The following is a 57,671-nucleotide window of genomic DNA, read 5'->3' on the forward strand; positions in this document are numbered from 1 at the left end:
ACCGGGCCGCCGCGTCCGGGGAGCGGGGCTAGAAGGCCGCGAGGTTGAGGCTGACGAGGATCGCGGCGAACGCGAGGCCGCCGAGGACCACGAAGCCCTGGCCGGTCGCGGTGCGCGCCGTCCACTGCCGCTTGGCGGCCGCGGCGGCGTAGAGGACGAGGGCGGCGGCGGCGAGCCCGACCGCGGCGTACGACAGGACCAGGACCGCCGGGAGGACCCCGGCGCCGGTGACGACCTGCTGGACGAGCAGGTTCCCGTCGGCGACGGCGGTCGCGAGGAGCACGAGGACCGCGGCGGCGGTGCCGCCGGTGAGCCACGCGGCCCAGGCCGTCGCGGTGCGCAGGAGCGGTTTGCGCTCGCCGCGGCGGAAGGCCCGCGCGATCCCGGTGGCGGTGAGCGCCAGGAATCCGGCGGCGAGCGCGACCGCGCCGAAGCCGAGTGCGGCGAGGTGGACCGCGGTCGAGTCGTACCGCGGGACGGGCTCGTACGCGGCGGTCGGGCTCATGCTGGTGAGCAGGTACCCGTCGGCGGTGAAGGCGATGGTGGCGGTGCCGTCGCGCTCCTGGAACAGGCCGTCGCCGACGGGGGTCCAGTGCTGCTCGGGGACGGCCGGGTCGCCGGAGAGGCCGGTGGTGGTGAGCCCGCCGTCGGCGGCCTCGACCGTGACCGGGGCGAACACGCGGGTCAGCTCGGTAAAGTCGGAGCGGGTGGTGCGGACGCTGGTGTACTCCCCCGTGTAGGCGTCGAGGTCGTCCCGGGCCGCTTCGCGTTCCGGGGCGGCGGGCAGCGCGTCGAGATCGGCGAGCACGTCGTGGACGATCGCCTCGGCGGCGGCGACGGTGGCCGCGGCGTCCTCCCCGTCGCCGTTGACGGCGATGTGGACGCCGATGCCGCGGGCGGGGACGACCGCGAGCGAGGTGTGGTAGCCGGAGAGGTCCCCGGCCTTGAACCAGACGCCGTCGCCGGGCCCGGCGAGCTCCTGGAAGCTGAAGCCCATGCCGGGCATGCGGTCGTCCATGCCGAACTGGCGGGTCGTCATCTGCTCGGCGACGCCCTCCCCGAGCCGCGGGTCGCCGGTGGCGAGCGCGGTCATGAAGGCGCTCATGTCCTCCGCGGTGGTGAGGACGCCCGGTCCGGCGGGGGTCGCGGGGGCGAGCCGGCCCGCCGTGGGGACCTGGCCGCCATCGGCGTACCGGTACCCCTCGGCGGCCGCGGGGCCCTTGGCGGGCTCCTCGCGCACGGCGGCGGTGGCGTCCATGCCGAGCGGCGCGAACACGTGCTCGGCCACGTAGTCGGCGTACGGCAGCCCGGAGGCGTCCTCGACGAGGAGGCCGGCGAGCGCCATGTCGTAGTTGTTGTAGGCGGTCACGGTCCCGGGTTCGCGGAGGCGCTCGGGCATCTCGTCGGCGGCGAACTCGGCGAGCGTCGGCATCTCCGCGGGCGCCCAGCGGGCCCAGCCGGCGATGCGGTCCTCGAAGCCGGAGGTGTGGGTCAGCAGGTGCCGCAGGGTGACCGGCTCGCCCGGGAAGGTGTCGGGGACCTCGACGTCGGCGAGGACGTCGTTGACGTCGGCGTCGAGGTCGAGGGCGCCTTCGCCGACGAGCCGCAGGGCCGCGGCGGTGGTGAAGAGCTTCGCGACGGAGCCGGTGTAGTAGGCGGTGCCCGTGCCGAAGTCCGCGGCGCCGACGACGGCCTCGCCGTAGCCCGCGGTGAGGACGGGTGCGCCGTCCACGACGAGCGCGACGGCGGCGCCGGGGACCTTCTGCTCGTCGAGGAGTTCGGCGACGCGGGTCTCGATGAGGTCGGCCGCGGACTCGGCGGTGCCGGCCCGGGCGGTCGGGGCGGGGGCGGGGTGCGCGAACGCGGGGGCGGCGAGGAGTGCGGCGGTCGCGGCGAGCGCCGGGACCAGGAGGAGCAGGGGCTTGTTCATGGTGTGAACACTATTGGCGCGCAACGGCGTTCCCAATGAGGAAGCCCGGTCGGTCCGGGGTGGGGCCCGCCCTACCCCCGGAGCGGCTACCAGCCGGTGACCTCGCGGACCAGGTCCCCGACGTACGGGGCGAGGGTCGCCGAGTAGGTCGCGGTCAGGTGGGAGTGGTCCCGGAAGGTGAGGACGTTGCCCGTGACGGCCGGGCAGGTCCCGTCCGGGCACACGTACTCCACGAGGTCACCGAAGGCCACGTTCGCCGGCACGTCCGGGTACTCCCCTGCGGGGTCCGCGTCGGACCGCGACAGGCCGACGGGGGTCGTGCACGCGGCGACCGATTCGCGCTCGACGCACTCGGGCAGGGGCTCCTCAAGGCGCGGCAGGTCGCGCAGGGCCAGGACCTGAACGCCCCAGTCGTCGAGCATGCGCCAGCGGTCGGCGAAGCCGGGGTAGGTGTTCTCGCCGGTGAGGAACGCCCGCGAGGACAGGGTGACGACCAAATCGGGGCGCAGCTCGTCGAGGACGCCGACGACCTGCTCGTTCCACTCGACGCAGGAGGCGGCCTCCTCGGCGTCGTCGTTGCGGGGCGTCTCGGTCGAGAACTGGCAGCCGGACTTGGTGATCGACACCAGGCGCCAGCCCGCGTCGAGCGCGGCGCCGTGGAACGCTGGGAACCAGTGCGCGATCCGCGAGCCGCCGACGATCGCGACCGTGTGCTCGGCGTCCGGGTCGCCGTAGGAGCAGGGCACGGCCTCGGTGCCGTCCAGGCCCGCGTCGCAGCCCTCGGCGTATATCACCGGGAGGTCGAGGACGTCGTCGAGCGGCGGCAGGAACGGCGCGTCCTCCAGGCCGGCGGCGAGCGCCGGATCGGTGAGGACTGCCGCGCCCGGGTACGCGGCGCGGTCGGCGGCGAGCTCGCGCCAGTCGGGGCCGTGGCGCTGCGCGTACACGTACTGGGCCCCGAGGGTCGCCACCAGCAGCGGGACCGCGAACACCGCCGCGGCGGCGAGCGACCAGCGCCTGCCCTTGCGGCGCTTCATGAACGCGTTCACGCGGCCCTCCACGAGCCAGGTCGTGGCCGCCGCGAGCACCAGCGCGGCGGCGAGGACGGCCGCGCCGCCCGCGAGCGTCGCCGTCTCGCGGCCGGTCCGGTGCAGGTAGACCACGAGGATCGGCCAGTGCCACAGGTACAGCGCGTAGGACCACGCCCCCAGGCGCATCACCGGCCGCCACGTCAGCAGCCGGTCCGCCGCGAACGGCAGCCCCGTCGACCCCGCCAGGACCACGCACGCCGCCGCCCCGACCGGCCACAGCGCCACCGCGCCCGGGAACAGCGTCGAGACCTCCAGCAGCGCACCGCACGACAGCAGGGCGGCGAGCCCGAACCAGCCCAGCGGGACCCGGACCGCGCGCGGCAGCCGCAGGTACGGCAGCGCCAGCGCGAACATGCCGCCGAGCGCGAGCTCCCACAGCCGCGCCCCCGTGTCGAAGTACGCCCACGCCTGCCGGGTGCCCGTGGTGACCACCGAGTACGTCAGCGACACCGCGAACACCATGGCGCACAGCAGGAGCACCGCCTCGCGCAGCCGCACCCCGCGGGTGCGGACCAGGACCGCCGCGAACGCCACCAGCACCGTCCACAGCAGGTAGAACTGGCCCTGGATCGACAGGGACCAGAAGTGCTGGAGCGGACTCGGCGCGCCGTCCCGCGCCAGGTAGTCGACGGCCTTCGCCGCCAGTGCCCAGTTCTCGTAGTACAGCAGTGAAGCGGTCGTCTCGTCGAACACCGCGGGCCAGCGCGAGGCCGGCAGCCAAAGGTACGCGGCGGCGAGCGTCCCGGCCATGACGACCGCGGCCGTCGGCAGGAGCCGGTGGGCGAGGCGGGAGAGGAAGTACGCGGCGCGGACGCTCCCGGTGCGCTCGACCGACCTGGTGAGCGAGCCGGTGATGAAGAACCCGGTCAGGAACAGGAAGACGTCGACGCCGCCGGAGACCCGGTTGAACCAGACGTGGTAGACCGCGACGAGCAGGACCGCGACCGCGCGCAGGCCCTCGACCTCGGGCCGGAACCCGGTGTCGGGGCGGGCCGGGGCGGGGGTCGGGACCGGCGGTGCGGTGGTGAGAGTGGACATGCTCGCATCGATGAGGAGGGTCGGCGGGGTACCTGCGGAGCGTAGAGACGCCCCGCGACCCGGCGCCGACGCGGAAGGGCCGCCCGGGTGGCCGCCCGGTGAACACCCCGTGAACCGGGCCCGCGGCGCCGGGCCGGGCGGGGGCCGAGTGTCCGGTGGGGTCCCGGGGACGCGTCGGGCGCGGGCCGCGGGGCCCGGGGGCCGTTCCGACCGGATCGACACGGCGCCGGGTCTGGACTTTCCCAGGCCGCGTGGTCCAAGATGGGGCCATGTGGCCCCGATCGACCGATCCCGTCCCCGCGGGGAGGATCCAGTGCATCCGCTGATCGGGTACCTGATCGCCGCGGGCCTCTTCGCGATCGGCCTCTACGGGGTCCTCACCCGGCGCAACGCCGTCCTCCAGCTCGCCGCCGCCGAGCTCATGCTCGGCGGCGTGCACCTCGTCCTCGTCACCACCGACCTCGTCGCCGGTTCGCTCACCGGGCAGAGCTTCGCGCTGTTCATCGTGGTCATCGCCGCCGCCGAGGTCGGGGTCGGGCTCGCGCTCGTGCTCAACCTGTGGCGCGAGCGCGCCTCGATCGACACCGACGCACTGCCCGAAGAGGACGAAGCGGAGGCCCGCCGGTGAACGCCCTCGCCTGGCTCCTCATCGCCGCCCCGGCCGCCGCCGGACTCGCCGGGCTCCTGGTGCGCCACCGCCCGGCCGCGCTCATACTCGCGTACGCGGGACCGGCCGCGGCGCTGGCGTGCGCGGTGGGGGCGGCGTTCGGGAACCCGCGCACCGCGTACACGCTCGCGGACTTCGGAACCGTCACCGTGGACGCGGCCCTGGACCTCTCCCCCGCGGCGTGCGCCGTCGCGGTGGCGACGGCGGCCGTGTCGCTCCTGGTGCAGCTCTACTCGGCCGCGTACCTGCGCGACGACCCGCGCTACGCGCCGTTCGCGGCCCAGGTCAACCTGTTCTGCGCGGCGATGCTCCTCGTGGTCGCCGCCGACGACCTCGTGTTCCTCCTCGTCGGGTGGGAGGTCATGGGCGCGTGCTCGTACCTCCTCATCGCCCACTACGCGAAGCTCCCGCAGGCGCCGGGCGCGGCGGCGAAGGCGTTCCTGGTCACCAGGTTCGGCGACGTCGCGTTCGTCCTGGGCGTCATGATCCTCGGGGTCTCGGCGGGGACGTTCCGCATCGGCGGGCTCGGCGAGGCGCCCGCGGCCGGGGCGGCGGTGCTGCTGATCCTGTTCGGCTGCATCGGGAAGTCGGCGCAGTTCCCGCTCCAGGTGTGGCTGCCGCCCGCGATGGCCGGGCCGACCCCGGTGAGCGCGCTCATCCACGCGGCGACGATGGTCGCGGCCGGGGCGTACGTGCTCACGCGGCTGCTGCCGGTGTGGCCGCCGCGGCTGCTCCTGGTGGTCGCGGTGACGGCGGCGGTGACGATGGTCGGCGCGGGCCTGTGCGCGCTCGCGGCCCGCGACGTCAAGGGCGTGCTGGCGTGGTCGACGGTGAGCCAGGTCGGGTTCATGTTCGCGGCCGTGGCGGTCGCGGCGCCGGGCGCGGCGCTGTTCCACCTGGTGTCGCACGCGGCGTTCAAGGGGCTGCTGTTCCTGACCGCGGGTGTGGTGATCGCGCTGGCGGGGACGGACGGGTCGCTGGCGGGCACGCGGCTGCGGCCGGGCGACTCGCGGCTGGCGTTCTGGGCCATGACGATCGGGCTCGCGGCGATGGCGGGGCTGCCGCCGCTGGGCGGGTTCTACTCCAAGGAGGCGGTGCTCAGCGCGGCCTACGAGGCGGGGACGCCCGCGGGGGTGGTCGTGTTCTGGGCCGGGGTCGGGGCGAGCATCCTGACGGCGGCGTACGCGGCGCGGCTGTGGCTGCTGGTGTTCTGGCGCGGCCGGGGCCCGGCGGCGCGGTCCGCGGTGCCGCGCGCGGAGTCGTTCAGCCTGTGGGCGTTGACGATCGCAACAATGGGAGTCGGGGCGGTGTACTACTTCGGGCCGTTCTCGTTGCCCGCCTTGCACTTGGACCTCATGGCCCTGCTCCTGCTGGCGACGCTCGGCGGGTTCGCGGTGATCGCCGACTCGTGGTGGCGCGACCGGCCCCGGCGCACGGGGGCGGCCCCCGACCGCGACCCGGCCCGGGTGCTCGGGCGCGCGCGGGACGCGTTCGCGGAGGGCCTGTACGGCGAGCGCTTGGCGGCCAAGGCGACTCGCGGGGCCGCGGCGGCGGCGAGCGCGGCGGCGACGGCGCTCGACGTGCGCCTGGTGGACCGCGGCGCCATCGAGGGCTCGGCCCGGGCGACGCTCGCGGCGGCCGAGGGGACGGCGGCGGGGCACCGGGGCGGCCTGGTGCGGTACCTGCGCCTGAGCGCGGCCGGAACGCTGGTGGTCGCCGTGGTCGCGATCGGGGTGAGCCTGTGGAGCTGATGGGGACGGTCGCCGCGGACCTCGTCAGGGGGGCGGGCTCGTGGGCGTGATGCTGATCCTGGCCGCAGCGCTCCCGGCCGCCGGGGCGCTCGCCGTGTGGCGGTTGCGGCGGCGGCCGTACGCGCACTGGATCGGGGCCGGGGCGGCGGCGCTCGCGTTCGCGGCGGTGGCGATGCTGCCGGTCGGACGCGGGAGCGGCGCCTGGCTGGTCGCGGACGGCGAGCTCACCGGCGCGTGGTGGCACCAGGTCTCGATCGAGTGGGCCCCGTCGCTCCACCTCGAGTTCTCGCTCGCGGTCGACGGCGTCTCGTGGACCCTCGCACTCCTCACCGCGCTCCTCGGGGTCCTGTGCTGCGTCCACAACGCGGTCGGCGCGGAGCAGCGCGCCGCCGACCTCCTCGGCGCCGACCGGGCCGCTTCAGCTCCCCTTCAGGTCCCCGCGGGTAGCTTCGAAACCGGGGGCCCTTCCCCGGCCGCGCGCCGGGTCCGAGGCGTGCCCGCCGACGGCGCATCAGGCAGCGCTTCAGGTTCCCTTCAGGAACCTCCGGGTAGCTTCGAAACCGGGGGCCCTTTCCCAGCGGCGGCGCCGGTCCACGGCGTGCCCTCCGGGGCCGGCGGCGGTGAGCCCGAAGGGGACCGGTGGCAGTCGCCGATTCTCACCGCGCTGCTCCTCGCCGTCCAGGCCGCGTCGACGCTGGTGTTCCTCACCGACAACCTCGTGCTGTTCTTCATCGCGTTCGAGGCGGTCCTGCTCCCGATGTGGGCGATCATCCACCGCTACGGCGACCCCGCCGCGCGGCGGCGGGCCGCCGCGAAGTTCGCGCTGTTCACCGTCGCCGGGTCGCTCCTCATGGCCACCGGCCTGTTCATCGCGATCGCCGACACCGGCACCGCCGACCTCGGCGCGATCCTCCTCCACGGCGGCGTGGGCGACGACCGCTCACTCCTGGTCTTCGCGCTCCTCGCCCTCGGGTTCGCCGTCAAAGCACCCCTGTGGCCCTTCCACTCCTGGCTGCCCGACGCCCACACCGCCGCGCCCACCGTCGGCTCGGTGCTCCTCGCGGGCGTCCTCCTCAAGCTCGGCACGTACGGCCTCATCCGGGTCGCCGGGGGCCTCGCCCCCGACGGCGCCGCCGACGCCGCGCCCGTGCTCGCCGCCCTCGCCGCGCTCGGCATCCTCGTCGCGGGGCTCGTGTGCCTGCGCCTCCCCGAGATCAAGCGGCTCATCGCCTACTCCTCGGTGGGCCACATGGGGTTCGTGGTCCTCGCGTTCGCGGCCGGCACCGAGGCCGGCGTCCGCGCCGCCCTGTTCGGCAACCTCGCGCACGGCCTCGTCACGCCCCTCCTGTTCTTCCTCGCCGGGGCCCTCAAGGCCCGCACCCACACCGGCAGCCTCGGCGCCCTCGGCGGCCTCCGCCTCGCCGCGCCCGCGCTCGCCGGGCTCCTCGGCTTCGCGGCCCTCGCCTCCCTCGGCCTGCCCGGCCTCGCCGGGTTCTGGGGCGAGGCGTTCACCGTGTACGCGGCGGCCGAACGCGGCGGCGCCTGGCTCGGCCTCGCCGCGGCCGCGGCGTTCGGGGCGTTCCTCGCCGCGGCGTACCTGCTGCGCATGCTCAGACGCGTCAGCCACGGCCCGGTCGCGCCCGCCGTGTACGGCATCGGCGACGTCTCGGCCGCCGAGGCCGCGGTCTGGGCCCCGCTCGTGGCCGGGACGCTGCTCCTCGGGCTCGTCCCGGGCCCGCTCCTGGCCCTGTTCTCGGAGGGGCTGCTCTGATGCGGGTCCAGGACATCGACCACGCGGCCCTGCTGCCGCTGTACCTCGCGGCCGCCGCCGCGGTGCTCGCCCTGCTCGCGGGCCGCTTCGCGAAGGGCGCCGCCATGACCGGGCTCGCCGCCGCCGCGGGCGCCGCCGTCTGGGTCGGCCTCGGGCCGGACCGGGCCACGTTCGCGGTCGGCGAGTGGCACTCCTACGTCGCCGACGACGCCGCCATGGGCACCGCCGCCCTCTTCGCGGGCCTCGCGGTCCTCGTCGCGGCTGTGAGCGGGCGCCAGGCCGGGGAGTACTGGTTCCTCCTCGCGGCCTCCGCCGCGGGCGGGATCGCGCTCGCCGGGGCACGGGACCTCGTGACGCTCGTCGTCGCCGTCGAGACGCTCACCCTGCCCCTGTACGTCCTGGTGGCGCGCCCCGGCCGCGCCGGGGCGGAGGCCGGGACGACCTTCCTCATCGCCTCGGTGACCGCATCGGCGACCGCGCTCATGGGCGCGGCGCTCCTGTACGCCGCGAGCGGGACCGTGCACCTCGCCGGCCTCGGCGCGGGCCTCGCGGACGCGCACGCGGGCCTCACCGCCGCCGGAGTCGCGCTCCTGCTCGCCGGACTCGCCTTCAAACTCGCCGCCGCGCCGCTGCACTCGTGGGCGCCGCTGGTCCTCGAACGCGCCCCGCTGCCGGTCGCCACATACCTCGCGAGCGCGTCGAAGCTCGGCGGGGCCGCGGCCGTCACCTGGGTCGTCTACTTCGGACTCGCGGGCGAGGCGAGCGCCGGGATCACCGCCGCGGTCCTCAGCGTCGCCTCGATCCTCATCGGGAACCTGGGCGCGCTCGTGCAGCGCCGCACGGTGCCGCTGCTCGCCTGGTCGGGCATCGCCCACGCCGGGTACGCGCTCGCCCCGCTGGCGGTCCTCGCCACGGCGGCCGGACGCGAGCAGGCCGGCCCCGCCGCCTCCGCGACCCTCGCCTACGCGGTCTTCTTCGTCCTCCTGGAGGCGGGCGCGTTCGCCGCCTTGACGGCCGTCCGGCCCGAGACCGCCGACCTCTTCGCCGCGGACCCCGCACCGGAACCCGGACCCGGCCCCGCGCCGGCCACCGGAATCGGGGCCGCACCAGCCCCCGGAACCGAGGCCGCAACCAGGGCCGCAACCGATACCGCAACCGACCGCGAAACCGGAGCCCAGGTCGCGTCGGCGGAGCGTCGGACCCCCAAGGCAGACTTGCAATCGGGGGGTCCCCGGGGGTCCGTTTTGAAGGCTGACGCCGGAAATGCCGGACTCCAGCGCCGCGACGACGACCCCGGCGGGCGGATCGCGGAGCTCTCCGGGCTGTGGAAGGCCGCGCCGCTGCCAGCGGCGGTGCTCCTGACGGCCGTCATCGGGCTCGCCGGGCTGCCGCCCGCGCTCGCGGGGACGTTCGCCAAGGTCGCCGTCCTCGAAGTGCTCGCCTCCTCGGCCGTGTGGCTCGCCGTCGTGGTCGCGGCCGGGGCCGTGGTCGGGCTCGCGTACTACCTGCCGCTCGCCCGGGTCCTCCTGACCGGCCGCGCCGCGGCCGCCCCGCGCCGGTACGCGGTGGCGCTCGTCCTGGCCGGCCTCGCCCTCGCCGCGGTCTCGCTCGCGCCGCAGCTCGTGTTGGACTTCACGTCCGTTTCACGGTGAAGTCCCGGTTCGTCCGGAAATACTGGGTGTGACCGGGACGTTGCATTTCCCATAGGAGGGAATCCGACCACCATGAAGCACCACAACGGCCTCAAGACGGCCGTGCTGCTCGGCGCGATGTCGGCGATCGTGATCGCCGTCGGCTACGCGCTCGGCGGCTCCACGGGCGTCGTCATCGCCGCGGTCATCGCCGTGGGCATGAACGCCTACGCCTACTTCAACTCCGACAAGATCGCGCTGCGCTCGATGCGGGCCCGGCCCGTCACCGAGGCCGAGGCGCCGCAGCTCTACGCCACGGTCCGCGAGCTCTCGCAGCGCGCCGAGCAGCCGATGCCGCGCCTGTACGTCTCGCCGACCATGCAGCCCAACGCGTTCGCCACCGGCCGCAACCCCGAGCACGCGGCCGTCGCGGTCACCGACGGCATCCTGCGGCTGCTCACGCCCGCCGAGCTGCGGGCCGTCCTCGGGCACGAGCTGTCGCACGTCTACAACCGCGACATCCTCATCTCCTCGGTCGCGGGCGCGCTCGCCGGCATCATCACGATGCTCGCCAACCTCGCGATCTTCATCCCGCTGGGCAACGCCGACGACGACCGGCCGAACCCGCTCGTGCTGCTGCTGACGATGATCCTCGGCCCGCTCGCGGCCGGGCTCATCCAGATGGCCGTCTCGCGCTCGCGCGAGTACGAGGCCGACGCGGACGGCGCCCGCCTCACCGGCGACCCGCTCGCGCTCGCGAGCGCCCTGGAGAAGATCTCCGCGGGCGTCGACCGGATGCCGGCCCGCGCCGACAGCCGGATCGCCGAGCAGTCGCACCTCATGATCGAGTCGCCGCTGCGCGGCGGCGGCCTGGCGAGCCTGTTCTCCACCCACCCGCCGACCGCCCAGCGCGTGGCGCGCCTGCGGGAGATGGCCCGCGGCATCGTCCGTTAGGAATCAGAGGCGCGGTCCGTTAGGAATCAGAGGCATCGTCCGTTTGGAACCAGAGGCGCCGCCCGTTGAGAACCGAAGGCGCCTCCCGTCGGAACCGAGGACGTCGCCCGCCAACGCCCCACGGGCACACCGAAAGCCGCGTCAGCCTGAGGCTGACGCGGCTTCGCGCAAATCAGGAGTCGCTCCGGCGTTCACCGCGGGGCTAGTAGATGCTGCCGCCGATGTCCTTGATGCCCGTGCGGACGTCGAGGAGGTAGATCAGCGACGCCGCGATGGAGACGAGGGCGAACAGGTTCAGCCCGGCGTAGCCGCCGAAGAGGAGCGACAGGACGAGACTCACCACGAGGAGCCCGAGCCAGGTGCCCTTCGAAAGGGTGCCGACGGCGTTGAACGCCTCCGGTTTCTGCACCGCGCAGTGGATGACGGCGATCAGGGACAGGAGCGCGCCCCCGTACCCGATGATCTGCGAGATCACGCTTCGGACCTCGATGGCGAACACGGCATCGAACTCTGGCATGTGGCCCAGCCTACCCGCAGGTGCTCGGAAGCCGGTCGGCTCGGCTACTTGCCGAGCTTGCGACGCTGAACGCGGGTCTTGCGGAGCAGCTTGCGGTGCTTCTTCTTCGCCATGCGCTTGCGCCGCTTCTTGATGACCGAGCCCATAGAGCTTCCTCACAGGTGTTGACTAGACGATAGTTAGAGCCCGACCAGCCTAGCCCGTCCCCCCGGCGGCCCCCTCGCCGGGCGAGTTCGAGCGAAGGCCCCGTCACAGCTCGCGCGTGGCGGGGCCAGGGCCGACGGCCGGGATCACTCGTCCGTCTGGAGGGCCTCGGAGAGGTAGGTCTTCACGGCGCTCTCGGGGACGCGGAAGGAGCGCCCCACCCGCACCGCCGCGATCTCACCGTTGTGGACGAGCCGGTACACCGTCATCTTCGAGACGCGCATCAACTCGGCCACTTCCGTCACCGTCAAGAACTTGACCTCGTCGAGGAGGTCCCCGGGTTCGCTCATGTGTCTCACCGTTCTGTCGAGGGCTGTTGCGAGCACTATTGCCTGTGCAAGGACGTGGGGTTGTGTGATGTATTAGAGGTGCGGTGGACGCGAATGCCCTATGAACCGAAACAAGTCGGTCGTCACGAAGCGTGACGTTGATGTCTTTCGATTGGGATGTTGCTCATGTTACGGCAGTCCGCGCCACCCGGCAACACCCGATCTCACACCGTCTGGGCAATGAATGCCGTAATCTCCTCCATCAGCGCGGCGTAGTCCGCGCCGTACACGGTCTGGGCGGCGTCGACCGCCGGAGTGCCCTCGCGGGCGGTCATCCCGAAGAACTCCGCGAACTTGTCGACCCCGTAGGTGTCGATCATGTAGTGCACGCCGAGGAACCCGCAGCCGTACTTGCCCGAGCCGGCGAGCGTGTCGTCGTCCTCGTCCGGGGGCAGGATGTCGGTCGCGCAGCCGCCCTGGGCCACGTAGTCGCGCACGTCCCACATGCGGTCGTAGTCCTCCAGCGCCCGGTCGCCGTGGTCGATGTACTCGGCCACGCCCTCGACCATCCACCAGGTGTCGTCGGCGTACCGCTCGGACGGCGCGGCCCACAGGGTCACGGCGTGGCCGAGCTCGTGCCGGATGACCGAGGTCAGGCCCTCGCCCCAGCCGGTGCGGTCGACGCCCATGACCGTGGCGTACGTCGAGGGCTGGCGCTCCCCGCCCACGGTCCCGTTGAGCGGCAGGGCGAACCCGAGGACGTCCTCGGAGTCCCACATGCCGCCGAACCAGGTGTCGAACTCCTCGTCGGAGGCGATGTAGATGACGTACCGGTCGGGCTTCTCCCAGTACGCCCACTGGTCGGCGTTCTCGGCCGCGGCCTCGGAGATCGCCAGCGCCTCCTCGAGGCGGGCCTCCATGGCGACCGGGACGGCGGTGACGGTGCGCTCGCCGACGGCGGCGACCAGGTCGGTGACCTCCCACGGGTGCGGGCCCTCGCCGAACTCGGAGTTGGAGACCTCGATCATCCGCATGCCGGCGTCGTCGGCGCGCCAGCGCGTGTCGAAGACGATGTCGGCGGCCTTGCACGTGTCGGCGGGCTCGACGAAGCAGTAGGAGAGCGCGATGGAGATGTCGTAGAGGGGGACGGCGCCGGACGCGTCCTCGATGGGGCCCGAGGCGATCTGGTAGTCCCAGCGGGAGACCTGCATCTGGTGCAGCGACTCGTAGCGGCCGGTCATCTGGGTGTGCAGGGTCGGGTCGTAGGCGGCGAGCCAGCCTTCGAGGCTGCCGTTGACCAGCGACTCGGACTGGGCGCCGAGGACGAGTTCGGCCTGCTCCTTGAGGTAGGCCAGGACCTCGGCGGCGGTGGCGTCGGGGCCGGGGCTGGGGACGGTGCCCTCGCCGGGTTCGACGGCCAGGCCCTCGATGGTGCCGGCCTCGCCCGCGAAGGGGCGCCAGCCGTTGACGAGCGCGCCCGCGAAGACCGAGGAGGCGACGAGGGCGACGACCACGAGGAGCGTGACGAAGTGGTTGCGCTTCGGCTCGGGCCTGGGCTGGTAGTAGCCGGCGGGGCCGCCGGGCCAGGGGGGCATGGCGCTGACGGGGATGGGGCCGGGCGGGACGCCGGGGGGCATCGGGTGCCCGTATCCGGGGGGCGCGAGCGGCGGGGCGCCGGGGTGCATCATGCCCGGGGGCGCCATCTCGACCGGGAGCGCCGACGGCGGCTGCGTGGGCTCGATCATCGGCGGCATCGGGGCGGCCTGCGGGAGCGCGGTCTCGGCCCCTTCGGCCTGCGGCAGGACCGGGCCCGGCGCGGCGGCGCGGGGCGCCTCGGGGGCGCTGCGCTGGCCTGGCACGAGCGGCGCGGGCCCGGGCGGGTTGGCCCCCGCGGGCGCTGCGGGGTGCTGCTCGGGGGAAGCCGGGGGGAAGTCCTCGGGGGCTTGAGTCACGTTCGCAACTGTAGTCGCCGCTCGCAATTCCCGCGAGCCTCGAACGCCCGGTGTGCGCTGGGCGTCCATCGATCCCGGCGCAGGTGGGAGCGGCCGGTGGCGGCGCGGGCCGCCTCCGGCCGGGCCCCGATCCCTAGGACTTGGTCCACAGTGAGCGGAGGAACACCGCGAGGTTCGCGGGGCGCTCGGCCATGCGGCGCATCAAGTAGCCGTACCACTGGTCGCCGTAGGGCACGTAGACGCGCATCCGGTAGCCCTCGGCGGCGAGGCGCAGCTGCTCGGAGGTGCGGATGCCGTAGAGCATCTGGAACTCGAAGGTGTCCTTGTCGCGGTCGTACCAGCGGGCGCGGTCGACGCCGATCTCGATGAGGCGCGGGTCGTGCGTGGCGAGCATCGGGTAGCCGTCGCCGGCCATGAGGGCGTTGATGCAGCGCACGTAGGAGCGGTCGACATCGAGGGCCTTCTGGTAGGCGACCGTCTCGGGCTCCTTGTAGGCGCCCTTGCAGAGGCGGATGCGCGAGTCGGGGACCGCGTGGTTCTTGCAGTCGTCCTCGGTGCGGCGCAGGTAGGACTGGAGGACGGCGCCGGTGAGGGGGAACTCGGCGCGGAGGCGCTGCACGATCTCCAGGGTGGAGTCGGTGACGGTGTGGTCCTCCATGTCGACGGTGACCGTGGTCCCGGCGTCGGCGGCGGCGGTGCAGATCTCGCGGGCGCGGTCGTAGGCGAGCTCGGCGTCGATGCGCTGGCCGAGCGCGGAGAGCTTGACGCTGACCTCGGCGGTCTTGGAGAGCCCTTCGCCCTTGAGGGCGGCCAGGAGCGTCAGGTACTCGTCGCGGGTGGCGTCGGCCTGCTCGACGACGACGGTGTCCTCGCCGAGGTAGTCGAGCGTGGCGAGCAGTCCGTCGGCGGCGAGGGCGCGGGTGGTGGCCACCGCCTCGGCCGTCGTCTCGCCCGCGACGTAGCGGCGCACGAGCGACCGGGACACGGGCGCGGTGCCGACCAGGCGCTCGATCTTCGATGACCTGGCGGCGGCGAGGATGACAGAACGCAGCATGTGTGCAGCGTAGCTCCCCGTCGACCGGGATCAGGTCACAGTGGCATAACGCAAGGGCATCGACATTGGAAACCAAGCCGGATCAGCGGAGGGATGCTCAGCTTCCAAGGCGGAGTCGAGAACAGCCCTCGGTTCTCATTGGCCGACGGCCTGCGACTGCTCCGATTGCCCGGTTCGCGCCTCGGGGACGCGCACGGGTGCCTCGGGGGCCGCCGGGACGCCCAGGAGGCGCCGGTACAGCTCGTCGTAGCGCCTCGCCTGGAACTCCCACGTGTACTCGTCGAGGAAGCCCGGCTCGGCGTAGGGCTTGGCGTAGCGGGCCCGGTCGGCGGTGATCGCGCGCAGGGCCCGGGCGAGGTCCTCGGCGTCCTCGGAGCGGAACACCTCGCCGATCCCGAGGGTGCGCACCAGCGAGGACATGACCTCGACGTCGGTGACCGCCACGGGCAGCCCGCCGTGCATGAACTCGAACAGCTTCGTGGGCAGGGCCAGCTCGTGGTTGACCGGGCCGGTCCGCAGCGGGTGCACGCCCGCGTCGGCGGTCGACAGGAACCGCGGCAGGACCCGGAAGTCCACGTAGCCCATGAAGTGCAGGCGGTCGGCGGCGCCGAACGCGGCGGCGCGCTCGCGCAGGCCGTCCACGTACGGCCCGGTGACGGTGTGGACCACGAACGCCGCGTGCATCTCCGGCGCGAACCGCAGGGCCTCGACCAGGGTCTCCAGGCTGCGGGCCGGGGAGGCGCCGCCGCAGTAGACCGCCAGCGGGACCTCCGGGCCGAGGCCGCAGGCGGCGCGCACGTCGCCGCTCTCGGGCGCGGGCAGGGCCGGGTCCGGGCGGGGCGGCGCGTTGAGGACCACCCCCGGGAGTTCGGCCAGGCCGTGCGTCTCGGCGAGCAGTTCGGCGATCCGCGGCGAGACCGTCACGATCGCGTCGGCGTACGGCAGGTACTCGCGCTCGTAGCCGGGCCGGGCGACCTGGCAGCGCGGGTTCGGGGCCTGGACGCCGGGCAGGAACTCGTGGGCGTCGTACAGCAGCCGCACGCTGCGGCCCTTGGCCGCGGCGCGGGCGACCGCGCGGGCCGCGACCCCGATCATCCGGTAGTCGTGGGCGTGGACGAGGTCGGGCTTGAGCTTGTCGACGAGGGGCGCGTACGCGAGCTCGTACTGGTACGGCAGCTGCTCCAGCTTGCGCCAGGCCCGGTCGCCGAGGAGCCGGCGCCACCAGGCGATCTCGAACCGCTCGATGCGGCCGTGGTCGCGGGGCGCCATCCAGGCGACCATCGCGCCGGTCTGGTCGACGCGGGCGCGGAGCCACTTGCGGCGCAGGCGGACCGCGAGCCTGTGCAGCGCGCGGGGGGCGCCGCCGTCGGGCAGGCCGCGCCCGGCGGCGTAGCGGCGCTGCTCGGCGTCGCCCGCGTCCATGCGGTGGCGCTCCCAGTGCCGTGCGGCGAGGACGTTGTTCGGGTACGCGAGGGGGAACCGCCACGGCGCGATCATCTGCCGCAGGTTCTTCCGCGGGGGCAGCGGGGGCAGGGGGCGGCGGTGCACGGTGGCGCCGCCGAGGTCGTACCGGTCGCCCTTGCGGGCGTCGGTGCGGCCGATGAGGTGCACGTCCCAACCCGCGCCGGCCATGGACGCGGCGGCCTTCTGCACGCGCGAGTCGCCGTCGATCGTGGTGTCGACGAGCATGACCACTCTGCCGCGGCCGGTCCGCTCCGCGTCCGCCATCGGACCCTCCTCCGTCAGGCGACCCGGGCGCGCGCCCGGACGGGAAATACAAGGATCGACAGTACCGCAGGCAGCCGCCCGCACTCCGACCCCGGCACCTGGGAACGCAGCGTGAGGGCGTCCCCCGCGGTGGGGCATCGCACGCCGCCGCGGAACGGGCCGCCGCGCGCCGCGCTGCATTCCGCCGAGCTGACCGCGACGGGCCACGGACGGACGCCGCAGTCCGAGGGTGACGACGTCCCGACCCAGAGACGCGGCCGCCCCGACCGGGATCGGCCACCGCGCCGCGGAGACCGTCCACCGGTCAGAGCGGGCGGTACGGCTCGCGCTTCGGCCGGTCGGGGTCGGTCGGGTCCCACGGCTCCAGCGGCGCGGTCACCGGCAGGTCGCCGTGGGCCGCCTGCGGGTCGACCGCCCGGGTCACCGCCAGGTGCGGGTAGCGCTTGGCGATCGACCAGCCGAGCGGGACCGTGGCCTCCTCCAGGCACACCACCCGGTCGGCCGACGCGAGGTCGAGCCGCGCGAGGCGCCGGACCGCGAGCGGACGCAGCGCGTGGTGGCGGACCGGGCCGTAGACGCGCCAGAACACGTTGCGGCGCAGCCAGGTCGTGGCCCTGCGGTGCAGGCGCGCGGCGGCGTTCCCGCCGGGGACGCGGCCGTCGAGGCGGCGCAGCACCCCGCCCGGGACCCGCTCCAGCAGCGTCTCGTACAGCCACACGCCCGGCAGCCGGTTCTCCGGGGCCGCGAGCGAGTGCACCGCGACCATCGGGTGGATCTCCAGGGCCCGGCGCCAGCGCTGGCCGTCGGCGACCACCGCCTCCACCCGGACGCCCCGCTCGCACGCGTACGCGGCGTACCGGTTGGCGCGCTTGACCGCGCCGTTGCCGAACAGCAGCAGGACCACGCGCGGGCTCGGCCGGTCCGTCGCCTGCGTCGCCGCCTGGGTCGCCGTCACCGCCGGCCTCCTCTCGCCGCGAGGTCGCGGCACCACGCCTCGAAGGGCTCCAGGGCCCGGTACCTGGTGAAGGAGGCCGCGTAGGCGCGGGCCTCGGCGGCGGTCTCGGGGTCGGTCTTGCGGGCGGCGTCGCCCGCCTCGGCCATGGCGCGGGCGACGTCCTCGGGGTCGAGGCTGCCGGGCGCGAACCACAGCGGGTAGTCGGCGAGCAGTTCCTCTGCGGCGCAGCCGCGCTCGTGGACCGAGACCACGGGCTTGCCGGTCGCCATGTACTCGAAGATCTTCCCCGAGGTCACGTACTTGGAGCCGCCCGCGAGGAACACGAGGACGTCGCTGTCGGCGTACGCGCGGCCGATCTCGGCCTTGGCGACCGGGCCCCGGTAGGCGATCCCGTCCGGTTCGGCCTCGCCCAGGCCGAACTCGGCCGCGAGCGCGGCGCGGCTGCCGGCGAAGAACCCGAGGTGGCCGTACAGGTCGAGGCGGGCGCCGGGGTGGCGGCCGGCGGCGGTCATCCGCTGGAAGCCCTCGAACAGGGGTTTCACCGGTTGCACTTTGGTGATGGTGCCGACGTACGCGTAGGAGAGGGGCGCGTCGTCGCGGGGGCGCGGGTCCGGCTCCTCGGCGAGGACGTCGGGGTCCCAGCCGTTGAGGACCACGCGCATCCGCTCGGCCGCCTCGGGGTAGCGCTCGGCGTGCCAGGCGCGCAGGGCCTCGTTGACGAACAGGGCGCCCGCGGCGCCGCCGAGGATGCGCCGCTCCCAGCCCCAGGCGCGGTGGCCGGGCCCGAACGCGTCGGCGTTCGCGAACAGGTCGAGGGTCCAGGAGTCGCGGTAGTCCACGACGTACGGCAGGCCCGTGCGCTTGCCGAGGCGGTAGGCGGCGGCGAAGGACGCGAAGGGGTTCCCGGTGGCGACGACCAGGTCGAAGGGCCGTTCGCGGTGGAGCCGCAGGCCCTCCTCCACGGCGGCGTCGCCCCAGGAGTGGTAGGCGTCGGGGAACGCGAGGCGCTGGCGCCACCTGTGGAGGCGCTTGGCGAGGAACGGGAAGTTCCCGCGCAGGGGCCCGAAGCGGCGGACGTCGGTCTCCCAGGGGAAGAAGTCGAGGTCGGGCTGGACGGTGGTGATGCGCGGGTCGACGGTGGCGACCAGGCTCTCGTCGAGGGAGCCGACGACGTCGGTGAAGAACCGGTCGGGGGCGCGCGCGACGGTGACGTCCCAGCCGGCCTCGGCGAAGTAGTTCGCGGTGGCGCGGGCCCGGTAGACGCCGCTGGCGCGCGAGGGCGGGAAGTAGTACGCGAGGTAGAGCAGGCGGGGGCGGTCAGCGGCCACTGGGGGCCTCCGCTCGGGGCTCGAAGGAGAAGGTGGTGACGAGGTCGGGCCGGGCCTCCAGCAGCGCCGGGAGCCAGTGGACGCCGAGTTCGACGGCCTGCGGCTCGTGGAGCACGATCCAGTCGAAGTCGCCGTCGGCGAGGGCCGCGGTGACGGCCGCGAGCCGGTGGGCCTCGCGCAGCGCCTTCGTCTGCGGCCAGCGGCGGCGGGTGAGCGGGGCGAGGACGGCGCGCCTCCAGCGGGCGGCGGCGCGCGCCGCGGGCCCGCGCAGGGGCCCGCGCCCGGCGCGGCGGAGCACGCCGAGCGGGAGGCGGTTGAGCAGGAGCGCGACGGCGGCCGACTCGGGGGCGCGGACCGCGGTGGCGCCGGTCCAGACGACCTCCACGCGCGGGTCGAGCGGGGTCTCCTCCCAGGCCGGGCCCTCCTCGGCGACGAGGCGGACGCGGTGCCCGGCGTCGGCGGCGGCGCGCGTCTCGGTGGCGAGGGCCCGGCGCCAGGCGCTCTTGGGGGCGACGAACACGATGGTGGTCATCGGCGCTCCTCCCGGTCCCACGCCTCGTAGTGGCGCGCGGCGACGGCTTCGTAGGAGTACTTGGCGCGCAGGCGCTCCCGCGCGGCGGGCACGTCGGTCTTGGCGGGGTACCGCTCGCGCAGGTCCGTGTAGGCGGCGACCATGGCGTCCGGGTCGGGGTCGACGTCGAACAGCCGCCCGGCCTCGGCCTCGATGCCCTCCAGGACCTGGTCGGACCCGCCCGAACGCGTGACCAGGACCGGGGTCCCGGCTGCCAGGGCCTCCACGACGACCACGCCGAAGGTCTCGTGGCGGCTGGTGTGCACGAACAGGTCGTGCGCGGCCATGAGGCCCGGGACCTGCGCGGGGTCGACCGAGCCGATGAACGAGACGGCGTCGTCGACGCCGAGGTCGCGGGCGAGCGCTTCGAGTCCGGGGCGGAGCTTCCCGTCCCCGGCGACGGTGAGCTCCAGGTCCGGGTGCGCCGCGCGGCAGCGGCGGAACGCCTCCAGGAGGTAGTCGATCCGCTTGCGCTCGTTCAGGGCCGCGACCGAGATCCAGCGGCGCAGCGCGGCCGGGGCCGCCTCGCGCGGGGACCGGAAGTCGATCGGGTTGGCCATGTACCGGAGCTTCCCGGCGAGGTGCGGGAACTCGGCGGCGATGCGGTCGTGGAGGGGCGCGCCGACGACGTAGAACCCGTCGGCGCGCTCCAGGACCTCCTCGTAGCGGGCGCGGGCGGCCGGCTGCTCCAGGACCCGGTCGAGGAACGAGGCGTGCTCGGTGACGTGGACGCGCGCGCCGGGCGCGGCGTTCTCCAGCGCGGCCCAGCCGCCGGTGATCGGGACGTGCGCGTGCACGATCGGGGCTTCCAGGGGCCGCCCGCCGAGGAACGTCCGCAGCCAGCGCGCGGACGCGTCCGAGTGCGTGATCCAGGCGGTGTCGCGGGGCGTCAGGGTCGGGACCCGGTGGAGGACGGCGCCGCCCGCGGTCGCCAGGCGCACCCCGGAGCGGGCGAGGAGCCGTTCGTGGAGGGCGATGACCTCGGGGTCCGCGTCCAGGGGCGCCTCGACCTCGCCGACGGGCCAGCTCTTCAGGTGGTACACGTCGAGCTCGGCGCAGCCGCCGGCGACGGCCTCGACCTGGGCGCGGACGAACGACCCCGAGTACGTGACCTGCGGCTCGGGGTACCAGGGGGTGACGACCGCGACGCGGCGCTGCGCCTCAGCCATGGAGGAGCCGCCCGTACAGTCCGGTGAGGCGCTTCGCCTGGCCGTCCCAGGTCCACTCGTCCAGGGGCACGCGCTCGGCGTACGCCTTCCGGTAGCGCTCGGGGTCGTCCAGGACCGCGGTGACCGCGCGCGTGAAGTCGGCGGTGTCCTCAGCGGTGAAGACCTCGCCCTGGCCGGTGGTGCGCACCAGCTCGGACATGGTCTTCACGTCGGACACGACCACGGGGATGCGCGCGTGCGAGTACTCGAAGAACTTGGTGATGAGGGAGATCTCGTGGTTCCCCCAGTGGTGGATGGGGATCACGCCGAGGTCGGCCTCCGCGAGGAACGGCACCACCTGGCGGTGGGGCACGTAGGAGAGGACGTGGACGCGGTCGGCGACGCCGAGTTCGGCGGCCCGCTCCTGGGTGCGCTTGACGTAGCGCCAGTGCGGGTAGGAGACGACGAGCGCGGCGTGGGCGTCCGGGAGCGCGGGCAGCGCCTCGACGAGGATATGGAGGCCGCGCTGCTCCAGCGGGGCGCCGCTGTAGACCATGAGCGGCACGGCCGGGCCGATGCCGCAGCGCTCGCGCAGGCCCGGCTCGGGCCGCTCGACGCCACCGCTGGTGTCGGGCACGTTCATGACCACCTCGGGCAGGGCCGGGAGGCGGTGGCGCTCGCGCATCATCTCGGCGAGCGTGTCGGAGACGGTGACCACGGCGTCGGCGTGGGGCGCGTACTCGCGCTCGTGCCGCAGCTGCGCCTCCTTCCACCACGGGTGGTGCTTCCAGGACTTCATGCCGGGCAGGTACTCGTGGGCGTCCCACACCAGCTTGACGTCGCGCCCGGCCGCGGCGGCGCGGAGCTTCGCGCGGGCGCCGACGCCGAGCATCTGGAAGTCGTTGGCGTGGATGAGGTCCGGCGCGAGGGCGTCGACCACGGGCCCGAAGGACAGTTCGAGGTCCCACAGGGCCGGGTCGAGGCGGCGCCACGCGCGGTCGCCCATGGCCGCCTTCCAGAAGGACGCGGCGAGGCGGTCGACGCGGCCCGCCGCGGCGGCCCGGTCGGCTTCGAGCCTGCGGGTGGCCTTGCGGCGCAGGCCGGTCCAGGCCCAGAAGGCCCGGTACGCGGCCTCGCGGGGGGCCAAGGACAGCGCTGAGGCGCCGCGGGCGCGGTCGGTGTCGAGGTCGGCGCGCCAAGCGCGGGCCTGCCGGTGCCGGTAGGACGCGAGCGGCCCGGGCGGGTAGGCGAGCGGGGAGCGGAGCCAGCCGCGGCGCATCTGGTGGCGGCGGCGGTCGAACACGCGGTCGACGGGCACCAGGCGCACCGTCGCGCCGCCGAGCGCCCACTCCTCGGCCCTGCCGCTGGGGGAGGCACCGAGCAGGACGACCTCGTAGCCGGCCGCGGCGGCCGACTCGGCCTCCTTCTGCACGCGCGAATCACCGGTGACGCCGTTCTGCACGAGCATCACGATCCGCCGGGGGTGCACCATCGTTCCTCCGAGTTCACCTTACGTCCGCCGGACCGTAGGGCCGTCCGGCAGGCACATCGTACGGAACGCCCCGCTTCACCTGGCGTTTCCCTAACGTTCGGACACCCGCGCGCCGCCGTTCGCCCGCCGTTCCCGCGCCCGGGCGGGCCCGGGGCCCCGGCTTGACCCGGGGCGGCCGTGAAAGGCGGCTCGTATACTCAGGCGGTCCGATCCCGTGGCGGCCCCCGCCGTCGAACCCGCAGGAAGCAGCGAATGCCTTACAGGGTCCAGGAAACCGCCCAGGTGCACGAGAGCGCGGAGGTCGGCGACGACTCCTCGGTGTGGGAGCTCGCGCAGATCCGCGAGCACGCCCGCCTCGGCCGCAACTGCGTCGTCGGCCGCGGCGCCTACATCGGCACCGGGGTCCGCATCGGCGACAACGTGAAGATCCAGAACTACGCGCTGGTGTACGAGCCCGCGACGCTCGCCGACGGCGTGTTCGTCGGGCCCGCCGCCGTGTTCACCAACGACCACAACCCGCGCGCGGTCGCCGCCGACGGCACCGTCAAGCGCGCGCACGACTGGGAGGCCGTGGGCGTCGACGTCGCCGAGGGCGCCTCCATCGGGGCGCGCGCGGTCTGCGTCGCGCCGGTGCGCATCGGCCGCTGGGCGATGGTCGCGGCCGGGGCCGTGGTCACCAAGGACGTCCCGGACTACGCGCTCGTCATGGGCGTGCCCGCGAAGCGGGCGGGGTGGATCGGCCGCACCGGCCGCCGCCTCGAAGCGGACGGCGACGGCGGCTGGACCTGCCCCGACACCGGGGACCGGTTCCAGGAGAAGGACGGCACGCTCATCGAGATCGAGAAGGAGTCCTGACGTGAAGGTCGTCAGCATCGTGGGCGCGCGCCCGCAACTGGTGAAGCTCGGCGCGATCGCGAAGGCGTTCGCGGGCACGGAGCACCGGCACGTGGTGGTCCACACCGGGCAGCACTACGACCCCGAGCTCTCGGACGTGTTCTTCACCGAGTTCGGCATCCCCGAACCCGACTTCCACCTCGGCATCGGCTCGGGCAGCCACGGCGCCCAGACCGGCGCGATGCTCGCCGCGATCGACCCGATCCTCGACGCCGAGCGGCCCGACTGGGTGCTCGTCTACGGCGACACGAACTCCACGATCGCCGGGGCGCTCTCGGCGGTCAAGCAGCACCTCCCGGTCGCGCACCTCGAGGCGGGCCTGCGCTCGTTCAACCGGCGCATGCCCGAGGAGCACAACCGGGTCCTCACCGACCACTGCGCCGACCTCCTGCTCGCCCCGACCGACGAGGCCGTGCGGCACCTGGCGAACGAGGGCCTGGGCGCGCGCGCCGTCAACGTCGGCGACGTCATGGTCGACGTGTGCTTCCACACCCGCGACGCCGTGCTCGCCGCCGGGGAGCGCCCCGAGCTGCCCGCCGGGATCGACCCCGACGCGCCGTTCCTGGTGTCGACGCTCCACCGCGCCGAGAACACCGACGACCCCGAACTGCTCGCCGCGCTCGTCGAGTCGCTCGCGGGCCTGCCGGTCCCGGTGGCGCTCCTCGCGCACCCGCGGCTCCAGGCCAAGGCCGACCAGTACGGGCTCAAGCTGACGCAGGGCTCGGTCGTCGCCGCCAAGCCGCTGCCGTACCGCCAGCTCGTGGCCGCCGTCCTCGCGTCCTCGGGCGTGGTCACCGACTCCGGGGGCCTCCAGAAGGAGGCGTACCTGCTCGGGCGCCCGTGCACGACGCTGCGCACCGAGACCGAGTGGGTCGAGACCCTGCGAGAAGGCTGGAACGTCCTCGTGCCGCGCCCCGACCGGCTGCCGGCCGAGGAGTGGATCCGGACCGCGACGCGCCCGGCGCCCTCGGTGCTGCTCGACGCCCCGTACGGGGACGGCACCGCCGGCCTCGCGGTCGTGCGGACCCTCGAAGCGCACCTGCCGAAGTAAGCGGGAAGTGAACGGGCCCCGGCGATCCGCCGGGGCCCGTCCGCTACGCCGCGCGCCGCGGCGCGGGGCCGATGAGCTCCTCGTACAGCGCGGTGTACGTGCGCGCCTGGTGCTCCCAGGAGTACTCCTCCAGCAGGGCCGGGTCGTCGTACGCGCGCCGGTAGGTGTCCTTACCTGCGAGGATCTTGCGGATCGCCTCCGCCATGCTCGCGGGGTCGCCGGAGGCGAACACCTCGCCGTTGCCCAGGCGCCGGACCTCGGCGGCCATGGTCTTCACGTTCGAGACCACCAGCGGCAGCCGGGCGTGGCTGTACTCGAAGAACTTGTTCGGCAGCGCGATCTCGTGGTTGACCGACCCGGTCCGCATCGGGTGGATGCCCATGTCGGCGGTGGACAGGAACCGCGGCAGGTCCGCGTAGTGGACGTAGTCGCGGAAGTGGAGCCGGTCGGCGACCCCCAGCTCCTCGCCGAGGGCCACGAGCGACTTCCCGTACGCGCTCTCCATGCGCACCTTGGAGATGAGGAACGCCAGGTGCAGGTCGGGGACGAGGCGGGCCGCCTCGATCATGACCTCGATCTGCCGCTCGGGCGCGGCCCAGCCGGAGTAGACCGCGAGCGGCGTGTCCTCGTCGAGCTTGCAGTCGCTGCGGATGTCGCCGGGGTCCGGCCGGGCCGGGCCGGCGCCGAGGGGCGCGTTCAGGACCACCGCGGGCTCGCGGGCGAGGCCGTGGTCGGCCTTGAGCAGGGCCGCGAGCGGGCCGGAGACGGTGACCACCGCGTCGGCGTACGGTATGTACCGGCGCTCCCAGCGCGTCAGCGCGACCTGCCGGTGGAGCGGGACGCCGTCGGAGTGGCCCGGCACGTACTCGTGGGCGTCGTACAGGATCCGCACCTGCTTGCCCTTGGCGCGCATGCGGTCGGCGGCGCGGGCGGCGATGCCGAGCGGGAACGCGTCGTGCACGTGGATCAGGTCGGGCTCCAGCCGCAGGATCTCGGGGCGGAACGCGGTCTCGAACCGGTGGAAGCCGACGTCGAGGCGCCGCCAGGCGCGGTCGCCGAGGAGGACCGTCCACCAGCGGATGTCCCAGCGCTCCAGGCGCCCTTCGCGCTTGAGGAAGCGGTCGCGGGCCTTCGAGGCGGCCAGGCGGCGGCCGATCCACGCGCGCTGGACCTTGCGGCCGGCGCGGCTGAGGACCAACGGCGGGCGCAGCAGGCCGTCGCGGCCGCCGATCCCGGGCCGCTCCTGGCGCCGGGCCTCCAGCTCGGTCTTCTCGATCCTGATCCGCAGGCGCCGCTGCCGGGCCTTGTCGGGGGTGGCGTACGCGAGCGGGTGGGCCCAGAACGCGGCGGCGCGGCGCAGCGTGCGCGGCGGCGCGAGCTTCGGCAGCGGGATCTTGTGGACGCTGTAGCCGTCCTGCCCGTAGTGCTGCTCCTCACCGGTGACCGAGACGCCGACGAGGTGCACGTCCCAGCCGGAGGCGGCCACCGACGCGGCGGCCTTCTGCACCCGCGAGTCGCCCTCGATCCGGTTGGGCACCACCATGACCACCCGGGCCGCACCGGGCTCGGGGGCCGCGTCTGTCGTTGTCGCTGTCATCGGCGTCGCTTCCGTCGGTCGCACGTGGAGTGGGTGTCGCGGCACTCTACCGCCGGCCGGGGAGGCGGGGCGGAGAGCGGCGCCGCGCCCGGACCGGGAGGACCGGCACAATCGTGATCCGCACAGCTCAGGGCACTGGCGCTCCATGCTAACGTCCACTACTATGTCAGCGTTCTCTACACCCGGGGCCGCTCGGACCTCAGCAGGCCGGACCTCACCGGACCGGACCTCACAAGACCCCGGACCCGGGCGCGACGGGCAGCGCCCCCATCTGATCTACCTCGCGGTCGGGTTCCCCCCGGCCGCGAAGAGCTGCGCCTACCGGATGCGCGAGACCGCGAACCAGTTCGCCGCCCAGGGGTGGGACGTCACGGTCGTCACCGTCGAGGACGAGTCCTGGGAGCTCGACTCGGGCGTCGACCACACCCTCTCCGAGCAGGTCGACCCGCGCGTCGAGGTCGTGAAGCTGCCGCTGCGCCGCGACGACCTGGAGACGGACATCCGCCGCTACGACGAGCAGCGGGCCCTCGCCCCCTTCAACTGGGTCAAGGCCCTCCACGCCCGCCAGCGCGAGGTCTTCCCCGAGGGGAGCTTCGGCGACTGGCGCGAGGCCCTGGAGGAGGCGGTCCTGCGCCTCCACCAGGAGCGCCCGGCCGACCTGCTGCTCGCCAGCTGCGTCCCCTACGTGAACCTCGCCGCGGTGTGGCGCCTGTGGGAGGAGGCCCGGGTCCCGTACGCCGTGGACTTCCGCGACGGCTGGTCCATCGACGTCATCGACGGCCGCGAGGCGTTCGGCTTCGACTCCGAGGAGGGCCGCTGGGAGGCGAAGATCCTCGGCTCGGCCCAGTCGCTGTGGGTCGTCAACGACCCGATCGCCGAGCACTACCGGGCCCGCTACCCCGACTTCGCCGACCGCGTCCACGTGGTGCGCAACGGCTACGACGCCGACAGCGCCCCCGGCCGGTCGCACCGGCCCGACCCCGAGTCGGGCCTGGTCTTCGGCTACCTGGGCACCGTGAACTTCTCCACCGACCACCTCAAGCTGGTCCTCGACGCGTGGAGCGCCGCGCGGCGGCGCGAGCCGCTGCTGGCGAACGCGCGCCTGGAGTTCCGGGGCCACATCGGCAACGGGGCCCGCCGCGGCTCCAGCCCCCACGTCGAGCTCATCCACAACGCCGCCGAGGACGGGGTCAGCTACGGCGGCCCGGTCGCGAAGGCCGACGTCGCCGCCACGTACGCGCGGTGGGACGCCATGGCGCTCATCCTCATCGGGGGCCGGTACGTGACCTCCGGGAAGGTCTACGAGTACATGGCGACGGGCCTGCCGATCGTCTCGGCGCACGACATCGACCACGACGCCGCGAACGTCCTCGAAGGGCACCCGCTGTGGACGGGCTCGAAGGGCATCGACCGCGAGGCGATGGCCGACTCGTTCGCCGAGGCCGCGCGCCTCGCGGTGGAGTCCACCGACGAGCAGCACGCGGCGGCGATGAAGCACGCCGACCGGTTCACGCGCGAGATCATCATGTCCGAGGCCGTTCAGCGCCTGGTCGACGAGTTGCAGGTTGGGAAAGGCCGCACCCAGTGATCGACGTACTCTTCGTCAGCAGCAAGACCTTCCCGATGAGCGCCGTCGCCGACACCGTGCGCAGGCTCGGCGACGAGGGCGCCCGCGCGGTGTACGGCGGCTCCGTCTCGGACTCCTGGATGCAGGAGGTCACCGAGGGCGCCGGGTTCGCCGACACGCACCAGCTCCCCCGCAAGGACGGCCGCGCCGCGGTCGGCCTGCCGCGCGGCGAGCAGGTGTGGCTGCGCTGCCGCTCCGACTCGTGGCTGCGCTCGCACGCCCGCAAGGCGGACGTGCTCGTGGCCCTCGACGACGGCGCCGTGTACACGGTGTGGCAGCTGGCGCAGCGCAACCGGACCGCGAAGGCCGTGTACGGCTTCGCGCCCGCGCTCAACGCCGTCCGCGACCTCGTCCGCCAGGGCGGGCCGAAGCGCCACGGCGCGTTCATGCCCCCGGCCTCGCTGGCGCTGCGCGACTTCGGCCGGGCCCTCAAGCGCCTGCCCGAGTCCACCGAGCGGGTCCTCACGCCCCGGCCGCTCATGCGCCGCAACATCGGCGGGAAGCTGTGGCGGATCCCGCTGCGGGCCCCGGGCCTGTCCGACAAGTTCCGGGCCCGGATCGCGCGCCGCGTCGCCGAGTCCATGTACTGGGCGGGCAAGCCCTCGGGCGGGGCGTACGCGCTCGGCCTGGCGGCCTCGAAGATGAGCGACCTCCCCGTCAAGGCCAAGCTCCTCGACGACGTCATGCGCCAGGAGTTCAAGCGGGGCGTCACCCCCCAGCACACGAACCAGGCCGTGCGGGCGCTCCTGGACCTCGCCGATCAGCAGTACGCGGCCGGTCGGCTCGAGGAGGCGGCCGTGAACCTGAACCGGGCCCTCGTGGTCGGGTTCCACCGGGTCACGCACATCGACCAGCTCTCCTCGCCGCTGGCGGCCGACCCGCGGAAGTTCGTCAAGCGGTTCCACCGCTCGACGGCGCTCCAGGCGGTCCAGGCCCCGCAGGGGCGGCAGCGCCCCGCCGCGCCCGCGCCGGTCGACCGGCCGCTGCGGCTCCTGGTCACCACCAGCGCGAACGACAACTTCCTGCACCACATCCTCGACCGCTACCGGGCGCACCCGGGCGTGGAGGTGCGCTACCTCGACCTGGCGGCGCAGAACTCGCTCAAGCGGATCACCGGCTCGGACTGGCGGATCGTCCAGACGAAGCTGGGCGGCGACGACGAGTACGCCGAGGCCGTCGAGGCCCTGATGCGCCCGCACCTGGACTGGGCCGACACGGTCTTCGTCGACTGGTGCGCGGGCCCGGTCGCGATGCTGTCGACGATCGACCCGGGCGACACCCGGATCGTGGTGCGGCTGCACAGCTACGAGGCGCTGACCCGCTGGCCGCAGATGGTGGACTTCTCGCGCGTCGACGACCTCGTGTTCGTCGCCGAGCACGTCCAGGACCTCACGGTGGCGCAGACGCCGCAGCTGCGCGGCGCGCACGCGCCGCGGATGCACGTGCTGCACAACGCGATGAAGCTGAGCGGGTTCGCCCGCGAGAAGACCCCGGACGCGCGCTTCAACATCGGCCTCGTCGGCGTCAGCCAGGTGGCGAAGGACCCGCTGTGGGCCGTGGAGGTGCTGCGGGAGCTGCGCGCGCAGGACGACCGGTACCGGCTCGTGCTCGTCGGCGGCGACATGGACCGCCGCGCCAGCCGCGCCACCAAGAAGTACCGGGACCGGATGGAGAAGGAGCTCGCGCCGCTGGTCGCCTCCGGCGAGGTGGTGCGGACCGGGCCGACCGACGACGTCGAGGGCGAGCTCACCGGCATCGGGTTCATCCTCAGCTCGTCGGTGCGCGAGGGCAGCCACAACGGCCTCATGGAGGGCGCCGCGAGCGGCGCCGTCCCGGTCGTGCGCGACTGGCCGTTCTACGCGGGCAAGCCGCACAGCGCCCGCACGCTGTACCCCGAGGGCTGGGTCGTCGACTCGCCAGCGGCGGCGGCGCGGCGCGTCCTCCAGGTGAACGCGACCGAGGAGTCCTGGCAGCAGGACGCGAAGCTCGCCTCCGAGCACGCCCTGTCCACTTGGGACTGGGCCGTGGTCCACACGGACTTCGACCGCCTGTTCCTGGGCGACCGGGCCTAGCACGCAACGCGAAAGCGCCTCCCCGGCCGAGCCGGGGAGGCGCTCCGCTCGTTCAGGAGCGGATCAGCGCCGGGCCTCGGGGTGGTGCAGGCACCATCCCTCCCAGGCGGACTCGACCATCTCGCGCAGCCCGTGGCGGGCCGTCCAGTCGAGCTCCTTGCGGGCGAGGTCGGCTGAGGCGATGACGCGCGCGGGGTCGCCCGCGCGGCGCGGGGCGATCCGGGGGGCGACGCCCTCGCGGCCGGCGGTCTCCAGGATGATCGCAACCATGGCCGCCACCGAGGCGCCCTCGCCGCGGCCGATGTTGAGCACCAGGGCGGCGTCGGGGTCCGCGGTGATCCGGCGCGCCGCCGCCACGTGGGCGGAGGCGACGTCGAGGACGTGGACGTAGTCGCGTTCGCAGGTGCCGTCGGCGGTCGGGTAGTCGTCGCCGAACACCACCGGGGCCTCGCCCCGGGTGAGCCGGTCGAAGACCATCGGGACCAGGTTGAACACGCCGGTGTCGGCGAGTTCGGGGGTCGCGGCGCCGGCGACGTTGAAGTAGCGCAGGCACGCGGTGGCCATGCCGTGGGCGCGGCCCGCGGCCCGCACCAGCCACTCCCCGGCGAGCTTCGTCTCCCCGTACGGGCTCATGGGCGCGCAGGGCGTGTCCTCGGTGACGAGGTCGACGTCCGGCATGCCGTACACCGCGGCGGAGGACGAGAACAGGAACCGGCGCACCCCGGCGGCGGCCGACGCCTCCAGGACCGTGCGCAGCCCCTCGACGTTCTCGCGGTAGTACTCCAGCGGGCGCTCGACCGACTCGCCGACCTGCTTCTTGGCGGCGATGTGGACGACGCCGTCGAGGGCGTGGACGCGCAGGATCCGCTCCAGGAGCGCGCCGTCGAGGACGCTGCCGCGCTCGACCGCGACGCCCTCGGGCAGGCGGCCCGAGTCGCCGGAGCTGAGGTCGTCGAGGACGACGACCCGCTCGCCGGCGGCGGCCAGCTCGCGGACCACGTGGGCGCCGATGAACCCGGCGCCCCCGGTGACCAGCCAGCTCATTACGCGGCCCCGCCGAGGACGATGTGGCGCCGCCCGTCCCACGCGGCCGGGTCGGTGACGCGGCGGCCGTCGAGGAGCACGCGCACCTCGGGGAGGTCGGCGGACGAGAGCGAGCGGTACTCGCCGTGGTCGGCCTGGACGACGGCCGCGGTCACGGCCTCGCCGCGGTGCGGGGTCAGGCCCTCCTCCTCCAGCTCCGACTCGGTGTACATCGGGTCGGACACGAACGCGTTGGCGCCCTTGGCCTTCAGGGACTCCACCAGCGGGAACACACCGGAGAACGCGGTCTCCTTGACGCCGCCGCGGTAGGCCGCGCCGAGGACGAGGACGTTCGCGCCCGACAGGTCGCCGTACGCGGCCTCCAGGACCTCGACCGCGTAGGGCGGCATGGCCGCGTTCGCCTCGCGGGCGGCGCGCACGACCGTGGCCTCCGGGTCGTTCCACAGGTACATCTGCGGGTAGATCGGGATGCAGTGGCCGCCGACGGCGATGCCGGGGCGGTGGATGTGGCTGTACGGCTGCGAGTTGCACGCCTCGATGACCTTCATGACATCGAGGCCCTGCTTGTCGGCGAACCGCGCGAACTGGTTCGCGAGGCCGATGTTGACGTCGCGGTACGTGGTCTCGGCGAGCTTCGCCATCTCGGAGGCTTCGGAGGAGCCGAGGTCCCACACGCCGTTGGCCCGCGGCAGGTCGTCGCGCTCGTCGAAGTCGAGGACGGCCTCGTAGAAGGCGGTGCCCGCGGCGGCCGAGGCGTCGTCGATCCCGCCGACGAGCTTCGGGTAGCGGCGCAGGTCGGCGAAGACGCGGCCGGTGAGGACCCGCTCGGGGCTGAACACGAGGTGGAAGCCCTCGCCCGCGGTGAGGCCCGAGCCCGCTTCGAGCATCGGGGCCCAGCGCTCGCGGGTGGTGCCGACCGGGAGGGTGGTCTCGTAGGAGACGAGGGTGCCGGGCTTGAGGCCCTCGGCGACCGCCTTCGTGGCGGCGTCCATCCAGCCGAAGTCCGGGACGCCCTGGGCGTCCACGAACAGGGGCACGACGATGACGACGGCCTCGGACTCGGCGACGGCCGCGGCCGTGTCGGTGGTCGCGGTGAGCGACCCGTCGGCGACGACGGCCTTGAGCAGCTCGTCGAGGCGGTGCTCGCCCGGGAACGGCTCGACGCCGCCGTTGACGGCCTCGACCACCCGCGGGTTGACGTCGGCGCCGATGACTCGGTGTCCCTTGGAGGCGAACTGGACGGCCAACGGCAGTCCGATCTTGCCCAGGGCGACCACACAGATCCGCATTGCTCGGTTCACTTTCTGAAGTCCAACAGTTTGATTCGGGAGGCGCCCCGCAGCAGGGCGATCCCGTCGACGGTGATCGACAGGGCCCGGCGGGGGCCGGACTCGGCGGTGAGCCCGCGGGGGAACCCCCGCTTCTGGAAGTACCCGCGGGGGGCCTTGAGCGGGAGGTCGTACGTGAAGTCCCGGAGCGTCGCGTAGGCGCGCAGCTCCCAGTGGCCGGTCCCCCGGGCGGTCAGCGCCGCCGTGGGGAGCCGGAGTGTGACCGCGGTGAGCGCCCCGTCGGGGCGGACCTCCACGGCCGCTTGGACCTCCGGGCCCGCGCCGTCGCCGGCCGGGTGCGCGGTGCGCTCGGCCGGGGCCCCGGCGAGCGGGACGGCGCCGGCGCGGACGGCGTCCGCGCCGATCCCCTCGACGGGGAGGTGGAAGGAGTACTCGAGGGCGAAGTCGCTGCGGCGCACGCCGGTCCACACCAGGTAGCGGGGCGCGACGCCGCGGTCGAGGCGGACGGTGACGCGTTCGGCGTCCGCGGCGAACCAGTCGTCGGGCAGACCCGAGGGGTCCCGGAAGCCCGGGTACCGCGCGAAGAGCCGCCCGTCCTCGACCAGGAAGCGGGGCGCGGTCTCGGCGGCCGCGGCCTCCAGGAGCGCGGTGTGGCGCCCCTGGGCCAGGGAGAGCCTGACCCGCTCCTGCGTCGGCAGGCGCCGCCGCAGCTCCTCGGTGAGGTGCGCGTCGGCGAGCTCGGCCGCCGCCTTCCAGCACGCGGCCCGGTCCGCGGCGGCGAGCGCCAGGACCTGCGGGCCGAGCGCGGCGGCGGCCTCCGCGAGCGCGCGGTGGACGCCGTCGCCGCCGGCCTCCTCGGCCAGGCGCCGGGCCGCGGCCAGGCGCTCGGCCGGGGCGGTGCCCGGCGGGACGGCGGTCGCCATCAGCGGCCCTCGCCGCCCACGTCCACGGTCTTCCCGGTGGCCGCGGAGTGCAGCATCATCTCGGAGACGGCCACGGTCGCGGCGCCCCGGTCCAGGTCGACGATGTCGCTGGGGCGCCCGAGCACCGCGTCGCGGAACTGCTCGTGCTCGACCAGCAGGGGCTCGCGCTTGCGGATCGCGTACCGGATCATGTCGCCCTCGGAGACGCCGCGGAAGTTGCTGATCGCCTCCCACTCGGTGTCGACGACCCCGTTGGCGTAGAACGTGAGGTCGGCGGTGAGCGTGTCGGCGACGAAGCAGCCCTTGTCGCCGGTGACGACGGTGGTGCGCTCCTTGAAGGGGCTCAGCCAGTTCACCGAGTGGTTCGCGATGGCGCCCTTCTCCAGGTGCCCGACGGCGGCGACCATGTCCTCGTGCTCGCGGCCCGAGCGCGAGACGGTGCGCGCGCTCACCGACAGGTACGACTGGCCGGTGACGAAGCTGGTCAGGTCGATGTCGTGGGTGGCGAGGTCCTTGACGACGCCGACGTCGGCGATGCGGCCCGGGAAGGGGCCCTGGCGGCGGGTCGAGACCTGGAGGATCTCGCCGAGCTCGCCCGCTTCGAGGCGGTCGCGCATGGAGACCACGGCCGGGTTGAAGCGCTCGATGTGGCCCACGCCCGCGACCAGGCCGCGGGAGCGGAACGCCTCGGCGAGGCGGGAGGCGGCCTCGGCGGTGTGCGCCAGGGGCTTCTCGATGAGCGCGTGGACGCCGGCCTCGGCCAGCGCCATGCCCACGGGCTCGTGGAACGCGGTCGGGCAGGCGACCACGGCGTAGTCGATACCGAGCGCGACGAGGTCGTCGACGCCGTCGACGAGGGCCGCGCCGAGCGGGGCCGAGGACTTGTCGGCGATCGGGTCGGCGACGGCGACCAGCTCGACGCCGTCGAGGGCGCCGAGGACGCGGGCGTGGTTGCGGCCCATGGCCCCGAGGCCGATGAGGCCGGCGCGCAGCTGCTTGTCGGTCACTTAAACCTCCAGCGCGTTCACCGCGTCGATCACGCGGTCGAGGTCGCTCTCGCTCAGCGAGGGGTGGACGGGGATCGAGAGGACCTCGGCGGCGGCCCGGTCGGTGACGGGGAGGTCGGCCTCGATGTGCGCGAACGGCCGGAGCCGGTGGATCGGCGTCGGGTAGTAGACGGCCGAGCCCACGCCGGCGGCCTTGAGCTGCTCCAGGGCGCCGTCGCGGTCGCCTTCGACGCGGACGGTGTACTGGTGGTAGATGTGGTGCGCGCCCGGGGCGACCGGCGGGACCGCGACGGTCTTGATGCCGGCGTCGAGGCGGGCGGCGTTGGCGCGGCGCTGGTCGGTCCAGGTGCCGAGGCTGCGGAGCTGGACGCGGCCGATCGCGGCGCTGACGTCGGTCATGCGCATGTTCATGCCGACGATCTCGTTGGCGTAGCGCTGCTCCATGCCCTGGTTGCGCAGGAGGCGGAGGGTGCGCGCGAACTGGGCGTCGTCGGTGGAGACGATGCCGCCCTCGAGGGAGTGCATGTTCTTGGTCGGGTAGAAGCTGAACGTCCCGGCCTTGCCGAAGGAGCCGACGGGCCTGCCGTCGACGGCGGCGCCGTGCGCCTGGCAGGCGTCCTCCAGGATCGCGAGGCCGTGGCGCTCGGCGATGGCGGTGAGGCGGGTCATGTCCGCGGGGTGCCCGTAGAGGTGGACCGGCATGATCGCGGCGGTCTTGGGCCCGATCAGGGCCTCGACGTGGGCCGGGTCGATGCAGAAGGAGCCGGCCTCGATGTCGGCGAACACGGGGTCGGCGCCGACGAGGCGGACCGCGTTCGCGGAGGCGGCGAAGGAGAAGGACGGGACGATGACCTCGTCGCCGGGGCCGATCCCCATGGCCAGCAGCGACAGGTGGAGCGCGGAGGTGCCGGAGTTCACGGCGACGCAGTGGTCGGTGCCCGAGACGGCGGAGAACTCGTCCTCGAACGCCGCGACCTCCGGGCCCTGCACGACCATCCCGCTGCGCAGTACGGCGACGGCGGCCTCGATCTCTTCCTCGCCGATGTGCGGCTTGGCGGGGGGGATGAACGCCCCGTATGGGTCTGGCATGGGTTCCCCTGGGAGTGAGAGTCAATGCGGACTGGCCGCCGCGCGGGGCGCGCCGCGCCCGCGGTGGCGGGCGCTCCGGTCCCTGGTGGGCGGTGCGCCGTCGATACTACAGAGGCAAATTTCGGTAAATGAATTCAGAACCGGCGGGAAACGCGATCCGAACATAAGGGGCGTAGCGCCTGGTGCGGGCGGTCATCGCCGCTCGTAGGGCGAGGGGAACGGGAAGTAGCCGTCGAGGAAGCCGCGTACGAGGGCGTCGATCTCGTCGACCCTGTCGGCGGGGGTGTCGACGTCGTTGACGCAGAAGAACTCCATGTCGCGGCGCACGGCGAGCTCGGCGAGGCGCTCGGCGGCCCCGGCCTCGGCCACGTCGATGTACAGGAGCTTGGAGGCGCCGGGGACGGCGCGGCCGGTGAGCACCGAGTAGTGGTGGAGCATCCCGGAGAACTCGATGTCGGCGGTGTCGCGGAAGCGCGAGGCGGCGGTGGCGGCGACGGCCTCGGGGTAGCGCTCGGCGAGCTCGAAGGCGACCGGGCGCAGCTGCGGGAGCGGGACGTGCTTGAACTTGCTCACGGTGAAGCGGCCGAAGTCGGCTTCGAGCAGCGCGCGCACGTTCCGTCCGGCCGAGTTCGGTGCGGAGTCCTCGGGGAGGGCCCGGCCGAGGCCGATCTGCATGGAGGAGAACGGGGCGCGGGCGATCCCGTTGGCGTGGAAGAACTGCTCGGCGCGGCTGGGGCCGCCGAAGCACACGTCGTCGTTGAGGACGAGGTAGTGGTCGGCGAGGCCGGGGATGCGGTGGAGCTGGGTGGTGATGGCGTGGGAGTTGAAGACCGGCAGGACCGAGGGGTCCTCGAAGATGTCGCGGTGGTCGACGACGGTGAGGCCGGGCGCCCCGGTGTCGAGCCAGTCCGGGGTCTGGCCGGCGGTGACGAGGTAGACGTTGCGCACGAACGGCGCGAACGCGTGGAGCGAGCGCAGGGAGTACCGCAGCTCGTCGTGGTCGGTGTACCGGGAGGTCCCCGACAGGTGCGAGTGCGCGGCGGACTCGCCGCCGAGGTGGGCGCGGCGCGACGCCTCCCACTCGGGGTCGGCGCCGTCGACCCACATGTAGACGGCGTCCACGGGGAAGTCGACGTCGTCGACGAGCTTGCGCGTGTACGGCTCGAACGCGGGGTACTTGCGCTCGCCGACGGTGCGCTCGACGGGCACGCGGGCCTCGGCGGGGAGGACGTCGGCGACCCGGTTGGGCCGGGGCGCGACCCACGCGCCCGCGAACATCGAGGCGGGGACGCGGACCTTGACGCGGTGGAGCTTGCGCTCGAACGCGGGGTCGGCGGCGAACTCCTCGCCGTCGGCCCAGAACTCGACGTCGCATCCGAACTCCAGGCCCCCGAGGACCTGGTCGGCGGGCCCGAGCAGGTAGCGGCCGAAGCGCAGGGTCCGGGAGCGCTTGACGTCGTCGGGCAGCGCGCCCTCGGCGTACAGCGCGGGCCCGGCGGCGATCGCGTCGCCCGAACCGGGCTTGGCCGCGTAGAGGTCCCCGGAGCCGTGGCGCTCGCGCACCGCCTCCAGGAACGCCTTCTTGTCGGCGCGGCGCATCCCCACGACGTGGCGGGCGGGCGCGAAGCTGGGGACGAGGAAGTACTCGACGCCGGCGGCCTCGGCGGCCTCGGCGACCAGGCGCAGCGAGGACTCCGCGGCCCCCGCGGCGGTGAAGGACTCGACGCGGCGGCCCACCAGCGTGCGCCCGTCGCGCTCGAAGGTCCGCAGGGCCGGGTCGGCGGCGACGAGCGCGTCGCGGCGGGCCTCGCGGCGGCGGGCCTCGATGCGGTCGCGGACCCGCGCCGGCAGCGCGCGGCGGATGAGCGCCTTGGGTCGGAGCGGCTGGTTCGGCATCGGTCCTCCTGGGGGCTGCCGGGCGTCCTCGTCGCACCCTCGCGGGAGCCTTCCGATAATACAGAGGCAACCCGGCGTTCACCTCGGGCGAAGGCGGGGAGGGCGTCAGCCCCGGTCGGCGCCGGCGGCCAGGGCCTCGCGGGCGAACTTCAGCGACTCGTGGAGGTCGTCGGCGCGTCGGGTCCGGTTGCCGCTCTTGCGGGTCGAGACCTCGACGGTGATCGAGCCGTCCCACCCGTCCCGTCCGAGCGAGCCGAGCAGTTCGGCGCACGGCTGCTTGCCGCGGCCGGGCACCAGGTGCTGGTCGGCCCCGGGCTCGTTGCCGTCGCACAGGTGGATGTGCCGCAGGCCCTTGCCCATGCGCTCGGCCATGGCGATCGCGTCGGCGCCGGAGGCCGCGCAGTGCGACAGGTCCAGCGTGTAGGCGTCGTACCCGTGCCGGGTCGGGTCCCAGTGGGGCCGGTAGGGCACGAGGTTCCGCTTGCCGACCTTGAGCGGGAACATGTTCTCCACCGCGATGGTGATCCCCGGGTACCGGGCCCTGAGCCCGTCGAGGACGGTGGAGAACTTCGCGGCGTACTCGCGCTGCCACGAGAACGGCGGGTGGATCACCACCGTCGGCGAGTCGAGGTACTCGGCGGCCTGCACGGAGCGGCGCAGCCGGGTCCAGGGGTCGGCGCTCCACACCCGCTGGGTGACCAGCAGGCACGGGGCGTGGACGGCGCCGATCTTGACGCCGTAGTGCTTCGCGAGGCTCGCGGCGGCCGACGGGTCCTGGGAGACCCGGTCGGTGAAGACCATGAGCTCGACCCCGTCGTAGCCGAGCTCGGCGGCGAGCTCGAAACCCACGGCCGTGGGTTCGGGGTACACGGACGTGGTCGACAGCAGAACCGGGACGGACTGGGTCACGCGCTCCAGGGTACGCCGTGCCGAAAACCGGCTGCGGGCTTCGTGGTGCGCGCGGCGTGAACCGGTCCTGAACGTGCGGTGCGGGTACGGTTGACCGATGACCGACGAGGTGCCCGCGGGCTTCGACCGCGAGTGGGTCGAGTTCTTCGACCCGGCTGACGCCGACACGATGGTGCGCGCCGACCTGACCTGGCTCCTGTCCAGGTGGGGGTGCATCTTCGGGAAGCACCCCGAGCAGGGCGGCTGCCCGGGGATCGACTTCGGCCGCAGCGCGGACGGGTGCTGCCTGCACGGCGCGTTCTACACCGACGAGGCCGACGTGCGCCGCACCCGCGAGGTCGTCAAGAAGCTCACCCCCGAGACGTGGCAGCTCCACCGCAAGTGGAAGCAGACCATCGTCGACGACACCCTCGAGAACGACGAGGGCGAGGAGGAGCCGGCGAAGAAGACCGCGGTCGTCGACGGCGCGTGCGTCTTCCACAACCGCGAGGGCTTCCCCGCCGGGTCCGGCTGCGCCCTGCACCAGCAGGCGATGCGCGACGGCGTCCACCCCATGGAGTACAAGCCCGAGGTGTGCTGGCAGCTGCCGGTCAAGCGCGACTTCAAGAACGAGCACCGCGCCGACGGCACCGACGTGCAGGTCACGCTCATCACCGAGTTCGACCGGGCCTCGTGGGGCCCCGGCGGGCACGACTTCGACTGGTGGTGCACGAGTTCGCCGCTGGCGCACACCGCGTCGGAACCGGTGTACCTGTCGTACGCCGTGGAGCTCACCGAACTGCTCGGCGCCGCCGCCTACGAGCGGCTCGCCGACCTGTGCGCCGAGCGCGAGCGGCGCGGCATGGTCGCCCCGCACCCGGCCAGCGTCCGCACCCCCGAGCGCCTCCCCGCGCCCCGGCGGATCTGAACCGGGGCACGGGGAACCAGGGTCCTACGCCGCGGTCTCGACCTTGTTCTCGACCGCGGTGACGGTCTTGCGGACCGGGGTCGCGTACGTCTCGCGCACCGCCTCGGCGAAGACCTCGAACAGGTCCTCGGGGGCGTGGTCGCCCAGGTAGTACTCGCGGGTCGCGGCGCGCTGCGCGGCCTTGGAGTCGGTGTCGAACAGCTCCGCCATGACCGCCTCGGCGTTGCCCGCGCCCGGCTCCAGGAGGTACGCGCCCGCGGCGACCGGGAACTCCTCCAGGTACTCCCCGCGCAGCCCGCGCGGGTCGGTCATCGCGAACGGCTTGCCGCTGTAGAGCCAGTCCGAGGCCGCGCCGCTGATGTCGCACACGGCCGCGTCCGCGGCGTTGACGCAGTCGGCGAGGGACACCTGCGACTCGGCCGCGGCGCCCCAGCGGTGGGGCAGGCGGCCCGCGTCGGCGGCGAGGATCGCGCGGATCTCCTCGGCGAACGCCTGGTACGCGGCGTTCGTGCTCGTGTACGGGTGGGTGCGGAAGTGCACCGCGACGCCGCGCGCCAGCGCGGCCTCCACGATCGCCTTCCCCTCGTTCAGCGACGAGTAGTTGACGTCCTCGGTGAACCCGGTCCAGGTGGGCGCGTACAGGAGCACCGGCGCCTCGTCGGCGGCGCGCTCGCGCTCCCCGACCCGGATGCCGTGCAGCTGCGGGCGGCCCACGAGCCGGAACTTGCGGTCGGGGATGTCGACGCCGTGGCGGTGGTACCGGTCGACGCCGGCCTGCCCGGCGACGAACACGCGGTCGTACATGAGCGACAGCGCCGAGCGCGAGATCGCCTTGTCGGAGTCGCCGTGCATGAGCTGGATGTGCAGCAGCTCGCCGTGGCGGATGAGCGCGGTGTTCTTCTGCGCGTGGTTGGAGTAGAAGCAGGCGCGCACGCTCTCGGGCAGGAGCTTGTCGAGGACCGACTGGCCCGGCGCGAGGACCACGGGCGCGCTGGTGCACGCCACGGTGCCCGGCATGAGGTGCGCGTCGCGCACCAGCACCAGGTACGGGTCGCCGATCCGGTCGAAGTACGGCAGCCACATCTCGATCTGGTACTCCGAGAGCTTCGCGCCGCCGAAGTGCACCACGTACTTGGGCTGGAGCTTCTCGACCGCGGCCACCACGGCCCGGTCGATGGGGTGGGACTCGCGGCTGCGGCGGATCAGGTTCGCGATCACGCCCGCGGCGGTCCAGGCCAGGCCGGCGGCGACGAGCGCGAGCGCGGCGGCGTCGGCGGCCGGGGCGAACGCCTCGGGGGCGGCGGCGGCGAGCGGCAGCAGCGCGGTCGCGGTGCCGACGATCACGGACACGACGGCGGGGGAGGCGGCGCGGCCGCGGGTGCTCCGCTGCACGTCGAGGTTCGCGGTCTCCAGGAAGGAGGTCTCCAGGGCGGCCTGGGCGAAGCCCGCGACGGCGAAGAACGCGGCGGCGGCGAGGCACGCGGCGGTGAGGGTCCAGCGCCCGTCGGACTCGGCGGCCACGAGGACGGCGAGGACCGCGAGGAGGGACGCGGTGCGCCCTCCGACGAGGTCGGCGCGGTAGGTCCAGGTGACGAGCGCGAGGACGACGAACGCGAGGGCGTACGTGGCCAGCCGGAGGTCCTGCACCGCCGCGGCGGCGACCGCCGCGATCGCCAGCACCTCGTACCGCTGTCTCCACAAACGGGACATGTCGACTCCAATGTCATGAGAGTTAATGAGCAGTTAACTCGATATGAAGTAAACACGAAGTCCGGCGGAGCGCGGTGGCAGGTGCCCCGCGAACGCTCTTGTGACCTTTCTCCAAGGGCCGCTTGGGTTCCGCCTCAGACGGCGGTGAGCGCCGACGCGCCGGTGGCGGGCGCGCGGACCGCGTCCCCGCACGTGGCGCGCACTTCGGCGACGAACAGCGGCACCAGCTCGTGCGGCGCGTGGTCGCCCAGGTAGTACTCGCGGACCTCGCCGCGCAGCACCGCCTTCGCGTCGGTGACGAGCAGTTCGTCGAGGACCTTCTCGATGTTCCCGGCGTCGCGCTCGATGAGGTACGCGGCCTTGGCCAGCGGGAACTCCTCCAGGTACTTGTCCCCGAAGCCCTTCGGGTCGGTCATCGCGAACGGCCGGCCGCTGTAGAGCCAGTCCGAGGCGGTGCCGGAGATGTCGGAGATCGCGACGTCGGCGGCGTTGACGCACTCGGTGAGCGTCACCTCGTCCTCGGCCTGGGCGCCCCACAGGTGCGGGCGGCCCGTGGCCGCGGCGTCGGCGGCGATGAGCGCCTTGACCTCCTCGGCGAGCGCCTGGTACGCGGCGTTGGTGCGCGTATACGGGTGGGTGCGGAACAGCAGCGTCACGTCGCGCGCGAGGACCGCCTCCACGATCTTCTTCCCGACCCGCAGGGACGAGTAGTTGACGTCGGCGGTGAGGCCGGTCCACGTGGGCGTGTAGAGGACCACGGGCCGGGCGTCCCCGATGCGCTCGCGCTCGCCGACGCGGAGGTCGTGGAGCTGCGGGCGGCCGATGCGCCGGAACTTGTAGTTGGGGATGTCGACCCCGTGCCGGTGGTAGCGGTCGACGCCGGCCTGCCCGGCCACGAACACCCGGTCGTACATGAGCGAGACGGGGCTGCGGCTGATGGCCTTGTCCGAGTCGCCGTGCATGAGCTGCACGTGGAGGTACTGGTCGAGCTTGACGAGCTGCGCGTTCTTGATGGCGTGGTTGACGTAGTAGCAGGCGCGCACGCTCTCGGGGAGGATCGTGTCGAGGACCCCCTGGGCCGGGACGAGGACCACCGGGGCGCTCGTGCGCGCGACGACGCCCTCGTAGAGGTACCGGTCGCGGACCAGGACCATGTACGGCTCGCCGGTCCGCTCGAAGTACGGCAGCCACATCGCGAGCTGGTACTCCGATTCGCGGGCGCCGGCGAAGTGGACCACGAACTTCGGCTGGAGCCGGGTCACGGCGGTCATGACGCGGCCGTCGACCGGGTGCGCGTCGCGCTTGCGGTGCAGGTACCCCTCGACCGCCCCCGCGGCGGTCCAGGCGAAGGCGCCCGCGGTCAGCGCCGCGAAGACGAGGTCGGCCGCGAACGCGCCCGCGAGCGCGGCGGCCGGGAAGGCGACGCCGAGGACGCTCATGAGGACGCTCACCTTCGGCGGCGTGGACCACCGTTCGCGCAGCGAGCGCTCGACGTCGAGGTTCGCGGTCTGGAGGTAGCCGACGTTGAGCGCCTTGAAGACGAGGTCGACGTACGCCGCGAAGAGGGTGAGCAGGCCGCCCGCGGCGAGCAGCGGCCAGCGGTCGAGGCCGTCGGCGTTCCACACCGCGATGAGGACGGCGAGGCCGGTGAGCGTGCGGGCGATGCGGTTGGCGGTGAGGGTGTCGGAGGAGCGCCACGCGATCAGGCCGAAGACGGCGAGCGCGAGGAGGAGTGCGACCCAGGGACGGGAACCGAGTGCGACGGCGGCGGCGAGCGCCGCGACCGCGATCAGGTTCAACTGGAACTGCAGGGACTTGATCAGGTTCTTCAACGCTCCGCGCCTTCGGCTTGGGTCGTGTGCGCGGCGCCGGGCCGGGCCCGGCGCCGCGCGGCGGCTGTCGAGCCGGTCACTCCTGCGGGACCGGGTCGTTACTTGAAGTGCTGGTTGACGCTGTTGAGGTCCTCCGCGAAGTCGACCTCGATGACGTTGTGCTGGGAGATGTCGACGGCCTCGAACTTGAGCCCGTCCTTCTCGATGGCGAGCTCGATGCCGCCCTCGAAGTAGTCCTGGTCGTCGACCTCGGCGAGCCGCTTGGCGACGAGCGCCCGGTCGTCGGCGGAGACGTAGTTGATGCCGACCGCCTCGCCGAGGGCGCCGTCGGAGACGCGCTTGGAGAGCTTGTTGATGTAGCCGTCGGCGCCGAGGGTGTACTTGACCTCCTCGTCGGAGACCTTCGCGGTGTTCACGGCGATGAACGAGTGGTCCATCGCGATGTGCGGCAGGAGGACGTCGAGGACCTGGGGGTCGAAGACGACGTCGCCGTTGAGCCACAGGACCCCGCCGGGGCCGAGGATGCTGAACGCCTTGAGGAGGCTCTTGGAGGTGTTGGTGTCGCCGTACGCCTGGTTGTAGATGAAGCCGACGTCGGGCACCTCCTCCATGATCATCTCCTTCTTGAAGCCGACGACGAGGTGGATCGAGTGGCGGCTGAACCGGGAGGTGAGCAGGCGCAGGGAGCGGCCGAGGATGGTCTCGCCGGTGTTCAGGGGGGTGAGCGGTTTGGGGTGCGGCTTGCCGAGCCGGGAGCCGACGCCGGCTGCGAGGATCACGATGTTCGTGGACATGTCGAGAGCCACCTCGTTCGGTTTAGGTGCTGGATGGGTGCAGTTTACCTAGCTGAACAGACGATGACGCCGGACCCGACACCGGGTCGGCGACCGCATCACATGTGAATCCGCTGCTATCCGGCTCGTGGCCGGGCCCGGACGGGCCGTCACGGGCGCCGGGCGAGCAGGGCCTCGGCGACGGCGAGGTCCGCCGGTTCGGTCACCTTCAGGTTGCGCTCGCTGCCCGCGACGGTGCGGACGGGGACGTCGGGCCGGTACCGCAGGACCACCGAGCAGTCGTCGGTCGGCGTGAAGCCCGGGTCGGCCGCCGCGGCCTCGTGCGCCGCGGCGATGAGCCCCAGGTGGAAGCCCTGCGGGGTCTGGACGCGGGCGAGCCGCGACCGGTCGGGGACGGCGGTGATGCGGCCGTCGGCGACCTCCACGACCGTATCGGAGGACGGTATCGCCGCAGTTACGGCCTTGTTCACGGCGAGTTCACCGGCGACCGCGGCGATGATCTCGCCGGTCACCAGCATCCGCGCGGCGTCGTGCAGGAGCAGGCGCGTGTCCGGGCCCGACCAGGGCTGGGACCGCGTCCAGCGGATCGCGGCGACGGACGAGGCGGCGCGGGTGGCGCCTCCCGCGATCACCGCGGAGAGTTTTGTCACATTCGCGGCTTTGGCAATGACCCGGGCCGTTTCGTGGTGGCCCTCGGCCATGACGAGCACGATCCGGTCGACCGCCGGGCTCGCCTCGAACGCCTCCAGCGTGTGCCGGAGCACCGGCTTGCCCGCGACCTCCAGGAACTGCTTCGGGACCGCGGCGCCCATGCGGGCCCCGGTCCCCCCGGCGAGCACCGCCGCGACGGTCGGCTGGTCGGTCGGCACGGCGGTTCTCCCGGTCTCGGCGGTCGTCTGCCGGACCAATCTACGTCCCGGCGGGCCCCGCGCGAGCGGGGCCCGCCGGGCGCGGCGTCCTTACTTCCCCCGCGCGGCGAGGGCCTTCTCGAACACGGCCACGTGCCCGCCCACGACGTTGCCGGGCTCGAACCGCTTGGCCGTCTCCAGGGCCGCGTCGGCGAGCTTGCGCCGCAGGGCCGGGTCGGACATGAGGCTCCGCAGCGCCTTCGCGAGGTCGGCGGGGTCCTGCGGCTCGACGAGCAGGCCGTTCTCGCCGGTGCGGATGAGCTCCAGCGGGCCGTGCTTGACGGCGCTGCACACCACCGGGAGCCCGGCGGCCATGGCCTCGACGATGACGAGCCCGAACGGCTCGAAGCGCGAGGGGATCGCGGCGATCGACGCCTTGCCCCACTCGGCGTCGAGCGGGGTCTTGGGCCCGGGCAGGTCGATCCGGCCGTCGAGCCCGAGTTCGGTCACCATGCCCTGCAGGCGCTCCCGGTCGCGGCCGCGGCCGAAGATCCGCACCTGCCACTCCGGGAAGTCGTCGGCGAGCTCGGCGAACGCCTTGATGAGGATGTCGAAGCCCTTCATCCCCGTGACCCGGCCGGCGGTCATGATGAGCGGCCGCGTCAGGTCCGAGGGCGGCTCGGGGTTGGCCGGGATCGAGTTGGGGACGTAGGCGATCTTGTCCACCAGTTCGGGATACGCGGCCCGGTACGCCTTCGTGTCGGCCTCGGTGATCGTGACGATCGCGTCGAGCCTGCCGTACTCGGCGTCCATGTGCTTGCGGATGTTGGCCCGGTAGTTGTCCAGGAACATGTGCTCCTGGCCGACCATCGCGTACTTCTCGGGCCGCCCGTACTTCGTCATGTACAGGTTCACCGACACCTGCGTGCCCACGGCGACGTCGGTGTCGAGTCGCTTGAGGTACTTCTTCACCTTCAGGTCGAGCAGTTCCGAGGACTCGCCCTGGTTGTTCACCTGGTCGGCGTCGAGGAATGAGGGCCGATTGGCGTGCCAGCGCTCCAGGAAGGACAGTTTGTCGCCGCCGTTCGACGGTTTGCGGACGTCCCACAGGTGCACCACTTTGATCCGCGGGTCGAGCGGGAACGCGGTCTTCTTCCTGGACCGCACAAAGGAGCAGATGGTGACGTCGTGACCCAGTGCCACCAGCGCGTCCGCCGTGTTGATGGTGGTCTTGATCGTCCCTCCGATGCCCCAGAGGTTACGGACCAGAAATGTGATTCTCATATACTCGAAACCCGCTTTCGAAGCAATGGTGCATTCAGTCGCAGAGGACATGCCGCGCTCGTCGTCGAGCCGTTCCCCACAGATCCTTGACGCGCCCGCGCACGCCCGGGGTTGCATCGGGGCGGCATTCAGTTTACGGCGGGTTGAACGGTAGGAGGACTCACCGAGGCCAGGCGTGGCGGGTGACATCCGGATGTCGGATACGACACAGGAACGCTATAGCGAAGGGCCCGGTCCCGCGCAATGCGGAACCGGGCCCTCGAAAGCGCTCATTCGCCGGAGGCGGCCTTCTTCGCGGCCTTCTTGGCGGTCGATTTCGCCGCCGTCTTCTTCACCGCGGCCTTCTTCACCGTCGCCTTCTTCGCGGTCTTCTTGGCGGCGGTCTTCTTCGCGGCGGTCTTCTTGGCCGCCTTCTTCGCGGTCTTCTTCGCCGGGACCGCCCCCGAGGCGACCTTCTCGCGGCGCTCGGCGAGGAGCTCGGCGGCGCGGTCGATCGTCAGGTCCTCGACCGAGTCGGTCTTGCGGATCGAGGCGTTGGTCTCGCCGTCGGTCACGTACGGGCCGAAGCGCCCGTCCTTGAGCGTGACCTCCTTGCCCGTCACCGGGTCGGGGCCGAGTTCCTTGAGGAGCGTCTGCGCGCGCTGCTGGCGCCCGCGCGTCTTCGGCTGCGCCAAGAGCTTCTCGGCCTCTTCGAGGGTCAGCGTGAACAGCTGCTCCTCGCGGTCGAGGGACCGGTAGTCCCGGCCCTTCTTGACGTAGGGCCCGTGCGGGCCCAGGCCCGTGCGGATCTCCTCGCCCTCGCCGTCCTTGCCGACCAGGCGCGGCAGCGTCAGCAGCCGCACCGCGTCGTCCAGGGTCAGCTCGGAGAGCTTCTGCCCGGTCAGCAGCGAGGACGACTTCTCCCCGGAGGTGACGTACGGGCCGTACCGGCCGCTCTTGGCGTACACCGGCTCCCCGGTCTCGGGGTGCGTGCCCAGCTCGCCCTCGGCCGAGCCGAGCTCGTACAGCTCCTCGACCTTCGCGGCGGTGAGCTCGTCGGGCGCGACGGACTCGGGCACCGAGACCCGCTCCCCGGGCTCGCCCGCCTCGGCCTGCGCGGGCGTCGTGCGCTCCAGGTAGGGCCCGTAGCGGCCCACGCGGGCGACGACCTGCCGCTGCTGCTCGTCGGTGTAGAGGGGGATCGAGTTGACCTGGCGCGCGTCGATCTTCGCCAGCTCCTCCTCGACCATGTGCCGCAGCCCGCCCGAGGCGGCCACGGTGCCCTCCTTGTCCTTGCCGCCGAAGTAGAACCTGCGCAGGAACTGCTCGCGCGACTCCTGCCCGGCGGCGACCTGGTCGAGCTCGTCCTCCATCCCGGCGGTGAAGTCGTAGTCCACCAGGCGCGGGAAGTGGCGCTCCAGGAGGCCCACGACCGCGAACGCCCGGAAGGCCGGCACGAGCGCCTGGCCCTTCTTGAAGACGTACTCGCGGTCCTGGATGGTCTGCATGATCGAGGCGTACGTCGAGGGCCGGCCGATGCCGCGCTCCTCCAGGGCCTTGACCAGGCTCGCCTCGGTGTAGCGGGCGGGCGGCTGGGTGGTGTGCCCGGCCGCTTCGAGGCCCTTCTCGACGAGGTGCTGGCGCTCGGCGAGCTCGGGGAGGCGCTTCTCCGCGTCGTCGGCGTCGCCCTCCTCGATGGACTCGACGTAGGCGAGCAGGAAGCCCGGGTTCGTGATCGTCTTGCCGGAGGCGCCGAAGTCGGCCTCCTCGCCCTGGGCGGTGACGGCCCTGGTGCGCACCGAGGTCGAGTTCCCGGTCGCGTCGACCATCTGGGAGGCGAGCGTGCGCCGCCAGATGAGCTCGTAGACCCGATACTCCTCGGCGGAGAGCTGGGACTTGATCTGGTTCGGGGTCTTGAACGCGTCGCCGGCGGGCCGGATGGCCTCGTGCGCCTCCTGCGCGTTCTTGACCTTCCGCGCGTAGTGGCGCGGCTCGGCGGGCACGTACTGCGCGCCGTAGAGCTGCGCGGCCTGCGCGCGGGCGGCGTTGATCGCCGTCGCCGACAGGTTCGTGGAGTCGGTCCGCATATAGGTGATGTGGCCGTTCTCGTAGAGCCGCTGGGCGACCCGCATGACCTGCGCGCTGGAGAGGCGGAGCTTGCGCCCGGCCTCCTGCTGGAGCGTCGAGGTGATGAACGGCGGGTACGGGCGGCGCCGGTACGGCTTCTTGTCGACCTTGAGGACGGTGAAGTCGCGGCCCTCCAGGCGCCCGGCCAGGCCGCGTGCGCCCGCCTCGTCGAGGTGGACGACGTTGCCCCGGGCGGTGCCGGTGGCGGCGTCGAAGTCCTTGCCGGTGGCGACCCGGTCGCCGTCGAGGGCGATGAGCGTGGCCTTGAACCGCTCGTCCTCGCCCGTGGCGAGGTTCGCGGTCACGTCCCAGTAGTCGGCGGCGTGGAACGCCATGCGGGCGCGCTCGCGCTCGACGATGAGCCGGGTCGCGACCGACTGGACGCGGCCGGCCGACAGGCGCGGCATGACCTTCTTCCACAGGACCGGGCTGACCTCGTAGCCGTAGAGGCGGTCGAGGATGCGCCGCGCCTCCTGGGCGTCGACGAGGTCCTGGTTGAGCTCGCGCGGGTTCGCGGCGGCCTCGGCGATCGCGGCCGGGGTGATCTCGTGGAAGACCATCCGCTTGACCGGGATCTTCGGTTTCAGGGTCTCCAGGAGGTGCCAGGCGATGGCCTCCCCCTCGCGGTCCTCATCGGTGGCGAGGAAGAGCTCGTCGACCTCCGCGAGGTAGCCCTTGAGCTTCTTGACGTGCGCGGAGCGGTCGGGGTTGACGATGTACAGCGGCGCGAACTCGTTGTCGACGTCCACCCCCAGCCGCGACCAGGCCTTGTCCTTGTACTTGGCCGGGATCTCCTTCGCGCTGCGCGGGAGGTCGCGGATGTGCCCGAGGGAGGAGTCGACGATGTACCCGCTGCCGAGGTAGGAGGCGATCGTCTTGGCCTTCGCCGGGGACTCGACGATGACCAGGCGTTTGATGTCCGGCACTGCTCCCACCGTTCCACTCGGAAAATGCACTCGAATCGTTACGGTAGCTCACGCTTCCGCACTGCGTCCCCTGAGTATGGGTGTGCCCCGTTCCGATGGAACGGGGCACACGCCGATTGATCGACCCGAAGCGGCGGCGCCGCGGCGCCGTCGCGCGGTCGGGTCGCTAACCGACCTCGACCGACTCGCGCTGCTCCGGGGCGCGGGCTTCCCCCGCCTCCACCACCGCGGACCGGCGCTTGGAGACGAGGATCGCGGCCACGAGCGCGGCCACGGCGACGCCCGCGATGATCCAGCGGACCGGGCTCCCGGCCTCGCCGCCGACGCCGTCGACCGTGTAGACGACCACGGCCGGGGCGATGATGAGGCTCACCAGGTTCATGACCTTGAGGAGCGGGTTGATGGCCGGGCCGGCGGTGTCCTTGAACGGGTCGCCGACCGTGTCGCCGATGACCGCCGCGGCGTGGGCCTCGGAGCCCTTGCCGCCGTGGTTGCCGTCCTCGACGTCCTTCTTCGCGTTGTCCCAGGCGCCGCCGGAGTTCGCGAGCATGACGGCCATGAGCACGCCGCACGCGATCGCGCCGGCGAGGTAGGCCGCGAGCGGGCCCACGCCGAGGCCGAAGCCGACCGCGATCGGCGCGGTGATGGCGAGCAGGCCCGGGGTGACCAGCTCGCGCTGGGCGTCGCGGGTGCAGATGTCGACCACGCGGCCGTACTCGGGCCGCTGCGTGCCCTCCATGATCCCGGGGAAGCGCGCGAACTGGTCGCGGACCTCGTTGACGACCGAGCCCGCGGAGCGGGCGACGGCGTTGACGGCGAGGCCGGAGAACAGGAACACGACGCTCGCGCCGATGATGAAGCCCACGATGTTGACCGGGTCGGCGATGTTCAGGGTCTCGAACAGCGCGCCGCCCGCGAGGCCCTCGGAGGCCACCGCGTCGGTGTAGGAGCCGAACAGGGCGGTCGCGGCCAGGACCGCGGTCGCGATCGCGATGCCCTTGGTGATCGCCTTGGTGGTGTTGCCGACCGCGTCGAGGTCGGTGAGCGTCCGGGCGGCGTCGCCCTCGACGTCGCCGGACATCTCCGCGACGCCCTGCGCGTTGTCGCTGATGGGCCCGAAGGTGTCCATGGCGACGATGACGCCGACGGTGGTGAGCAGGCCGCAGCCGGCCAGCGCCACCGCGAACAGGCTGACGAGGAAGACCCCGCCGCCGAGCAGGTACGCGCCCAGGATCGCGGCGGCGATGGTCAGCGCGGTGTAGACGGCCGACTCCAGGCCGAGCGAGAAGCCCGAGAGGATGTTGGTGGCCGCGCCGGTGCGGGTCGAGGCCGAGACCGTCTTCGTGGGCTTGTAGCGGGTGTCGGTGTAGTAGCCGGTGAGCGCGAGGATCGCGGCGGCCAGGGCGATGCCGATGAGGACCGAGACGACGGCGAGGACCTGCGGGTTCACCGGGATGGCGGCGATGTCGTCGGCGGAGATCTTGCCGCCGAGGTCCGACCAGGAGGACGGGACGTACCAGAACACCGCGGCGGCGGTGAGGATCGCGGCCGCGACGGCGGAGATGTAGAACGCGCGGTTGATCGCGGTCAGGCCAGAGGCGTCGGAGGCGCGCATGCGGGTGATGATGACGCCGAGGATCGCGCAGACGATGCCGACGGAGGCGACCAGCAGCGGCAGGACCAGGCCGGTCTCGCCGAAGGCGGCGCGGCCGAGGATGAGGCTCGCGACGAGGACGACGGCGTAGGACTCGAAGAGGTCCGCGGCCATGCCGGCGCAGTCGCCGACGTTGTCGCCCACGTTGTCGGCGATGGTCGCCGGGTTGCGCGGGTCGTCCTCGGGGATGCCCTGCTCGACCTTGCCGACCAGGTCGGCGCCGACGTCGGCGGCCTTGGTGAAGATGCCGCCGCCGACGCGCATGAACATGGCGAGGAGGGCGGCGCCGAAGCCGAAGCCCTCCAGGACCACGGGGGCGTCGCCGCGGTAGACGTAGACCACGACGGCCGCGCCGAGCAGGCCCAGGCCGACGGTGAGGAAGCCGACCACGCCGCCGGTGCGGAAGGCCAGGTGCATGGCGGTGGTGGGGTTGCCGTCGCGGGCGGCGGAGGCGACGCGCACGTTCGCGCGGGTGGCCATGTTCATGCCGGCCCAGCCGATGAACGAGCTGAACAGGGCGCCCACGATGAAGAAGAGGCTCCGTCCAACGCGGACGTCGGTGCCGCCCTCGGCCGGGAGCAGGAAGAGCAGCACCACGGCGATGACGACGAAGATCCCGAGCGCCTTGAACTGGCGCCGCAGGTAGGCGGAGGCGCCTTCCTGGACGGCGCCGGAGATCTCCCGCATCTTGTCGGTGCCGGTGCCGGCCTTCAGGATGCTCTTGACGAGCGCCGCGGCGCCGCCGAGCGCGATGAGCGCCAGGGCGGCCGCGAGCACGACGAGGCTGAGGTTCGCGCCCTCGAGCGCGCCTACGCCCTCGTCGCCGTTGGCGAGCAACGTATGCATGTAGTTCCTCCGAACAGAGCTTCTCGGCGGGGCCCGCGGGCTCCGCCGTGGCGAAAGAGCGGCGCAGGCAGGGCGCGCTCGTTCGCGGACACGTAAGGGACCGCGCACGGGTGGACGCGGCCGGTGCCGCGCTTGGCGACGCGGCTGGCATAACGTGCGGAGTGTAACGAGATGAGGGCTTTCGGAGTGGGTTCGGTCACGCCTACGCGCGCGGGTGTCCGGGGCCTCAGTGGTCGGCCTGCGAGCCGGAGCCGGGGAGGGGCCAGCTCATGCTCACGGTGGTGCCGCCGTCGGCGCTGGGACCGGTCACGACCAGGTCTTCGACCAGTCCGCCGAGGACGATGAGGGTGATCTCCTCGGAGAGGGTGTCCTCTTCGAGCGCGTCGTGATCGTTCGCTCGCGCATCGCCGCCGACCGTGCCCGCACCGACCCGGTCCCCGGAGCGTGCGCGCAGATCCTGCGCGTTGTCGGTGATTTTCGCAACGAAACGATCACCGATCGAAAACTCCACGCGCACGAGATCGCGCAGACCGCGGTCCCGGTGCCGCAGGACCGCGCGCGTGCACGCCTCGCCGACGGCCTGGCGCACCTCGTCGAGGAGGCCGGTGGCCACGCCCGCGTGGGCCGCGACGTCGGCGGCCACGAGCCGGGCGGCCCGCACGTAGGCGGCGGCGGGGGTGAAGGCGAACCGGACCGTCGCCGGTTCCGGCCGCCTGCCTCCGGAGCGGTCGTGCCTGGAGCCGTTCACTCGCCGGGCACCGCTTCCCGGACGTCCAGGACCTTGTCGAGCCCGGTGAGGTCCAGGAGCTTGCGGATGCGGGGGTTGGCGCACACGACGACGAGGCTGCCCCCGGCGTCCGAGAGGCGGCGGCGCGCGCCGATGAGGACGCCCAGGCCGGTCGAGTCGCAGAACTCGGTGGGGGTCAGGTCGATCGCGACCCGCATGCGGCCCTCCGAGGAGAGCTGGCGGACGGCTTCGCGCAGCTGCGGGGCGGTGTACATGTCGATCTCGCCGGTGACGCTGATGACGGCGTACTCCCCGACCGTCGACAGGCCCAGTCCCAGTTCGGGCTCGGGCGCCCCGTCGCCTGAAGTTCCCCTCACGCCGTCTCTCCTAGCTGGCTGGAGTGTGTCTTGGCCCATAAGCGTACTGCGTTCCGAGTGGACCGGAGCCGGGAGCGTATGACCGAATTGCGGGCGGGCCGCGGCGGCGGGCGCTGTCGGCGATCGCACGCGCGGCCCCCGGGGCGCTGTCGGCCCGCTGCGGCATCATTGCAGGATGCCCGCCGACCAGCTCATCGCCGCCCTCGACAGTGGGGAGGGCGGCCTCCGCCACCTCCGGCGGCTCCCGGCCCGCGCGTCGGTGCGCAGCCCCTGGCCCGAGTGGGTGCCCGAGGAGGTCCGGAAGTCCTTGGAGGACACGGGGATCACACTCCCGTGGCCGCACCAGGTCGAGGCCGCCACGCACGCGTTCGAGGGCCGCGACACCGTCATCGCCACCGGCACCGCCTCCGGCAAGAGCCTCGCCTACCTGCTGCCGGTCCTCACCGAGGCCGCCGCCGACGGGCCCGGGCGGACCCTGTACCTCGCCCCCACGAAGGCGCTCGCGGCCGACCAGGCCCGCGCCGTGGCCGAGTTCGAGCTGCCGGGGCTGATCCCGGCGATCGTCGACGGCGACACCCCGTTCGAGCACCGGCAGTGGGCGCAGCGCTTCGCGAACCTGGTGCTGTCCAACCCCGACCTGCTCCACCACTCCCTGCTGCCCCGCCACCGCATGTGGCGCTCGCTGCTCAAGGACCTCAAGTACGTCGTGGTCGACGAGTGCCACGTCTACCGGGGCGTGTTCGGCGCGCACGTGGCGCTGACGCTGCGCCGGCTGCTGCGCCTGGCCGAGCACTACGGCGCGAGCCCCACGGTGATCGCCGCGAGCGCGACGGCGGCCGACCCGGCCGCGTCGCTGTCGGTCCTCACCGGACGGCCCGCGACCGCGGTCACCGTCGACTCCTCGCCGTCGCCGGGGGCGACGGTGGCCCTGTGGGAGCCGGTGACGTACGAGATCGACGGCGAGCCGCAGCAGGCGTCGACGCTGAGCGAGACGGCCCGGATGCTCGCGCAGCTGGTGCGCCGCGGGGTCCGCACGCTCGCGTTCGTGCCGTCCCGGCGCGGCGCGGAGATCGTGGCGGCCGAGGCGAAGTCGCGGCTCGGCGCCGACCCGGCGGCGGGCCGGATCGCGGCCTACCGGGCCGGGTACCTGCGCGAGCACCGGCGGGACCTGGAGGCGGACCTGCGCGAGGGACGCCTGCTCGGGGTGGCGACCACGAACGCCCTGGAGCTGGGGATCGACGTGACGGGCCTCGACGCGGTGCTGCTGTGCGGGTACCCCGGGCGCCTGGCCTCGTTCTGGCAGCAGATCGGGCGGGCCGGGCGCGGGGACACCGAGGCGCTCGCGGTGATGCTCGCGAAGGACGACCCGCTCGACACGTACCTGGTGCACCACCCGGAGGCGATCTTCGACCGGCCGGTGGAGGCGAGCGTGTGCGACCCGTCGAACCCGTACGTCCTCGCGGGGCACCTGTGCCTGGCCGCGGAGGAGCTGCCGCTCAAGGAGGCCGACCTGGCGTCGATCCCGGGGAGCCGGGAGGTCGCCGACCAGCTGGTGGAGCAGAAGCTGCTGCGCAGGCGGGCCGGGGGCCGGTACTACTGGGTCGGGTCGGAGCGCCCGGAGGTGACGCTGCGCGGGTCGGGGCCGATGGGCGTCGACATCGCGGAGACGAGCACGGGCCGCCTCATCGGCACCATCGACGCGGCGGCCTCGCACCGCCTCGTCCACCAGGGGGCGCTGTACCTGCACCAGGGCGAGTCGTACCTCGTGGACGACCTCGACCTGGAGGAGGGCCTGGCGCTGGTGCACGCGGCGAAGCCGCCGTGGACGACGAGCGCGCAGGAGATCACGCACCTGGAGATCCTCTCGACGCGCGAGCGCCTGGAGATGGGCGACGTGGCGCTGAGCCTGGGCGAGGTGGAGGTCACGTCGTGCGTGATCTCGTACCAGCGCCGGCGGCTGCCCTCGGGCGAGGTGATCGACACGCAGCAGCTCGACCTGCCGCCGCAGACGCTGCGCACCGTGGCCGTGTGGTGGACGGTGGACCCGGAGTCCCTTGCGGGCCTGCGGGACCTGGCCGGGTCGCTGCACGCGGCCGAGCACGCCTCGATCGGCCTGCTGCCCCTGATCGCCACGTGCGACCGGTGGGACATCGGCGGCCTGTCGACGGCGGCGCACATGGACACGGAGCTGCCGACGGTGTTCGTCTACGACGGCCACCCGGGCGGGGCGGGCTTCGCCGAGCAGGCGTTCCGCAAGTGGACGGACTGGCTCCGCGCCACCCGCGCGGCCATCGGCGGCTGCGAGTGCACCGCCGGCTGCCCGTCGTGCATCCAGAGCCCCAAGTGCGGCAACGGGAACGAGCCCTTGAGCAAGCAGGGCGCGCTCACCCTCCTCGACAAGCTCCTCAAGGCGGGCGAGGGCCCGGTCACGGCCACCGTGTTCGGCAAGCGGCCCGTCAAGGAAGCAGAGGACGACCTCTGGCCGGGCGACTTCTAGCCCGACAGGACCGCGGAGACCTCGCCCGGGTCGAGCAGCGCAAGCCGCCCAGCCGCGGGCCTGAATCAGCCCGCGACGCGGTTGAGGCTGGCGCTCAGGTGGGGGCTCATCGGGTGGCCTTCGGCGGCCATCTCCTGCGCGTACATGAGGGCGCCTTCGACGATCCCGTAGAGCCGCTTGCCCGCGGTGACCTCCTTGGCCTGCGGGCTGCGCACCACCGCGTCGGTGGCGATCTCGATGCGCGTGCCGTCGACCCGCCCGTAGTAGAGGTCGAGGACCCCGGTCGGGTGGGCGAGGAGCACTTCGATCTCGGGGCGCTTGGGGTCGTCGCCGGGGACGACCCGCCACCAGCCGGTCTCCTGCGCGGCGGGCCGGACCGGCTTCCCGTCGGGGTCGATGATCCACGACCGCGAGTGGTAGTGCAGGAACGGGCGCCCGTCGTGGCTGAACACGGCCTCCTGCGCGTACAGGAAGTCGTCCTTCCCCGGGTAGCCGCCCTGGCCGCGCCCGCGCCAGCGGCCGACGAGCGGGAGGAGCGGCAGGAGGTCGTCGTGCAGGTTCGGCCCCCGGCGGAGGTCGTCGGTCTCCTCGTACGGGTAGGGCTCGACCTTCTCGAAGGTCGAGGCGAACTCCGCCGGTACGTCGCGCTCGCTCATTTGTTCCTCGCGGTTCGGATGGTCCAGTAGCCGAGTGCACCCGCCATGGCGCCTGCGGCGATGACGAGTACGGCGGTCAATGCCGTCTCCACGCGCACCACTTTACGTCCGCACCTCGTCGTCCGGCCGACGCGATGGCAAGATGTTGTCCATGACTACACCTGGACCCTTCGACAACTGGCTCTCGGACATGGACGGCGTGCTCGTCCACGAGGGGGTGCCCGTCCCCGGCGCGAACACGCTCATCGAGAAGCTCCAGTCGGCGGGGAGGGGCTTCCTGGTCCTGACCAACAACTCCATCTACACCCCGAACGACCTCCATGCGCGGCTGAAGAAGTCGGGCCTGGCGGTGCCGGCCGAGAACATCTACACCTCGGCGATGGCGACCGCGGACTTCCTGCACTCCCAGCGCCCGAAGGGCTCGGCGTACGTCATCGGCGAGTCGGGCCTGACGACCGCGCTGCACGAGATCGGGTACGTGCTCACCGACTACCGCCCGGACTACGTGGTCCTCGGCGAGACCCGCCGCTACGACTTCGGGGCGCTGACGACCGCGGTGCGGCTCATCAAGGCCGGGTCGCGGTTCATTTGCACCAACCCGGACACGACGGGGCCCTCGCTGGAGGGCATCCTCCCGGCGTGCGGCGCGATGGCGGCGATGATCACAGCGGCGACCGGCGCGGACCCGTACTTCGTGGGCAAGCCGAACCCGCTGATGATGCGGAACGCGTTGCGGCGCATCGGGGCCCACTCGGAGTCGACGGTGATGATCGGCGACCGCATGGACACCGACGTGCTGTCCGGCCTGGAAGCGGGCCTGGAGACGGTCCTCGTATTGTCGGGGGTCACTGGGAGTATGGAGGAGGTCGAGCGCTACCCGTTCCAGCCCAACCACGTCAAGGATTCGGTCGCCGACCTCATCGACTGGATCGACTGAGCACCAAGGAGTCCCCCATGCCTCCCGGCCAACGCCCCGCCCACGGCACCCCGCGCTCCCGCCAGGAGGACGTGGAGGAGGCCGCCCCCCAGCGGCCCTCCCGCGGCCCGGACGGCCCCCGCGCCTCGCGGGAGGCCGCGCCGCGCCAGCCGGGGCCGCCGCGCCCCGTGCGCGACCCCGACACGAAGCTCTCCGCGGTCGACAGCCGCCTCCTCGCGTTCGAGGCGCGCTGGTGGCGCGCCTCGGGCGCGAAGACCCAGGCGATCGCCGACGAGCTGGAGCTCACCCCCGAGCGGTACTACCAGCAGCTGGCGCGGCTCATCGACCACCCGGAGGCCGCCGCGGAGCAGCCCGCGGTGGTCCGGCGCCTGCGCGCGGCCCGGGACGAGCGCCGCGCGGCCAGGTAGGCGCACGCGCGGCGCCGTTCGCACGGCACTGCCCGCGGGTCGCTGTCGGTAAGGCACGGTTGGTAAGGCACTACTGTTGAGGCGCCGTCGCACGGCACCGCCGCCCGGGCGCCGTCAGGACCTGCCGCCCCGCTCGGTGACCCAGAACCAAGCGGCACCGGCGGCGAGCACCGCGAGGCCGCCGAGCACCGACGGCACCGGCAGGCTCGCAGCCACGAGGACGCACCCGGCGAGGCCCAGCCACGGCAGCGGGGCCCGGGCGTCGAGCGTGGCCGCGGCGCCGTTCGCGACCGCGTAGTACACGAGGACGCAGAAGCCCGAGAACCCGATCGCCGCCGTCAGGTCCAGTGTGGACACCATGACGAGGACGGCCGCGCTCGCGGCGACCTCGGCCGCCCACGGCACCCCGAACCGCTCGGACACGGCCGCGAGCGGGCCCGGCAGCCGCCGGTCCCGGGCCATCGCCAGCGCGGTCCGCCCGATCCCCGCCAGCAGGCTCAGCAGGACTCCGGCGACCGCGATCCCGGCCCCGACCGCCACGAGCGGCTTGATCGCGGGCGCACCGGCACCGGCCAGGTCGGCGAGCGGCGCGGTCGACTCGGCGAGCGTGCCCGCGCCGAGGACGCTCAGCGCCGTCACCGCGACCGCCGCGTACACCAGCACCGTGATCCCGAGGCTGAGCGCGACCGCGCGCGGGATCGTCCGCTCCGGCCGCGCGACCTCCTCGCCGAGTGTCGCCACGCGCGCGTAGCCCGCGAACGCGAAGAACACGAACCCCGCCGCCGTCAGCACCCCCCACGGGTGCGTGTCCCCCAGGGGCCGCGCCGCGACCGGCCCGGTGAGCCCGGCGACCACGACCGCGGCGAGCACCGCGAGCGTGATCCCCGCGAACACCGCCGAGGCGAGCGCGGTCCGGTGCACGCCGAGGAGGTTCACGGCGCAGAACGCGACCACCGCGGCCGCCGCGAGCGCCCGCGGATGCTCCGGGAGCAGGTACGCGCCCAGCGTCAGCGCCATCGCCGCCCCGGAGGCGGTCTTGCCCGCCAGGAACGCCCAGCCGGCGGCGAAGCCCGCGGCCGGGTGGAGCCGCTCCGTCCCGTACACGTACGCGCCCCCCGAGCGCGGGTACAGGGCGGCGAGTCGGGCGGAGGAGCGGGCGTTGCAGTAGGCGATGAACGCGGCGATCGCCAGCGCTCCGAGGAGTCCCGGTCCCGAGCCGGCGGCGCGGGTCGCGGGCCCCCAGACGGCGAAGACGCCCGCGCCGAGCATCGAGGCGAGGCCGATCGCGATCGCGGAAGGGAGGCCGAGGCGGCGCTTGAGGGGCGGCCGATCTCGCGGCGGAGTGGGCATAGCCGAGACGATACCGCGCCCGGTTGACGGGGAAGGCGCTGCGGAATCCGGCTACCGCAGGCGCCGCTCCGGCTCCAGCCACAACGGCAGTCGCACCGTGCCCCAAGGCATGCGCTGCATGATCCGGACGATGAGGACACCGATGAACACCCCTGCGACGGAGTCGGTGAGCCAGTGGAACCCGAGGTACGTCGTCGAGAAGAACACGACGACCACCGGGACGACGAGCAGGAGCCGCCGCTGCCGGGCCGTCAGCAGCGCCCCCACCAGGAGCACCAGCAGCCCGTACCACACGAACGTGTTCACCACGTGGCCCGACGGGTACGCGCCCACCGCCGAGTCGCCGAGCGCGCCGAGCTGGGAC

Annotated in this window: 46 protein-coding genes (1 of these 46 only partly in view); 13 read left to right on the forward strand and 33 right to left on the reverse strand. The window is 73.3% G+C overall.

Annotated features, from left to right (window positions below):
- Window positions 1–28: 28 nt before the first annotated feature.
- Window positions 29–1,930 carry a serine hydrolase domain-containing protein gene (locus BLS99_RS10290; protein WP_091048238.1) on the reverse strand — a complete coding sequence of 634 codons (1,902 nt, stop codon included), beginning with the start codon at window positions 1,928–1,930 and terminating at the stop codon, window positions 29–31.
- An 86-nt stretch (window positions 1,931–2,016) separates the two neighbouring features.
- Window positions 2,017–4,059: an acyltransferase family protein gene (locus BLS99_RS10295; protein ID WP_091048243.1), complete on the reverse strand. Its 2,043-nt coding sequence runs from the start codon at window positions 4,057–4,059 to the stop codon at window positions 2,017–2,019.
- A gap of 313 nt (window positions 4,060–4,372) precedes the next feature.
- Between BLS99_RS10295 and nuoK the strand changes: the two genes are divergently transcribed.
- From nuoK to htpX, 5 genes are all read left to right on the forward strand, one after another.
- Window positions 4,373–4,687: an NADH-quinone oxidoreductase subunit NuoK gene (nuoK, locus tag BLS99_RS10300; RefSeq protein WP_091048246.1), complete on the forward strand. Its 315-nt coding sequence runs from the start codon at window positions 4,373–4,375 to the stop codon at window positions 4,685–4,687.
- A complete protein-coding gene (locus tag BLS99_RS10305; RefSeq protein ID WP_091048249.1) occupies window positions 4,684–6,477 on the forward strand; it encodes an NADH-quinone oxidoreductase subunit 5 family protein in 1,794 nt (597 codons plus the stop codon). The genes nuoK and BLS99_RS10305 overlap by 4 nt, the downstream gene beginning before the upstream one ends.
- A 49-nt stretch (window positions 6,478–6,526) precedes the next feature.
- Entirely contained in the window at window positions 6,527–8,248 is a 1,722-nt protein-coding gene (locus BLS99_RS10310) for a complex I subunit 4 family protein (RefSeq protein WP_245712238.1), read from the forward strand.
- Window positions 8,248–9,900: an NADH-quinone oxidoreductase subunit N gene (locus BLS99_RS10315; protein ID WP_091048253.1), complete on the forward strand. Its 1,653-nt coding sequence runs from the start codon at window positions 8,248–8,250 to the stop codon at window positions 9,898–9,900. Before BLS99_RS10310 ends, BLS99_RS10315 begins: the two co-directional genes overlap by 1 nt.
- A gap of 72 nt (window positions 9,901–9,972) precedes the next feature.
- Window positions 9,973–10,833 carry a zinc metalloprotease HtpX gene (gene htpX / locus BLS99_RS10320; RefSeq protein ID WP_091048257.1) on the forward strand — a complete coding sequence of 287 codons (861 nt, stop codon included), beginning with the start codon at window positions 9,973–9,975 and terminating at the stop codon, window positions 10,831–10,833.
- 202 nt (window positions 10,834–11,035) lie between these two features.
- Here htpX and BLS99_RS10325 read toward each other — a convergent pair whose 3' ends face one another.
- The 11 genes from BLS99_RS10325 to BLS99_RS10375 form a co-directional block, all read right to left on the reverse strand.
- Window positions 11,036–11,350, reverse strand: coding sequence for a DUF2516 family protein (locus BLS99_RS10325; protein ID WP_091048260.1), 315 nt, complete (start codon window positions 11,348–11,350; stop codon window positions 11,036–11,038).
- A 44-nt stretch (window positions 11,351–11,394) separates the two neighbouring features.
- Window positions 11,395–11,496, reverse strand: coding sequence for a 30S ribosomal protein bS22 (locus BLS99_RS10330; protein WP_081687713.1), 102 nt, complete (start codon window positions 11,494–11,496; stop codon window positions 11,395–11,397).
- Window positions 11,497–11,640: 144 nt separating this feature from the next.
- Window positions 11,641–11,844, reverse strand: coding sequence for a helix-turn-helix domain-containing protein (locus BLS99_RS10335; RefSeq protein ID WP_091031906.1), 204 nt, complete (start codon window positions 11,842–11,844; stop codon window positions 11,641–11,643).
- 203 nt (window positions 11,845–12,047) lie between these two features.
- Window positions 12,048–13,775 carry a gluzincin family metallopeptidase gene (locus BLS99_RS10340; RefSeq protein ID WP_143034745.1) on the reverse strand — a complete coding sequence of 576 codons (1,728 nt, stop codon included), beginning with the start codon at window positions 13,773–13,775 and terminating at the stop codon, window positions 12,048–12,050.
- A gap of 133 nt (window positions 13,776–13,908) precedes the next feature.
- Entirely contained in the window at window positions 13,909–14,829 is a 921-nt protein-coding gene (locus tag BLS99_RS10345; protein ID WP_091048267.1) for a proline dehydrogenase family protein, read from the reverse strand.
- Between the two features lie 135 nt (window positions 14,830–14,964).
- Window positions 14,965–16,557: a glycosyltransferase family 4 protein gene (locus tag BLS99_RS10350; protein ID WP_143034746.1), complete on the reverse strand. Its 1,593-nt coding sequence runs from the start codon at window positions 16,555–16,557 to the stop codon at window positions 14,965–14,967.
- A gap of 304 nt (window positions 16,558–16,861) precedes the next feature.
- Window positions 16,862–17,512, reverse strand: a complete 651-nt coding sequence (locus BLS99_RS10355; protein ID WP_091048272.1) for a hypothetical protein — start codon at window positions 17,510–17,512, stop codon at window positions 16,862–16,864.
- Complete coding sequence (locus BLS99_RS10360; protein WP_091048274.1) at window positions 17,509–18,840, reverse strand: glycosyltransferase; 1,332 nt, start codon at window positions 18,838–18,840, stop codon at window positions 17,509–17,511. Before BLS99_RS10360 ends, BLS99_RS10355 begins: the two co-directional genes overlap by 4 nt.
- A complete protein-coding gene (locus BLS99_RS10365) occupies window positions 18,830–19,372 on the reverse strand; it encodes a hypothetical protein (protein ID WP_091048278.1) in 543 nt (180 codons plus the stop codon). Before BLS99_RS10365 ends, BLS99_RS10360 begins: the two co-directional genes overlap by 11 nt.
- A complete protein-coding gene (locus BLS99_RS10370) occupies window positions 19,369–20,580 on the reverse strand; it encodes a glycosyltransferase (RefSeq protein ID WP_091048280.1) in 1,212 nt (403 codons plus the stop codon). The genes BLS99_RS10365 and BLS99_RS10370 overlap by 4 nt, the downstream gene beginning before the upstream one ends.
- Complete coding sequence (locus BLS99_RS10375) at window positions 20,573–22,051, reverse strand: glycosyltransferase family 4 protein (RefSeq protein WP_218126409.1); 1,479 nt, start codon at window positions 22,049–22,051, stop codon at window positions 20,573–20,575. Before BLS99_RS10375 ends, BLS99_RS10370 begins: the two co-directional genes overlap by 8 nt.
- Window positions 22,052–22,303: 252 nt before the next feature.
- On the opposite strand from BLS99_RS10375, the gene BLS99_RS27380 reads away from it, so the two are divergent.
- Window positions 22,304–22,906 (forward strand): acyltransferase, encoded by a 603-nt coding sequence (locus BLS99_RS27380; RefSeq protein WP_091048283.1) that lies wholly within the window; start codon window positions 22,304–22,306, stop codon window positions 22,904–22,906.
- Between the two features lies 1 nt (window position 22,907).
- Window positions 22,908–23,996 carry a non-hydrolyzing UDP-N-acetylglucosamine 2-epimerase gene (wecB, locus tag BLS99_RS10385; RefSeq protein WP_091048287.1) on the forward strand — a complete coding sequence of 363 codons (1,089 nt, stop codon included), beginning with the start codon at window positions 22,908–22,910 and terminating at the stop codon, window positions 23,994–23,996.
- A gap of 43 nt (window positions 23,997–24,039) precedes the next feature.
- On the opposite strand, the gene BLS99_RS10390 is transcribed toward wecB, so the two are convergent.
- The gene (locus BLS99_RS10390; protein WP_176953299.1) at window positions 24,040–25,593 is read right to left on the reverse strand and encodes a glycosyltransferase family 4 protein; all 1,554 of its coding nucleotides are present in this window, start codon (window positions 25,591–25,593) and stop codon (window positions 24,040–24,042) included.
- Between the two features lie 325 nt (window positions 25,594–25,918).
- Between BLS99_RS10390 and BLS99_RS10395 the strand changes: the two genes are divergently transcribed.
- Both BLS99_RS10395 and BLS99_RS10400 read left to right on the forward strand, forming a co-directional pair.
- The gene (locus BLS99_RS10395; protein ID WP_176953300.1) at window positions 25,919–27,181 is read left to right on the forward strand and encodes a glycosyltransferase; all 1,263 of its coding nucleotides are present in this window, start codon (window positions 25,919–25,921) and stop codon (window positions 27,179–27,181) included.
- Window positions 27,178–29,292, forward strand: a complete 2,115-nt coding sequence (locus BLS99_RS10400) for a glycosyltransferase family protein (protein ID WP_091048294.1) — start codon at window positions 27,178–27,180, stop codon at window positions 29,290–29,292. Before BLS99_RS10395 ends, BLS99_RS10400 begins: the two co-directional genes overlap by 4 nt.
- A 63-nt stretch (window positions 29,293–29,355) precedes the next feature.
- On the opposite strand, the gene galE is transcribed toward BLS99_RS10400, so the two are convergent.
- The 7 genes from galE to BLS99_RS10435 all read right to left on the reverse strand — a co-directional run bounded on the left by galE (window position 29,356) and on the right by BLS99_RS10435 (window position 37,449).
- A complete protein-coding gene (gene galE / locus BLS99_RS10405; protein WP_091048298.1) occupies window positions 29,356–30,336 on the reverse strand; it encodes a UDP-glucose 4-epimerase GalE in 981 nt (326 codons plus the stop codon).
- Entirely contained in the window at window positions 30,336–31,625 is a 1,290-nt protein-coding gene (locus BLS99_RS10410) for a nucleotide sugar dehydrogenase (protein ID WP_091048301.1), read from the reverse strand. Before BLS99_RS10410 ends, galE begins: the two co-directional genes overlap by 1 nt.
- A gap of 8 nt (window positions 31,626–31,633) precedes the next feature.
- On the reverse strand, window positions 31,634–32,548 hold the full coding sequence (locus tag BLS99_RS10415; RefSeq protein ID WP_091048305.1) for a hypothetical protein: 915 nt from the start codon (window positions 32,546–32,548) through the stop codon (window positions 31,634–31,636).
- Window positions 32,548–33,555 carry a Gfo/Idh/MocA family protein gene (locus BLS99_RS10420; protein WP_091048309.1) on the reverse strand — a complete coding sequence of 336 codons (1,008 nt, stop codon included), beginning with the start codon at window positions 33,553–33,555 and terminating at the stop codon, window positions 32,548–32,550. Before BLS99_RS10420 ends, BLS99_RS10415 begins: the two co-directional genes overlap by 1 nt.
- The gene (locus BLS99_RS10425; RefSeq protein WP_091048312.1) at window positions 33,556–34,644 is read right to left on the reverse strand and encodes a DegT/DnrJ/EryC1/StrS family aminotransferase; all 1,089 of its coding nucleotides are present in this window, start codon (window positions 34,642–34,644) and stop codon (window positions 33,556–33,558) included.
- Window positions 34,645–34,836: 192 nt separating this feature from the next.
- Complete coding sequence (locus BLS99_RS10430) at window positions 34,837–36,540, reverse strand: stealth family protein (protein WP_091048316.1); 1,704 nt, start codon at window positions 36,538–36,540, stop codon at window positions 34,837–34,839.
- Window positions 36,541–36,645: 105 nt separating this feature from the next.
- A complete protein-coding gene (locus BLS99_RS10435; protein WP_091048319.1) occupies window positions 36,646–37,449 on the reverse strand; it encodes a sugar phosphate isomerase/epimerase family protein in 804 nt (267 codons plus the stop codon).
- Between the two features lie 97 nt (window positions 37,450–37,546).
- Between BLS99_RS10435 and BLS99_RS10440 the strand changes: the two genes are divergently transcribed.
- Window positions 37,547–38,356 carry a DUF3109 family protein gene (locus BLS99_RS10440; RefSeq protein ID WP_091048322.1) on the forward strand — a complete coding sequence of 270 codons (810 nt, stop codon included), beginning with the start codon at window positions 37,547–37,549 and terminating at the stop codon, window positions 38,354–38,356.
- Between the two features lie 24 nt (window positions 38,357–38,380).
- Here BLS99_RS10440 and BLS99_RS10445 read toward each other — a convergent pair whose 3' ends face one another.
- The 9 genes from BLS99_RS10445 to BLS99_RS10485 form a co-directional block, all read right to left on the reverse strand.
- Window positions 38,381–40,066, reverse strand: coding sequence for a CDP-glycerol glycerophosphotransferase family protein (locus BLS99_RS10445; RefSeq protein ID WP_143034747.1), 1,686 nt, complete (start codon window positions 40,064–40,066; stop codon window positions 38,381–38,383).
- A 134-nt stretch (window positions 40,067–40,200) separates the two neighbouring features.
- Window positions 40,201–41,898 (reverse strand): CDP-glycerol glycerophosphotransferase family protein, encoded by a 1,698-nt coding sequence (locus BLS99_RS10450; protein ID WP_091048330.1) that lies wholly within the window; start codon window positions 41,896–41,898, stop codon window positions 40,201–40,203.
- A 98-nt stretch (window positions 41,899–41,996) separates the two neighbouring features.
- The gene (locus BLS99_RS10455; RefSeq protein WP_091048334.1) at window positions 41,997–42,692 is read right to left on the reverse strand and encodes a phosphocholine cytidylyltransferase family protein; all 696 of its coding nucleotides are present in this window, start codon (window positions 42,690–42,692) and stop codon (window positions 41,997–41,999) included.
- A 149-nt stretch (window positions 42,693–42,841) separates the two neighbouring features.
- Complete coding sequence (gene ispD, locus BLS99_RS10460) at window positions 42,842–43,561, reverse strand: 2-C-methyl-D-erythritol 4-phosphate cytidylyltransferase (RefSeq protein ID WP_218126412.1); 720 nt, start codon at window positions 43,559–43,561, stop codon at window positions 42,842–42,844.
- A gap of 90 nt (window positions 43,562–43,651) precedes the next feature.
- Entirely contained in the window at window positions 43,652–44,824 is a 1,173-nt protein-coding gene (locus BLS99_RS10465) for a glycosyltransferase family 4 protein (protein ID WP_176953301.1), read from the reverse strand.
- Window positions 44,825–45,093: 269 nt separating this feature from the next.
- On the reverse strand, window positions 45,094–47,856 hold the full coding sequence (gene topA / locus BLS99_RS10470) for a type I DNA topoisomerase (RefSeq protein WP_218126413.1): 2,763 nt from the start codon (window positions 47,854–47,856) through the stop codon (window positions 45,094–45,096).
- A gap of 166 nt (window positions 47,857–48,022) precedes the next feature.
- On the reverse strand, window positions 48,023–50,356 hold the full coding sequence (locus BLS99_RS10475; protein WP_091048344.1) for a sodium-translocating pyrophosphatase: 2,334 nt from the start codon (window positions 50,354–50,356) through the stop codon (window positions 48,023–48,025).
- Between the two features lie 226 nt (window positions 50,357–50,582).
- Window positions 50,583–51,104: an ATP-binding protein gene (locus BLS99_RS10480; protein ID WP_091048349.1), complete on the reverse strand. Its 522-nt coding sequence runs from the start codon at window positions 51,102–51,104 to the stop codon at window positions 50,583–50,585.
- Window positions 51,101–51,460, reverse strand: coding sequence for an STAS domain-containing protein (locus BLS99_RS10485; RefSeq protein ID WP_245712215.1), 360 nt, complete (start codon window positions 51,458–51,460; stop codon window positions 51,101–51,103). Before BLS99_RS10485 ends, BLS99_RS10480 begins: the two co-directional genes overlap by 4 nt.
- A gap of 175 nt (window positions 51,461–51,635) precedes the next feature.
- Here BLS99_RS10485 and BLS99_RS10490 point away from each other — a divergent pair, with 175 nt between their 5' ends.
- Complete coding sequence (locus BLS99_RS10490) at window positions 51,636–53,957, forward strand: DEAD/DEAH box helicase (RefSeq protein ID WP_091048356.1); 2,322 nt, start codon at window positions 51,636–51,638, stop codon at window positions 53,955–53,957.
- 65 nt (window positions 53,958–54,022) lie between these two features.
- Here the strand turns inward: BLS99_RS10490 and BLS99_RS10495 are convergent, their stop codons facing one another.
- Window positions 54,023–54,613 (reverse strand): heme-binding beta-barrel domain-containing protein, encoded by a 591-nt coding sequence (locus BLS99_RS10495; protein ID WP_091048360.1) that lies wholly within the window; start codon window positions 54,611–54,613, stop codon window positions 54,023–54,025.
- Window positions 54,614–54,764: 151 nt separating this feature from the next.
- On the opposite strand from BLS99_RS10495, the gene BLS99_RS10500 reads away from it, so the two are divergent.
- The gene (locus tag BLS99_RS10500) at window positions 54,765–55,550 is read left to right on the forward strand and encodes an HAD-IIA family hydrolase (RefSeq protein ID WP_091048362.1); all 786 of its coding nucleotides are present in this window, start codon (window positions 54,765–54,767) and stop codon (window positions 55,548–55,550) included.
- A 17-nt stretch (window positions 55,551–55,567) separates the two neighbouring features.
- Complete coding sequence (locus BLS99_RS10505) at window positions 55,568–55,957, forward strand: DUF3263 domain-containing protein (protein ID WP_091048364.1); 390 nt, start codon at window positions 55,568–55,570, stop codon at window positions 55,955–55,957.
- A 114-nt stretch (window positions 55,958–56,071) separates the two neighbouring features.
- Here BLS99_RS10505 and BLS99_RS10510 read toward each other — a convergent pair whose 3' ends face one another.
- Entirely contained in the window at window positions 56,072–57,307 is a 1,236-nt protein-coding gene (locus BLS99_RS10510) for an APC family permease (protein WP_091048367.1), read from the reverse strand.
- Between the two features lie 51 nt (window positions 57,308–57,358).
- A protein-coding gene (locus BLS99_RS10515; protein ID WP_176953302.1) for a phosphatase PAP2 family protein crosses the window boundary here: on the reverse strand, window positions 57,359–57,671 show its 3' portion. Its footprint extends 461 nt past the window's final position; the window shows 313 of its 774 coding nt (coding positions 462–774); its start codon lies off the right edge, out of view; its stop codon occupies window positions 57,359–57,361.

This window comes from Glycomyces sambucus (assembly GCF_900102815.1).
In the GTDB taxonomy this organism is placed as follows: Bacteria; Actinomycetota; Actinomycetes; order Mycobacteriales; family Micromonosporaceae; genus Glycomyces; species Glycomyces sambucus.

Bases quoted from the DNA above. Each gene is read 5' to 3' on its own strand.
- BLS99_RS10290 (WP_091048238.1), bottom strand. From the start codon at position 1,930: ATGAACAAGCCCCTGCTCCTCCTGGTCCCGGCGCTCGCCGCGACCGCC.
- BLS99_RS10455 (WP_091048334.1), bottom strand. From the start codon at position 42,692: ATGTCCACGAACATCGTGATCCTCGCAGCCGGCGTCGGCTCCCGGCTC.
- BLS99_RS10375 (WP_218126409.1), bottom strand. From the start codon at position 22,051: ATGGTGCACCCCCGGCGGATCGTGATGCTCGTGCAGAACGGCGTCACC.
- BLS99_RS10430 (WP_091048316.1), bottom strand. From the start codon at position 36,540: ATGCCGAACCAGCCGCTCCGACCCAAGGCGCTCATCCGCCGCGCGCTG.
- BLS99_RS10345 (WP_091048267.1), bottom strand. From the start codon at position 14,829: ATGCTGCGTTCTGTCATCCTCGCCGCCGCCAGGTCATCGAAGATCGAG.
- BLS99_RS10500 (WP_091048362.1), top strand. From the start codon at position 54,765: ATGACTACACCTGGACCCTTCGACAACTGGCTCTCGGACATGGACGGC.
- BLS99_RS10410 (WP_091048301.1), bottom strand. From the start codon at position 31,625: ATGCGGATCTGTGTGGTCGCCCTGGGCAAGATCGGACTGCCGTTGGCC.
- BLS99_RS10490 (WP_091048356.1), top strand. From the start codon at position 51,636: ATGCCCGCCGACCAGCTCATCGCCGCCCTCGACAGTGGGGAGGGCGGC.
- BLS99_RS10505 (WP_091048364.1), top strand. From the start codon at position 55,568: ATGCCTCCCGGCCAACGCCCCGCCCACGGCACCCCGCGCTCCCGCCAG.
- BLS99_RS10325 (WP_091048260.1), bottom strand. From the start codon at position 11,350: ATGCCAGAGTTCGATGCCGTGTTCGCCATCGAGGTCCGAAGCGTGATC.
- BLS99_RS10370 (WP_091048280.1), bottom strand. From the start codon at position 20,580: ATGGCTGAGGCGCAGCGCCGCGTCGCGGTCGTCACCCCCTGGTACCCC.
- BLS99_RS10330 (WP_081687713.1), bottom strand. From the start codon at position 11,496: ATGGGCTCGGTCATCAAGAAGCGGCGCAAGCGCATGGCGAAGAAGAAG.
- BLS99_RS10475 (WP_091048344.1), bottom strand. From the start codon at position 50,356: ATGCATACGTTGCTCGCCAACGGCGACGAGGGCGTAGGCGCGCTCGAG.
- BLS99_RS10390 (WP_176953299.1), bottom strand. From the start codon at position 25,593: ATGACAGCGACAACGACAGACGCGGCCCCCGAGCCCGGTGCGGCCCGG.
- BLS99_RS10495 (WP_091048360.1), bottom strand. From the start codon at position 54,613: ATGAGCGAGCGCGACGTACCGGCGGAGTTCGCCTCGACCTTCGAGAAG.
- BLS99_RS10510 (WP_091048367.1), bottom strand. From the start codon at position 57,307: ATGCCCACTCCGCCGCGAGATCGGCCGCCCCTCAAGCGCCGCCTCGGC.
- BLS99_RS10440 (WP_091048322.1), top strand. From the start codon at position 37,547: ATGACCGACGAGGTGCCCGCGGGCTTCGACCGCGAGTGGGTCGAGTTC.
- BLS99_RS10310 (WP_245712238.1), top strand. From the start codon at position 6,527: ATGCTGATCCTGGCCGCAGCGCTCCCGGCCGCCGGGGCGCTCGCCGTG.
- BLS99_RS10335 (WP_091031906.1), bottom strand. From the start codon at position 11,844: ATGAGCGAACCCGGGGACCTCCTCGACGAGGTCAAGTTCTTGACGGTG.
- htpX (WP_091048257.1), top strand. From the start codon at position 9,973: ATGAAGCACCACAACGGCCTCAAGACGGCCGTGCTGCTCGGCGCGATG.
- BLS99_RS10395 (WP_176953300.1), top strand. From the start codon at position 25,919: ATGCGCGAGACCGCGAACCAGTTCGCCGCCCAGGGGTGGGACGTCACG.
- BLS99_RS27380 (WP_091048283.1), top strand. From the start codon at position 22,304: ATGCCTTACAGGGTCCAGGAAACCGCCCAGGTGCACGAGAGCGCGGAG.
- BLS99_RS10425 (WP_091048312.1), bottom strand. From the start codon at position 34,644: ATGCCAGACCCATACGGGGCGTTCATCCCCCCCGCCAAGCCGCACATC.
- BLS99_RS10295 (WP_091048243.1), bottom strand. From the start codon at position 4,059: ATGTCCACTCTCACCACCGCACCGCCGGTCCCGACCCCCGCCCCGGCC.
- BLS99_RS10445 (WP_143034747.1), bottom strand. From the start codon at position 40,066: ATGTCCCGTTTGTGGAGACAGCGGTACGAGGTGCTGGCGATCGCGGCG.
- galE (WP_091048298.1), bottom strand. From the start codon at position 30,336: ATGAGCTGGCTGGTCACCGGGGGCGCCGGGTTCATCGGCGCCCACGTG.
- BLS99_RS10465 (WP_176953301.1), bottom strand. From the start codon at position 44,824: ATGAGAATCACATTTCTGGTCCGTAACCTCTGGGGCATCGGAGGGACG.
- BLS99_RS10365 (WP_091048278.1), bottom strand. From the start codon at position 19,372: ATGACCACCATCGTGTTCGTCGCCCCCAAGAGCGCCTGGCGCCGGGCC.
- BLS99_RS10350 (WP_143034746.1), bottom strand. From the start codon at position 16,557: ATGGCGGACGCGGAGCGGACCGGCCGCGGCAGAGTGGTCATGCTCGTC.
- BLS99_RS10415 (WP_091048305.1), bottom strand. From the start codon at position 32,548: ATGGCGACCGCCGTCCCGCCGGGCACCGCCCCGGCCGAGCGCCTGGCC.
- BLS99_RS10315 (WP_091048253.1), top strand. From the start codon at position 8,248: ATGCGGGTCCAGGACATCGACCACGCGGCCCTGCTGCCGCTGTACCTC.